General features: G+C 75.1%; 46 protein-coding genes. 18 read left to right on the forward strand and 28 right to left on the reverse strand.

Going from position 1 to position 57,671, the window contains the following annotated elements:
- The first annotated feature begins 345 nt into the window (after positions 1-345).
- A complete protein-coding gene (locus tag ACF1BN_RS27065) occupies positions 346-1,125 on the forward strand; it encodes a VOC family protein (RefSeq protein ID WP_392334310.1) in 780 nt (259 codons plus the stop codon).
- Between the two features lie 53 nt (positions 1,126-1,178).
- Here the strand turns inward: ACF1BN_RS27065 and ACF1BN_RS27070 are convergent, their stop codons facing one another.
- The 10 genes from ACF1BN_RS27070 to ACF1BN_RS27115 form a co-directional block, all read right to left on the reverse strand.
- A complete protein-coding gene (locus ACF1BN_RS27070) occupies positions 1,179-1,940 on the reverse strand; it encodes a PIG-L deacetylase family protein (protein ID WP_392334197.1) in 762 nt (253 codons plus the stop codon).
- A complete protein-coding gene (locus ACF1BN_RS27075) occupies positions 1,937-2,869 on the reverse strand; it encodes an SIS domain-containing protein (protein ID WP_392334198.1) in 933 nt (310 codons plus the stop codon). Before ACF1BN_RS27075 ends, ACF1BN_RS27070 begins: the two co-directional genes overlap by 4 nt.
- Before the next feature lie 272 nt (positions 2,870-3,141).
- Positions 3,142-4,449: an alpha/beta fold hydrolase gene (locus ACF1BN_RS27080; protein ID WP_392334311.1), complete on the reverse strand. Its 1,308-nt coding sequence runs from the start codon at positions 4,447-4,449 to the stop codon at positions 3,142-3,144.
- Positions 4,450-4,711: 262 nt separating this feature from the next.
- Entirely contained in the window at positions 4,712-5,119 is a 408-nt protein-coding gene (locus ACF1BN_RS27085) for a VOC family protein (RefSeq protein WP_392334199.1), read from the reverse strand.
- Between the two features lie 73 nt (positions 5,120-5,192).
- Complete coding sequence (gene nadE / locus ACF1BN_RS27090; RefSeq protein WP_392334200.1) at positions 5,193-6,023, reverse strand: ammonia-dependent NAD(+) synthetase; 831 nt, start codon at positions 6,021-6,023, stop codon at positions 5,193-5,195.
- Positions 6,024-6,223: 200 nt separating this feature from the next.
- Positions 6,224-8,296, reverse strand: coding sequence for an ATP-binding protein (locus ACF1BN_RS27095; protein WP_392334201.1), 2,073 nt, complete (start codon positions 8,294-8,296; stop codon positions 6,224-6,226).
- 45 nt (positions 8,297-8,341) lie between these two features.
- Complete coding sequence (locus tag ACF1BN_RS27100) at positions 8,342-9,181, reverse strand: ABC transporter permease subunit (RefSeq protein WP_392334312.1); 840 nt, start codon at positions 9,179-9,181, stop codon at positions 8,342-8,344.
- A gap of 134 nt (positions 9,182-9,315) precedes the next feature.
- Positions 9,316-9,981 (reverse strand): amino acid ABC transporter permease, encoded by a 666-nt coding sequence (locus tag ACF1BN_RS27105; RefSeq protein ID WP_392334202.1) that lies wholly within the window; start codon positions 9,979-9,981, stop codon positions 9,316-9,318.
- A gap of 10 nt (positions 9,982-9,991) precedes the next feature.
- On the reverse strand, positions 9,992-10,834 hold the full coding sequence (locus tag ACF1BN_RS27110) for a glutamate ABC transporter substrate-binding protein (protein ID WP_392334203.1): 843 nt from the start codon (positions 10,832-10,834) through the stop codon (positions 9,992-9,994).
- 19 nt (positions 10,835-10,853) lie between these two features.
- Positions 10,854-11,651: an amino acid ABC transporter ATP-binding protein gene (locus ACF1BN_RS27115; protein ID WP_392334204.1), complete on the reverse strand. Its 798-nt coding sequence runs from the start codon at positions 11,649-11,651 to the stop codon at positions 10,854-10,856.
- Positions 11,652-11,902: 251 nt separating this feature from the next.
- On the opposite strand from ACF1BN_RS27115, the gene ACF1BN_RS27120 reads away from it, so the two are divergent.
- The 3 genes from ACF1BN_RS27120 (at position 11,903) to ACF1BN_RS27130 (ending at position 14,406) form a co-directional block, all read left to right on the forward strand.
- On the forward strand, positions 11,903-12,361 hold the full coding sequence (locus ACF1BN_RS27120) for a cyclic nucleotide-binding domain-containing protein (protein WP_392334205.1): 459 nt from the start codon (positions 11,903-11,905) through the stop codon (positions 12,359-12,361).
- A 126-nt stretch (positions 12,362-12,487) separates the two neighbouring features.
- Positions 12,488-12,955: a DUF6114 domain-containing protein gene (locus tag ACF1BN_RS27125; protein WP_392334206.1), complete on the forward strand. Its 468-nt coding sequence runs from the start codon at positions 12,488-12,490 to the stop codon at positions 12,953-12,955.
- An 86-nt stretch (positions 12,956-13,041) separates the two neighbouring features.
- A complete protein-coding gene (locus ACF1BN_RS27130) occupies positions 13,042-14,406 on the forward strand; it encodes a carboxyl transferase domain-containing protein (protein WP_392334207.1) in 1,365 nt (454 codons plus the stop codon).
- A 53-nt stretch (positions 14,407-14,459) separates the two neighbouring features.
- Here ACF1BN_RS27130 and ACF1BN_RS27135 read toward each other — a convergent pair whose 3' ends face one another.
- The 9 genes from ACF1BN_RS27135 to ACF1BN_RS27175 all read right to left on the reverse strand — a co-directional run bounded on the left by ACF1BN_RS27135 (position 14,460) and on the right by ACF1BN_RS27175 (position 21,629).
- Positions 14,460-14,783: a plasmid stabilization protein gene (locus ACF1BN_RS27135; protein WP_392334208.1), complete on the reverse strand. Its 324-nt coding sequence runs from the start codon at positions 14,781-14,783 to the stop codon at positions 14,460-14,462.
- 21 nt (positions 14,784-14,804) lie between these two features.
- Positions 14,805-15,248, reverse strand: a complete 444-nt coding sequence (locus ACF1BN_RS27140) for a DUF3040 domain-containing protein (RefSeq protein ID WP_392334209.1) — start codon at positions 15,246-15,248, stop codon at positions 14,805-14,807.
- A 56-nt stretch (positions 15,249-15,304) separates the two neighbouring features.
- The gene (locus ACF1BN_RS27145) at positions 15,305-15,808 is read right to left on the reverse strand and encodes an ATP-binding protein (protein WP_392334210.1); all 504 of its coding nucleotides are present in this window, start codon (positions 15,806-15,808) and stop codon (positions 15,305-15,307) included.
- Positions 15,805-16,227, reverse strand: coding sequence for an STAS domain-containing protein (locus ACF1BN_RS27150; protein WP_392334211.1), 423 nt, complete (start codon positions 16,225-16,227; stop codon positions 15,805-15,807). Before ACF1BN_RS27150 ends, ACF1BN_RS27145 begins: the two co-directional genes overlap by 4 nt.
- 77 nt (positions 16,228-16,304) lie before the next feature.
- On the reverse strand, positions 16,305-17,471 hold the full coding sequence (locus ACF1BN_RS27155) for an oxygenase MpaB family protein (RefSeq protein ID WP_392334212.1): 1,167 nt from the start codon (positions 17,469-17,471) through the stop codon (positions 16,305-16,307).
- Between the two features lie 20 nt (positions 17,472-17,491).
- Positions 17,492-18,547, reverse strand: a complete 1,056-nt coding sequence (locus ACF1BN_RS27160; protein WP_392334213.1) for a polyprenyl synthetase family protein — start codon at positions 18,545-18,547, stop codon at positions 17,492-17,494.
- Positions 18,540-18,842, reverse strand: coding sequence for a polyprenyl synthetase (locus ACF1BN_RS27165; RefSeq protein WP_392334214.1), 303 nt, complete (start codon positions 18,840-18,842; stop codon positions 18,540-18,542). The genes ACF1BN_RS27160 and ACF1BN_RS27165 overlap by 8 nt, the downstream gene beginning before the upstream one ends.
- Before the next feature lie 210 nt (positions 18,843-19,052).
- Positions 19,053-20,705 carry a glycosyl hydrolase family 8 gene (locus ACF1BN_RS27170; protein WP_392334215.1) on the reverse strand — a complete coding sequence of 551 codons (1,653 nt, stop codon included), beginning with the start codon at positions 20,703-20,705 and terminating at the stop codon, positions 19,053-19,055.
- A 147-nt stretch (positions 20,706-20,852) separates the two neighbouring features.
- Positions 20,853-21,629 (reverse strand): alpha/beta fold hydrolase, encoded by a 777-nt coding sequence (locus ACF1BN_RS27175; RefSeq protein ID WP_392334216.1) that lies wholly within the window; start codon positions 21,627-21,629, stop codon positions 20,853-20,855.
- Positions 21,630-21,925: 296 nt separating this feature from the next.
- On the opposite strand from ACF1BN_RS27175, the gene ACF1BN_RS27180 reads away from it, so the two are divergent.
- Entirely contained in the window at positions 21,926-22,561 is a 636-nt protein-coding gene (locus ACF1BN_RS27180) for a LysE family translocator (protein ID WP_392334217.1), read from the forward strand.
- Positions 22,562-22,585: 24 nt separating this feature from the next.
- On the opposite strand, the gene ACF1BN_RS27185 is transcribed toward ACF1BN_RS27180, so the two are convergent.
- Both ACF1BN_RS27185 and ACF1BN_RS27190 read right to left on the reverse strand, forming a co-directional pair.
- Positions 22,586-22,972: a VOC family protein gene (locus tag ACF1BN_RS27185; RefSeq protein ID WP_392334218.1), complete on the reverse strand. Its 387-nt coding sequence runs from the start codon at positions 22,970-22,972 to the stop codon at positions 22,586-22,588.
- Positions 22,969-23,262, reverse strand: coding sequence for an ArsR/SmtB family transcription factor (locus ACF1BN_RS27190; protein ID WP_392334219.1), 294 nt, complete (start codon positions 23,260-23,262; stop codon positions 22,969-22,971). Before ACF1BN_RS27190 ends, ACF1BN_RS27185 begins: the two co-directional genes overlap by 4 nt.
- 147 nt (positions 23,263-23,409) lie before the next feature.
- Between ACF1BN_RS27190 and ACF1BN_RS27195 the strand changes: the two genes are divergently transcribed.
- Positions 23,410-25,800 (forward strand): ATP-binding cassette domain-containing protein, encoded by a 2,391-nt coding sequence (locus ACF1BN_RS27195; protein ID WP_392334220.1) that lies wholly within the window; start codon positions 23,410-23,412, stop codon positions 25,798-25,800.
- Here ACF1BN_RS27195 and ACF1BN_RS27200 read toward each other — a convergent pair whose 3' ends face one another.
- The 3 genes from ACF1BN_RS27200 to ACF1BN_RS27210 are packed head-to-tail and all read right to left on the reverse strand — an operon-like array spanning position 25,801 to position 27,599.
- A complete protein-coding gene (locus ACF1BN_RS27200) occupies positions 25,801-26,472 on the reverse strand; it encodes a 4'-phosphopantetheinyl transferase family protein (protein ID WP_392334221.1) in 672 nt (223 codons plus the stop codon).
- Positions 26,469-26,699, reverse strand: coding sequence for an acyl carrier protein (locus ACF1BN_RS27205; protein WP_392334222.1), 231 nt, complete (start codon positions 26,697-26,699; stop codon positions 26,469-26,471). Before ACF1BN_RS27205 ends, ACF1BN_RS27200 begins: the two co-directional genes overlap by 4 nt.
- A gap of 30 nt (positions 26,700-26,729) precedes the next feature.
- Positions 26,730-27,599 carry a hypothetical protein gene (locus ACF1BN_RS27210; protein WP_392334223.1) on the reverse strand — a complete coding sequence of 290 codons (870 nt, stop codon included), beginning with the start codon at positions 27,597-27,599 and terminating at the stop codon, positions 26,730-26,732.
- Positions 27,600-28,032: 433 nt separating this feature from the next.
- Between ACF1BN_RS27210 and ACF1BN_RS27215 the strand changes: the two genes are divergently transcribed.
- Genes ACF1BN_RS27215 through ACF1BN_RS27230 form a run of 4 tightly spaced genes read left to right on the forward strand, consistent with a single transcriptional unit; the run spans position 28,033 to position 33,633 of the window.
- Positions 28,033-29,145 (forward strand): phytanoyl-CoA dioxygenase family protein, encoded by a 1,113-nt coding sequence (locus ACF1BN_RS27215; protein ID WP_392334224.1) that lies wholly within the window; start codon positions 28,033-28,035, stop codon positions 29,143-29,145.
- Complete coding sequence (locus ACF1BN_RS27220) at positions 29,127-30,482, forward strand: DUF6271 family protein (RefSeq protein WP_392334225.1); 1,356 nt, start codon at positions 29,127-29,129, stop codon at positions 30,480-30,482. The genes ACF1BN_RS27215 and ACF1BN_RS27220 overlap by 19 nt, the downstream gene beginning before the upstream one ends.
- A complete protein-coding gene (locus ACF1BN_RS27225) occupies positions 30,479-32,332 on the forward strand; it encodes a condensation domain-containing protein (RefSeq protein ID WP_392334226.1) in 1,854 nt (617 codons plus the stop codon). The genes ACF1BN_RS27220 and ACF1BN_RS27225 overlap by 4 nt, the downstream gene beginning before the upstream one ends.
- The gene (locus tag ACF1BN_RS27230) at positions 32,329-33,633 is read left to right on the forward strand and encodes an MFS transporter (RefSeq protein WP_392334227.1); all 1,305 of its coding nucleotides are present in this window, start codon (positions 32,329-32,331) and stop codon (positions 33,631-33,633) included. The genes ACF1BN_RS27225 and ACF1BN_RS27230 overlap by 4 nt, the downstream gene beginning before the upstream one ends.
- A 42-nt stretch (positions 33,634-33,675) precedes the next feature.
- Here ACF1BN_RS27230 and recQ read toward each other — a convergent pair whose 3' ends face one another.
- Positions 33,676-35,823 (reverse strand): DNA helicase RecQ, encoded by a 2,148-nt coding sequence (recQ, locus tag ACF1BN_RS27235; RefSeq protein WP_392334313.1) that lies wholly within the window; start codon positions 35,821-35,823, stop codon positions 33,676-33,678.
- A 218-nt stretch (positions 35,824-36,041) separates the two neighbouring features.
- On the opposite strand from recQ, the gene ACF1BN_RS27240 reads away from it, so the two are divergent.
- Positions 36,042-36,299 carry a LapA family protein gene (locus ACF1BN_RS27240; protein ID WP_392334228.1) on the forward strand — a complete coding sequence of 86 codons (258 nt, stop codon included), beginning with the start codon at positions 36,042-36,044 and terminating at the stop codon, positions 36,297-36,299.
- A gap of 143 nt (positions 36,300-36,442) precedes the next feature.
- Here ACF1BN_RS27240 and ACF1BN_RS27245 read toward each other — a convergent pair whose 3' ends face one another.
- The 3 genes from ACF1BN_RS27245 to ACF1BN_RS27255 all read right to left on the reverse strand — a co-directional run bounded on the left by ACF1BN_RS27245 (position 36,443) and on the right by ACF1BN_RS27255 (position 38,754).
- The gene (locus ACF1BN_RS27245; RefSeq protein WP_392334229.1) at positions 36,443-36,787 is read right to left on the reverse strand and encodes a helix-turn-helix transcriptional regulator; all 345 of its coding nucleotides are present in this window, start codon (positions 36,785-36,787) and stop codon (positions 36,443-36,445) included.
- Positions 36,788-36,939: 152 nt separating this feature from the next.
- Positions 36,940-37,371, reverse strand: coding sequence for a hydrolase (locus ACF1BN_RS27250; RefSeq protein ID WP_392334230.1), 432 nt, complete (start codon positions 37,369-37,371; stop codon positions 36,940-36,942).
- Between the two features lie 138 nt (positions 37,372-37,509).
- On the reverse strand, positions 37,510-38,754 hold the full coding sequence (locus tag ACF1BN_RS27255) for an MFS transporter (RefSeq protein ID WP_392334231.1): 1,245 nt from the start codon (positions 38,752-38,754) through the stop codon (positions 37,510-37,512).
- Positions 38,755-38,972: 218 nt separating this feature from the next.
- Here ACF1BN_RS27255 and ACF1BN_RS27260 point away from each other — a divergent pair, with 218 nt between their 5' ends.
- The 7 genes from ACF1BN_RS27260 (at position 38,973) to ACF1BN_RS27290 (ending at position 57,660) form a co-directional block, all read left to right on the forward strand.
- A complete protein-coding gene (locus ACF1BN_RS27260) occupies positions 38,973-42,353 on the forward strand; it encodes a BTAD domain-containing putative transcriptional regulator (RefSeq protein ID WP_392334232.1) in 3,381 nt (1,126 codons plus the stop codon).
- A 243-nt stretch (positions 42,354-42,596) separates the two neighbouring features.
- Entirely contained in the window at positions 42,597-44,501 is a 1,905-nt protein-coding gene (locus tag ACF1BN_RS27265; RefSeq protein ID WP_392334314.1) for an FHA domain-containing protein, read from the forward strand.
- A 150-nt stretch (positions 44,502-44,651) separates the two neighbouring features.
- Entirely contained in the window at positions 44,652-45,509 is an 858-nt protein-coding gene (locus ACF1BN_RS27270; RefSeq protein ID WP_392334233.1) for a DUF4132 domain-containing protein, read from the forward strand.
- Positions 45,506-50,419 (forward strand): DNA-binding protein, encoded by a 4,914-nt coding sequence (locus tag ACF1BN_RS27275; RefSeq protein WP_392334234.1) that lies wholly within the window; start codon positions 45,506-45,508, stop codon positions 50,417-50,419. The genes ACF1BN_RS27270 and ACF1BN_RS27275 overlap by 4 nt, the downstream gene beginning before the upstream one ends.
- 220 nt (positions 50,420-50,639) lie before the next feature.
- Positions 50,640-51,794 (forward strand): AAA family ATPase, encoded by a 1,155-nt coding sequence (locus ACF1BN_RS27280; RefSeq protein ID WP_392334235.1) that lies wholly within the window; start codon positions 50,640-50,642, stop codon positions 51,792-51,794.
- Positions 51,791-55,708 (forward strand): DUF5682 family protein, encoded by a 3,918-nt coding sequence (locus tag ACF1BN_RS27285; RefSeq protein WP_392334236.1) that lies wholly within the window; start codon positions 51,791-51,793, stop codon positions 55,706-55,708. The genes ACF1BN_RS27280 and ACF1BN_RS27285 overlap by 4 nt, the downstream gene beginning before the upstream one ends.
- A complete protein-coding gene (locus tag ACF1BN_RS27290; RefSeq protein WP_392334237.1) occupies positions 55,705-57,660 on the forward strand; it encodes a hypothetical protein in 1,956 nt (651 codons plus the stop codon). Before ACF1BN_RS27285 ends, ACF1BN_RS27290 begins: the two co-directional genes overlap by 4 nt.
- Positions 57,661-57,671 lie beyond the last annotated feature (11 nt).

Here is a 57,671-nt window from a genome sequence, read left to right on the forward strand (position 1 = left end):
GCGGGGGGGGGCGGTTAGGGGGCGTGGTTGCGGGGGGGGGCGGTTAGGGGGCGTGGTTGCGGGGGGGGGCGGTTAGGGGGCGTGGTTGCGGGGGGGGGCGGTTAGGGGGCGTGGTTGCGGGGGGCAGCCTGCGGCCTCGGCGGCGGGGCGGTGGGCCGGTCGCTGTTCGGGGGTCGTACGCGGGGAGGTGTTCCGGGGCGGTACGCGGGGAGGTGCCCGGGGGCGTGCGCCGGTCGGATGAACCGGCGCGGCTGCGGTCGCGTCGCCCGGACGGAGGCCCGAGGATCGGCCATGGTGTCCGGGATCCGGCTCGGACGCAGGACGACGGAAGGACGGCACCGCCCCATGCTCGGCACCCGGTACACCCACGGCTCCCCCTGCTGGCTCGACCTCGGCAGCCCCGACACCGTCGCGGCGGCGGCGTTCTACTCCGGCGTGTTCGGCTGGGAGTTCCGGTCGGCGGGTCCGGAAGCCGGGGGGTACGGCTTCTTCCAGCAGGACGGGGCGACGGTCGCCGCGCTCGGCCCGCTCACCGAGGAGGGCGCGCGGAGCGCCTGGACGGTGTACTTCCGGACGACGGACGCGGACACGTCCCAGATGGTGACGGCCGCCGAGGGCGGTCGGGTCCGGGTCCGCGCCATGGACGTGATGGACGCGGGACGGACCGCCGCGCTCACCGACCCGGGCGGCGCCGAGTTCGCCGTGTGGCAGGCGGGGTCGGTGAAGGGGCTGGACCGGACCTCCTCGCGCAACGCCCTCGTCTGGGTCGAACTCCACACGCCCGATCCGGAGGCCGCGCTGGCGTTCTACCGCTCGCTCTTCGAATGGCGCTGGGCGGAGATGGACGCCCCCGGCATGACGTACCGGGTGATCTCCACCGCCGAGGGCGACCAGGACACCGCCTCGTTCGGCGGGACGGCGGCGCTCCAGGACTCCGGCGAGCGGTCCCGCTGGATCCCCTATCTGGAGGTCGAGGACGCCGACGCGACGGCGGCCGCGGTGACCGCCTCGGGCGGCACGGTCCTGCTCCCGCCCTCGGACATCCCGGACGTCGGCCGCCTCGCCTGGTTCGCCGACCCCTTCGGCGCCGAGTTCTCGGTCCTCAAGCCGGCGCCGATGGGCTGACGACCCCGAACCCGAACCCGAAGCCGGGGCAGACGGGAGTCCGACGACAAGCCCTAGCGGGGGAACAGTTCGAACGTCACCGCGGGGCGCCCGCCGAAGCGGTCGGCCGAGGCGGAGGTGGTCTCGGTGACGAACTCGCGGACGTACTCCTCCGGCTTCTGGTCCGTCAGGGCCTCGATGTACGCGCGGTGGCAGAGCAGCGACTCGATCGCCCGCTCCAGGCCGGGGCCGGCGTCGACGGCGTGGGTGGGGGTGCTGGAGACGGCGACGGCGACCCAGCGGACGCCGTCCCAGGGGGCGAGGCCCTGGTCGCCGAGTTCGGGGAAGATCCAGCGGTTGCCCGCGTCCGAGGCCGCGTCGAGGGTGGCGCGCCCGACCGCGAGGTGGTCGGGGGAGTTCCGGGGCGCCCCCGGGCCGTCGCCCCAGCCCTCGTGGTGGTTGAGGGTCACGACGAGTTCGGGGCGGTGGCGGCGGATCGCCGCCGCGATGTCGCGGCGCAGGGCGGTGCCGTACTCGATGACGCCGTCGCGGTGGTCGAGGAACTCGACGGTGTCCACGCCGACGACGGCGGCGCTCGCCCGCTGCTCGGCCTCGCGGAGCGGGGCGCAGACGTCGGGGGCGATCGTGTCGATCCCCGCCTCTCCCCGGGTGACCAGCAGGTACACGACCTCCTTCCCGGCGTCGGTCCAGCTCGCGACGGCGGCCGCGCAGCCGTATTCCAGGTCGTCGGGGTGGGCGACGACGGCGAGGGCGCGCTGCCAGTCGCCGGGCAGTTCGGGCAGCTGGGGCAGGCCGGTGGCTTCGGTGTCGGTCATGCCCGCAGGATACGGGCGGCCTCGGCCGCGGTCGGGCGGAAGGCTCCGCCGAGGATGACGGAGCGTGACTTGTGGCGTGGGCGGTCGGGGTTGAGTCCGCGCCGCGTGGCGAGGGCGACGGCGAGACGCTGGGCACGGACCAGGGCGGCGACGGGGTCGACCGCGTCGGCGGTGAACAGGGCGCCGGTGGACTCGACTTCCTCGCGGAGACCGGCCGGGACGGGGCCGACGCACCAGACGAGGCTGTGCCGGTCGCTGATGCTGATGGGGCCGTGCCGGTACTCCATCGCCGGGTACGACTCCGTCCAGACGCGCGCCACTTCGCGGAGCTTGAGGGCCGCCTCGTCGGCGAGTCCGACCGTCCAGCCGGTGCCGAGGAAGGTGAACTGGCCGCGCCGCTCCCAGGCGGTGGGGAGGGGTTCGTAGAGGGCGAGTTCGGCGTCGGTGACGGAGGCTGCGAGATCCACCCCGAGTCCGGCGCGCAGGAGTTGGAGGGTGGTGGTGGCGAACCGGGTCTGGACGACGGAGCGTTCGTCGGCGAAGGAGAGGTCGACGGTCCGGTCGGCGAGCCGGGCCGCGGGGCTGTCGGGGACGCCGGTGAGGACGACGGTGGGGATCCGGCCCGCCGCGCCCGCGAGGAGGTCGACGACCTCGGTGGTCGTACCGGAGCGGGTGAGGGCCACGAGGCGGTCGTAGCCGCGGCCGAGCGGCGTCCGTTCGGAGGCGGGGAAGGCGTCGGTCTCGCCCGCCCCCAGGTCCTCCCGCAGGGCCGCGTAGGCACGGGCGATCAGGTACGAGGTGCCGCAGCCGACGACGGCGACCCGCTCACCGGGCCGGGGCAGCCGATCGGCGAGCGAGCCGGCGAGGGCGGCGGCGCGGCGCCAGCTGTCGGGCTGACCGGCGATCTCGGCGGTGACGTGTGCGCTCATGGCCCGAGTTGTAGCGGGCCGGGTGGGGGTGGGCCATGGGCGTTCGGGGTCCGGCGCTTGGACTTTCGCGCGGGGACCGGGTACCGGACTCGCGTACGGGACTCACGTGACTCACGTAGGGGACTCATGTGTGGGACTCGCGTACGGGACTCGCGTGCGGCGGGGAGCGGAGAGCCTCGGCGCGCGCCGGACCCCCGTCGGTGTACCGGGCCCCGGCCGGCTGCCGACGGACCCCGTCCGGGCCGGGTCCCGTCGGCGTACCGGAGGCGCTGTCAGAGCTCGTCGCGGGAGAGGGCGAGCAGCCGGTCGAGGACGCGCGGGCCGCCGGCCCGTACCCCGTCGTGCTCGAACTCGTCGGTGACCCAGGTCCGCGCGCCGCGGATCGCGGCGGCCGTCGCCAGGGAGTGCGCGGTGTCGACGTACATGTCGTCGTGGTACACGGCGGCGGCCACGGGCACCCGGTTCGCGGCGAGGACCTCGGGGTCGTACAGCGGGGTCCAGTCGTCCCGCCGGGCGAGGAGTTCGGCGGTCTCGCGCAGCGGGCGGAGGGCGGGGTCGGTGGTGAAGTGCCAGGGGTGGACGGTCTCGCCGGTGAGCAGGACGGGCCGGCCTGCGGCGAGCGCCCCGGCGGCGTCGAACTCGGGGAAGTCGGCGCGGACCCGTTCGGCGGCCCAGGCGGTGGGGCCCCGTCCCTGGGCGTAGATCGCCTCGTGGAGGACGGCGTAGAGGGGGTGTCCGGCGTACGAGAGGTGGGTCTGGACCTGCTCCAGGAAGGTGTCGGCGAGGGCCGGACCGTCGGGGGTCGGCACGAAGGCGCCCTCCAGGAGGTGGTGGAGCTGGTGGGTGCCGTCGCCGGAGCCGAGGAGGATGCCGAGGGACTGGAAGGCCTCGACGGTGAGGAGTCCGCCGCCGGGGAGGACGACCTCGTGCTCCAGGAGGTGGGCGGCGATCGCGCGGACGCGTTCGGCGTCGCGCGGGTAGCGGGCGAAGTGGGCCTCGTTCTTGCGCCGGACGCGCGGATAGGCGGCGGCGTACACCTCGTCGGCGGTGGCGTCGAGGGACGGCAGGCCGCCGGTGATGAGGACCCGCTCCAGGCCCTCGGGGGCGGTGGACAGGTAGTGGACGGCGCAGAAGCCGCCGAAGCTCTGGCCCAGGACCGTCCAGGGGGCGCCGCCGGTGAGCCGGCGGCGGATCAGCTCACAGTCCGTGACGATGGAGTCGGCGCGAAAGTGCGTCAGGTGATCGGCCTGCGCGGCGGCGTCGCCGCGCAGCGGAAGGGTCTGGCGGTTGGCGGGGGTGGAGCGGCCGGTGCCGCGCTGGTCGAGCAGGAGCACCCGGAATTCGCGCAGCGCGCGGTCGAGCCAGGCCTGCCGGCCGATGAAGCGGCGGGCGCCGAAACCGGGGCCGCCCTCCAGGTAGACCAGCCAGGGGCGCCGCTCGCGCTCGGCGTCGCTCAGGTCACTGGCGACGATCTCGCGTCCGAAGACCTCGATCTGCTCGCCGCCGGGGCGGGCGTGGTCGAGGGGGACGGGGAAGTGGTGTTCGGTGACGACGACGCCGGGCTGGCGGTAGGTGGTCAACGTGGTCAACGGTGCTCCTGCTGCTGGTCCTGCTCCGCGCTCCCCCGCCCGCACAGTGGATCACAGTCCGCCGCCGGGCGCCGCACCGGCCCGCCCTGGAGGGCGGTGCGCCGGGGGGGCGAGCGGGCCGGGGGCAGGCGGGCCTGGGGGCGGCGGGTCCGGGGGCAGCGGGTCTGGGGGTCAGGCGGTCCGGGGGGTCAGTCGGCCCGGGGGGGCAGACGGCCCGGGGGGCAGACGGCCCGGGGGTCAGTCGGCCCGGGGGTCAGTCGGTCTCCATCACCGCGATGACGTTGCCCGCTGGGTCGGTGAACCAGGCGATGCCGGCCGGGCCGCCCTCCTCGTGCTCGCCCTCGCCGGGCCGGACGACGCCCTTGTCGTCGGCCTCGAACTCGGGGTAGCGCTCGAAGGTCACGCCCCGGGCGAGCAGGTCGTCGACGACCCGGCCGACGTCGTCGACCTCGAAGTTGAGGATCGTGTGGGAGGCGGGGGTGTGGTTCTCCTTGGGGTACACGAAGACCCGGGCCCCGCCCGGCAGGGTCAGGAACATCATCCGCATGTCCCCGGTCCCGGTCACCTCCACGGAAAGGCCGAGCCGGTCGCCGTAGAAGTCCCGGGCGGCGTCGAGGTCGTCCACCGAGAAGCTGCTGTACGCCGTCGTCTCGCCGAACATGGCGTGCTCCCTTCCGGGGCCCCGGAGGCGGGGCGCCCACCCTTCCAGGATCCGCCCGATCGGCGCGGGGCGCTCAGGGCGCGATCGGCAGCTGCCGCTTGTGCTCGGTGAGGTCGTAGCGGCGGACGATCGAGGCGTGGGCGGCCTCGCCGACGGGCTTGCCCTCCAGGAAGTCGTCGATGTCGTCGTACGTGACGCCGAGCGCGTCCTCGTCGGGCTTGCCCGGGTCGAGGGTCTCCAGGTCGGCGGTGGGCACCTTCCGGACCAGGCCTTCGGGGGCGCCCAGCTCGGCGGCGACGGCGCGGACCCGCCGCTTGGTGAGGCCGGTGAGCGGGACGAGGTCGGCGGCGCCGTCGCCGAACTTGGTGAAGAAGCCGGAGACGGCCTCGGCGGCGTGGTCGGTGCCGACGACGAGGCCGTCCTGGGCGCCGGCGACCGCGTACTGGGCGATCATGCGCTGGCGGGCCTTGATGTTGCCGTGCACGAAGTCCTGGTGGTGGGCGTCGCGGAAGACGACCCCGGCGGCCAGGGTCGCGTCGAGGGCGGCGTCGCTCGCCGCCTTGATGTCGACGGTGAGGACCTGGTCGGCGCGGATGAAGCCGAGGGCGGTCTGCGCGTCCCGCTCGTCGGCCTGTACGCCGTACGGCAGGCGCATGGCGTAGAAGGTCGCCTCGTGGCCGGCGGCGCGGGCGCGCTCGACGGCGAGCTGGCAGAGCCGTCCCGCGGTGGTGGAGTCGACACCGCCGCTGATGCCGAGGACGAGCGAGCGCAGGCCGGTGCCGGTCAGGCGCTCGGCGAGGAAGGCCACCCTGCGCTCGATCTCGGCGGCCGGGTCGAAGCTCTCGGAGACCTGGAGCTCCCGGGCGATCTGGTGCTGGCGGGCGGTGGGCGCCGGGTCGGACACGGGAAGCTCCTCGTCGGGACGGGTACGGGCGACGGATCCGACTCTACGGCGTCGCCGGGGGCACGGGTCTCCCCGGCTCCGGGGAGCGGCGGCTCAGGGGAGCGCCTGCCGTCGGACCCGGGCCGGAGGTCGGCCGTTGTCGAGGGCCAGGGGTCAGCCGGCGGACCCGGGCCGGAGCTCGGCCGTTGTCGAGCCAGGGGTCAGCCGGAGTCGAGGGCGCGGTTCAGGCCGGTCGCGGGGTGGTCGGTGAGGGCGCGGAGGAAGATCTCCTCGTAGGCGGGGTCGCCGAGGGAGGCCCGGACGTCGGCGGTGTAGTGGGCGTGGAGGGCACGCAGGCCGGGGAGGCCGCGGCGGGGCTGGCCCGTGGCGCGCCAGTACGCCTCGCCGGTGCCGGACGCGTCGGCGGCTCGGGCGCCGTCGCCCGCGGCGGCGTAGGCGGTGGCGAGGACGTCGAGGCCCAGGGCGGTGCCGAGTCCGGCGCCGAGGGCGCGGGTGCCGGCGAGCATGGCCCGGGCGTGGTCGCCCGCGACGGCCGGGTCGCCTTCCAGAAGGGCGGTGAGGGCGAGCTGGTACTCCAGGGCGGTGCGTATCCAGTGCTCGTCGAGGGTGTCGCAGAGGGCGCGCAGGGCGAGGGCGTCGGGGCGGGCCTCGGCGAGCCGGCCGAGGCCGGTGAGGGCGAAGACGCGGACGAGGTGGCAGCGGAGCATGGCCGCGGAGTCCGCGGGGCCGCCGCGGGCCGCGGCGAGGACGTGGTCGACGACGAGGAGGGCGGCCCGGGCGCGGCCGGTGGTGAGGGCGAGGAGGCCGGCCAGGGCGGCGGCGTCGAGGGTGAGCTCGCCGGGGCGGTACGGCTCCGAGGGCGTGCCCGGCCGGTCCGGCGGGTGTTCGGTGTGGCGGGCCTCGCGGGCGCAGCGTTCGCTGATGTCCTGGGCGGGGCCGAGGTCGCCCTGGAGGACGAGGGTGACGCCGAGGGCCCACAGGGCGCGGGTGCGGGGGCGGCCGCGGGTGTCGCTGAGGAGGAGGGCCTGTTCGAGGCCGTCGCGGGCCTCGCGGAGCCGGCCGCGGCAGGACCAGGCGAAGGCGACGGAGCCGACGAGGTCGAGGGCGGCGTCGGGGTCGGTGCGCAGGAGGCGGTCGAGGGCGGTGCGCAGGTCGGTGTGGTGGGTGTCGACGGCGCGGTGCCAGTCGAGCTGGGGGCTGCCGTGCCAGGCGTCGGGTCCCTGTCCCGCGAGGGCGCGGAAGTGGGCGGCGTGGCGGTCGGCGACGGTGCCGGTCTCGCCGAGCCGGTCCAGCCAGCCGGCTCCGTACTCGCGGATGGTGTCGAGGAGGCGGTGGCGGCCGGCGCTGTCGGCGGGGCGGACGACGGAGGCGCGGACGAGGCCGTCGAGGGCGGCGGGGAGGGTGTCGGGGGTGAGGGGGCCGCCGGCGCAGACGGCGGCGGCGGTGGGGAGGTCGAAGGGGCCTCGGAAGACGGAGAGGCGGGCCCACAGGAGGCGTTCGAGGGGGTCGGCGAGCTCGTGGCTCCAGCCGATGGCGGCGCGCAGCGTCTGGTGGCGGGCGGGCCAGACGCGTTCGGGGTGGGCGAGGAGGTCGAAGCGGGCTTCGGGGGATGCGGTGAGGCGGCTGCCGAGCTGGTCGCGGACGGCTTCGGCGCCCTGGAGCCGGATCTGGGCGGCGGCGAGCTCCAGGGCGAGGGGTATGCCTTCGAGGCGGACGCAGATCTCGCCGGCGGGTCCGGCGGCGGGCAGGTCCTCGCCGGCGGCGGTGCGGAGGAGGGCGAGGGCGTCGTCGCCCGCGGGCGGGAGCGGGTCGAGGAGGACGGTGTGCTCGCCGGGGACGCCGAGGGGGCGGCGGGAGGTGGCGAGGACGGTGAGGCCGGGAGCGGCGGCGAGGAGTTCGGTGACGAGGCGGCCGCAGGCGTCGGCGAGGTGGTCGCAGCAGTCGAGGACGAGGAGGAGGCGGGTCTCGGCGAGGCGGCGGCGCAGGGCGCCGGAGTCGGTGCCGGGGGTGTGGTCGGCGAGGTCGACGGAGTCGGCGACGAGGGCGACGAGGAGGCGTTCGCCGTCGAGCTGTCCGAGGTCGGCCCACCAGGCGCCGTCGGGGTGACGGCGGCGGACGCGGTGGGCGGCGCGCAGCGCGAGCCGGGTCTTGCCGACGCCGCCGACGCCGGTCACGGTGACGAGGCGGTGCTCCGCCAGCGCGGCGGTGATGCGCTTCAGTTCCGTGCGGCGGCCTGCGAAACCCGGGTTCTCGTCCGGTAGATGTCCACGCACGGGAGCAGTGTCCCTCATGTCCGGCCCGAAATCTCCTGTCGGAAGCTACGGCTTGGGGGGCTCCCCCGGCGTGGCGAGGTCGTCGACGGCCTCGGCGGTGACGACGGCCCCGGTGGAGCGCCTGCCGCGGCGCAGCCGGCGTTCGAGCCGGTTGGCGAGGGTGGTGAGGGCGAGGTTGAGGAGGACGAAGAGGACGGCGACGACGGTGAAGCAGGCGATGGTGTTGGCGCCGTAGTTGGCGCTCATGGGGCGGACGGAGGCGAGGAGTTCGGAGAAGCCGAGCATGGCGCCGCCGAGGGCGGTGTCCTTGACGATGACGACGAGCTGGCTGACGAGGGCGGGCAGCATGGCGGTGACGGACTGGGGCAGCAGGACGTACGCCATGGTCTGGCCCTTGCGCATGCCGATGGCCTTGGCGGCGTCGGTCTGGCCGGCGGGGAGGGCGAGGATGCCGGCGCGGACGATCTCGGCGAGGACGGAGGCGTTGTAGAGGACGAGGCCGGTGACGACGGCGTAGAGGGGGCGAGTCTCGGGGCTGATGTCGGTGAACTCGGCGTAGGCGGCGTTGGCGAAGAGCATGAGGATGAGGACGGGGATGGCGCGGAAGAACTCGACGACGGTGCCGGCGCCGGCGCGGACGGCGCGGTGGTCGGAGAGGCGGGCGATGCCGAGCAGGGCGCCGAGCGGCAGGGCGAGGGCCATGGCGAGGGCGGCGGCGACGACGGTGTTCTTCAGGGCGGGCAGGAGGTAGGTCTCCCAGACGCGTCCGTCGGTGAGGAAGGGCTCCCATTTGGCCGCCTCCAGCTGGTTCTTGGCGGCGAGTCCGTCGATCACCCACCAGACGACGGCGCCGAGGGCGGCGAGGAAGAGCACCGTCCACAGCAGGTTGCGGCGGCGGGCGCGGGGGCCGGGGACGTCGTAGAGGACGGTGGCGGGTTCGCTCCCGCCGGCGCGCTTCGCCGCCCGTCCGGTGGTGGCGCGCTTCGCCGTGTCGCCCTCGCGGGTCGGCCGTGTCGGCTTCACCGTTTGACCGCCACCTTGCGGGCGAGCCGGCCGAGGAGGAGTCCGGTGGGGAGGGTGAGGCAGATGAAGCCGAAGGCGAAGAGGGCGGAGATGAGGATGAGCTGGGCCTCGTTCTCGATCATCTCCCGCATGAGCAGGGCCGCTTCGGCGACGCCGATGGCGGCGGCGACGGTGGTGTTCTTGGTGAGGGCGATGAGGACGTTGGTGAGGGGGCCGACGACGGAGCGGAAGGCCTGCGGGAGCACGATGATCCGCAGGATCTGGGGGAAGCTGAGGCCGATCGCGCGGGCGGCCTCGACCTGCCCGAGGGGGACGGTGTTGATGCCGGAGCGCAGTGCCTCGCAGACGAAGGCGCTGGTGTAGGCGGTGAGGCCGAGGACGGCGAGCCGGAAGTTGATGGTGGTGAAGCGGTCGGCGCCGAGGTCGACGCCGAGGGTCTGGAAGAGGCCGAGCGAGGTGAAGACGATGATGACGGTGAGGGGGATGTTGCGGACGATCGTGACGTAGGCGGTGCCGAAGCCCCGCATGAGGGGGACGGGCCCGACGCGCATGGCGGCCAGGAGCGTCCCCCACACCAGTGAGCCGAGGGCGGACCAGAAGGTGAGCTGGACGGTCACCCAGAAGGCGCCCAGGAGGTCGTAGCCCTCCAGGAAGTCGAACACGGCGGCCGGCTCACTCGACGATCACGCCGATCTTGGGGGCGGGTTCGTTCTGGTAGTTCGCGGGGCCGAAGTTCTTCTCGACGGCCGCGTCCCAGGCGCCGTCCGCGACCATCTTCTCCAGGGCGGTGTTGATCTTCGCCTTGAGGTCGCTGCCCTTCTGGACGCCGATGCCGTAGTTCTCGTTGCTCAGCTCGAAGCCGCCGAGCTTGAACTTGCCCTTGAACTCCTCCTGGGCCGCGTATCCGGCGAGGATGGAGTCGTCGGTGGTGAGGGCGTCGATGACGCCGTTCTCCAGGCCGGTCAGGCACTCGGAGTAGCCGCCGTACTCCTGGAGCTGGGCGTCGGGGGCGATCTCGTCCTTGACGTTCTGCGCGGAGGTGGAGCCGGTGACGGAGCAGAGCCGCTTGTCGTTCAGGTCGGACGGCTGCTTGATGGAGTCGTCGTCGGCGCGGATCAGGACGTCCTGGTGGGCGAGGAGGTAGGGGCCGGCGAAGTCGACCTTCTCGGCCCGCTCGTCGTTGATCGAGTACGAGGCGGCGATGAAGTCGACGTCGCCGCGCTGGAGCATGGTCTCCCGGTCCGCGCTCTTGGCCTCCTTCCACACGATCTGGTCGGGGTCGTGACCCAGTTCCCTGGCGATGTACGTGGCCACGTCGACGTCGAAGCCGGTGTAGGTGCCGTCCGGGGTCTTGAGGCCGATGCCGGGCTGGTCGTACTTGATGCCGATGGTGATCTCCTCGCCGTCGTCGTGGTCGGCGGGGACCGCGCCCTGGGCGAGCGAGGCGGTGCCGAGGGCGAGGACGACGGCCGTCGCGGAGGCGACGAGGGTCCTGGTGGTCCTGAGCGGGTTCATGGTCATCACCCCGGGGGGATCAGTGGTGGAGGATCTTGGAGAGGAAGTCGCGGGCGCGGGCGCTGCGCGGGTTGCCGAAGAACTCCTCGGGGGTGGCCTCCTCGACGATCCCGCCGTCGGACATGAAGACGACCTGGTGGGCGGCGGAGCGGGCGAAGCCCATCTCGTGGGTGACGACGGCCATGGTCATGCCGTCCTGGGCGAGCCGGCGCATGACCTCCAGGACCTCGTTGATCATCTCGGGGTCGAGGGCGGAGGTCGGTTCGTCGAAGAGCATCACCTTCGGGTCCATGGCGAGGGCGCGGGCGATGGCGACCCGCTGCTGCTGACCGCCGGAGAGCTGCGCCGGGTACTTGTCGGCCTGTTCGGCGACGCCGACCCGGTCGAGGAGGGCGCGGGCGCGTTCCTCGGCGCTCCTGCGGTCCTTCTTGCGGACCTTGATCTGTCCCAGGGTGACGTTGTCGAGGACGGTCTTGTGGGCGAAGAGGTTGAAGGACTGGAAGACCATGCCGACGTCGGCGCGGAGCCGGGCGAGCTCCCGGCCCTCGGCGGGCAGGGGCTTGCCGTCGATGCGGATCTCGCCGCTGTCGATGGTCTCCAGGCGGTTGATCGCCCGGCAGAGGGTGGACTTCCCCGAACCGGACGGGCCGATCACGACGACGACCTCGCCGCGTCGGATGGTGAGGTCGATGGACCGGAGGACGTGGAGCGTGCCGAAGTGCTTGTCGACCCCGCGCAGCACGACGAGCGCGTCGCCGTCCGGGCCGGAGAGGTCCCGGACGGGTACCTCCGGGTCGGGCACTTCCGGGACGGGCATGTCACCCTCCTGGCTCACGCCCCCCTCTGCCGTTTCCTCCTCGGTCTCATGCTCCGCCCTGCACCGCGGGGACGCACCCCGGGGGCCTATCGGGGCGGCCCGCGGCGGGGTCCGGTGGGGGCGCGCGTCACCTGCGGTCCGGCCCGGGTGGGCGGGGGCGGCGGGGCCCGCGGAGCGTGCGCCGCCTGCGGTGCGGCCCGGGTGGGCGGAGACTGGGAGCGGAGCCGTACGCGCGAGGAGGAGGGCCCGTCATGAGGAGTGCCGCACCCAAGGTCAGCACGCTGCCGGCGGAGCACCGCGAGCGGCTGATGGCCTTCGCCGAGGATGTGTACTTCGAGTCGGGCGACCGGCTCTTCGAGGAGCAGCAGCACGCGGAGCGGTTCTGGATCGTGAAGACCGGCGCGGTCGGTCTGGACGCCAAGGTGCCGGGGCGGGGCGCGCCGGTGATCGAGACGCTGCGCCACGGGGAGCTGGTGGGTCTGTCCTGGCTGTTCCCGCCGTATCTGTGCCAGTCGGGGGCGGAGGCGATGACGCCCGTGCGGGCCTACCAGTTCGACGCGACGGCGGTGCGGTCGATGTGCCACTCGGATCTGGAGTTCGGGTCGGCGGTGTACTACTGGGTGGGGTCGATCCTGGCGCACCGGCTCCAGGTGACCCGGGTACGGCTCCTCGACCTGTACGCGCCGCACGGGAGCGGGATCATGGCCTGAGCGCGATGTGAGGCGTCGAGGGTTCTCCCGCACGGGAGTTGACCTCTCGGGGGCGCGGTCGTACGGTCCGCCCGTACCGCGCTCCGCCTCTGTCCGCTCCTCCGCCGCAGCCGTCGGGAGCAGCCCATGGACGTGCCCGGCCCTGTGTCCGGCTCCGTGTCCGGTTCCGTGTCCGGCTCCGCGTCCGGTTCCGAGCCCGTCCTTGTGTCCGGCCGCCGGCGTGCCCGGTGGGAGCGGCGTGCCCGGTGGGAGCGGCGGGAGTGGCGGCGAGGGCGGCCGTTCGGTGCGGGGCTGCTGCTCGTGCTGGGCGGGGCCGAGATCCTGCTGGTGCAGCGGGCGGGGCCTGCCGCGCTGCTGTCCGCGGGTGCCGACGTGCGGTACGCGCTGCCGCTGCTGATGTGCGCCTGCGGGCTGTCGGTGGTGCTCCTGCCGCGCGGGCGGCGGGCGTGCGCGGTGGCCGGGGTCCTGGCCTCGCTCGGCTCCTGGGTGGCGTGCGACCTGGGCGGTTTCCTGCTCGGCATGGCGCTCGGGCTCACGGGCGGTCTGCTCGCGCTCGGCCGGCCGCGCGGAGGGGCGGGACCAGGGCCGGAGTGATCTCCGCCGCACCCGGGCCGGGGGCCGGTCCGGGGAGGCTACCCGGCGGTACGGTGACGGGACCGGGCGACGGGCGGGAGGCCCCGATGACAGCACCTGCGGACGCGCGCGAGGCTCTGGCCCTCGTCACCGACGACTTCACCGAACTCCCCTGCGCCGGGGGTCCGTCGGCGGACGGGGCCGCGGGTGACGGGCCGATCGGCTGGCCCGGGTACGGGCGGGCCAGGGCCGCGGCGGCCGCCCGCTCCGGCGCCTCCGAGTCGGTGGTCTGTGGTACCGGCACGGTCGGCGGGACGCGGACGGTGCTCGTCTCCTTCGAGTTCGCCTTCCTCGGCGGCTCCATCGGCGAGGGCACCGGCGCCCGGGTCGCGGCGGCGCACGCGTACGCCCGGGAGCACCGGCTGCCCGTGACCGTCCTGCTGGCGACGGGCGGCAGCCGGATGCACGAGGGGATGCGGGCCCTGGTCCAGCTCCAGCGGCTCGCGGGCGAGTCGGCGCTCACCCGGGCCGCCGGCCTGCCCCAGCTCGCGGTCCTGCGCGACCCGACGACCGGGGGCGGCTGGGCCACCCTCGGGGCCGGCTCCGACGTGGTCCTGGCGCTGCCGGGCGCGCAGGTCGGCTTCGCGGGGTCGCGGGTGCGGCCGGCGGACGCCGATCCGGCCGCGTACACCGCGGAGTCCCAGCTCGCCCACGGACACGTCGACGCCGTCGTCCCGGCGGAGGAGCTGCGGGCGGTGCTGGGCGGCTGGCTGTCGCTGCTGACCCGTCCCGCCGCGGGGCCGGTGCCGCCGCCGTACGCGCTCGGCGGCACCGAGCCGTCCGCGAGCGGGCGGGAGGCGGTGGCGCGGGCCCGCCGGGCGGAGCGGCCGCGCGCCGACCGGTATCTGGCCGAGGTGTTCACCGCGCGGGCGGAGCTCTCAGGCGACCGCGCGGGCGGCACCGACCCGGGGATGCGCTGCGGCTTCGGCCGCCTTCCGGACGGGCGTACGGCGGCGTACGCGGCGCAGTGCGGGACGGCGACCCGGCCGGCCGGTTTCCGTACCGCCGCCCGGCTCGTGCGGCTGGCCGGTCGGCTGGGGATCCCGGTGCTGACGCTGATCGACACCCCGGGCGCCGCCAATGACGCGGAGGCGGAGCGGGCGGGGGCGGGTCCGGCGATCGCGGACCTCTTCGGCGCCGTCGCGGAGGCGCGGGTGCCGGTCACCGCGCTGCTCGTCGGCGAGGGCGGCTCGGGGGGCGCGCTCGCCCTCGCCGCGCCGGGCAACACCTGGGCGACCCCGGACGCGTACTTCTCGGTGATCGCCCCCGAGCTCGCCACCGCCATCCTGAAGCGCCCCCCGGAGGAGTCGGACACGACGGCCGACCGGCTCCGGCTCCGGCCGGTGGATCTGGTGGAGCTGGGCGTCGTCCGGGGCGTGGTCGGGGCCCGGCCCGCGGATCCGGGGCACTGACGCGGGGGTGCGGGCGGGCCCCGGCGGGGGCCAGCGCCGGGGTGCCCGGTGGTTCAGTGGCCGAGCTTCTTCTTGAGCTCGGCCTTGTTCATCCGCGACCTGCCGTGCAGGTTGCGGCGCTGCGCCTCCGCGTAGAGCTGGTCGTAGGTCGGCCCCTGGGCGCCGCTGTGGGAGCGCAGGCCGCCACGGCGCGACGAGGACATGTCGTCGGTCGAGCTCTTGCTCGCGGTCTTCGACTCGCCCGCGCGGGCCCGTTCCTTGTTCACGGTCCGGGCGGCGATCTCCTCCGCGCGCCGCTCGCTCTCGCCGCGGTCCAGCGCGCTGTCCTTGATGTGTTCGTACTGCCTCTCGCGCTTGGCGTTCGATCCGCGGGGCATCGTGCACTCCTCTCGTTCGGTTCAGGCGTCGGGCCGTCCGCCGGCCTCCAGGCGCCGGGTCCAGCGGACCGCCAGGCGCAGCAGCAGGACCAGTGATGCCACCCACACGGCGGCGAAGGCCCAGATCAGGGCGGGGGCGGAGGTCGCCACCGCGAGGACGAGCAGGGTCACCGTCGTGGCGGCGAGCACCGCGGCGGCGAGGCGCCGGCGGCCGGTGGCATGCGGTCGGCGGAGGGAGGGCCGGTGTCCGGCCATGCGCCGGACAAGGCCGTGGTCGCCGCGCAGGTCCTCCTCGATCTCGGCCAGTACGCGCCGCTCGTACGCGGAGAGCCGGATCTCGTCCATCGCGGCCACCTCCTCCGGTGCGGATCCCCGCCGGCGGCGGGGTGTCCCCCTTCGGCTGCTACCCGCCTCCCGCCGCTTCAGACAGGCGTCGGCGGAGCGGTCGAGGCGGAGCTCGCGCACGGGACTTCCTCGCGTCGCAGCGCGTGGGTGGACGCTCGCCCGGATCCTCGGTGAGCTCAGGTCGGGTCTGCCGGCCGGCGGCGCCACGGCGGACGCGAGGGCTTGCTGATCTCCAGCCAGACCACCTTGCCCGGGGTCTCCGGGCCCCGGTCCGACGCACCCCAGTCGGTTGCCAGCCGGTCGAGGACCATGAGTCCGTGGCCTCCGGGCAGCGAGGGCGAGCGGGGTGCCATCCGGCGGGGGTGCTCGGGGCTGCGGTCGGCGACCTCGACGCGCAGCAGGCCGTCGGCGTGCCGGAGGACGAACTCCTCCGGTCCCCCGCCGTGCAGGCAGGCGTTGGTGACCACTTCGGAGACCAGGAGCAGGACGTCCTCGACGCGCTCGCGCGCGAGGGCGCTCTCGGCGGGGATCCAGCCCCAGTCGGCGAGCGCCCGCGCGGTGAAGTCGCGGCAGCGGGAGACGGCTCCCGCGCTGCTGTGCAGCAGGAGCCTCCGGGTCTGCGCGGGCGTCCCGTCTCCCGGGGCCGTCCCGTCCTCCCGCACGGCCGGAGGGCCCGTCACGCCGGATCCCCGGGAGGGTCTCCGCCCGTCCCGTCGGCGGCCAGGGCCTCGCCCACGTCGGCGTGGATCCGGAAGACGCGACGGGCCCCGGTGATCTCGAACATGCGCTCCACGGGAGGTCGCAGCCCGGCCAGCTCCAGCCGGGCCCCGGACTCGGCGGCCCGTGCTCGGGCCCTGAGCAGCAGGTTCAGGCCGGTGGAGTCGCAGAAGTCGAGGCCCGCGCAGTCGACGACGATCCGCCCCGCGTCCTCGTGCTTCTCCAGCGCGGTGCGCAGCGGTTCGACCGTGTCGTGGTCGAGCTCGCCGCTGGGGACGACCACGACGGTCTCCGTGCCCCAGGCCGGCCGGACGTCCACCGTGAACCGGGGCCGCCGTGCGGGCGGCGGTCCCCCGCCGCGCGCGCCCTGCTCGCTGTCCATGCGCACCTCGCCTTCACCGATGAGACCATTTTCGGCCAGTTCGGCGCGGTCTGCGAGGAGAGGCGGCCGGGTGGGCGTCAGACCGTGGCGGGAGGCGGGGCCCAGCGGCGGTGGCGGGCGACACCGGCGTCGACGCCGTACTCCTTCCTGAGGTGCTCCGGGATGGCGTAGTGCATCACACGGCCCCGGGTGAGCGTGGACAGCTCGAAGGCCGAGGTGAGGTGGCCGAGCCGGTCGAGCGCCCAGGCGGCGAACGGCGAGGCGTCCTCCACCGACTCCAGGACACCCAGCAGCGCGGGCAGCGCCTTGACCGCCGTGTCCCAGCGGCTGCGGGGCACGTCGAGCCAGTCGCCGCAGGTGTCGCCGACGAGGTGGCGGATCAGGGCGGAGACCACGGGGTCGAACAAGGTGCCGGGGACGACCTCCTCGTACAGGTCGATCAGCTGCCGGGTCAGCAGGACGCCCTCCTCGGAGGGGCCCATGTGGCGCAGCAGGTAGAGGTCGAGGTAGCGGCGGGCCTCGTCGAGGGTCTTGGGTACGGCGGTCTGGTCGACGCCGAGGATCGCGCCGACCACCCGCCAGGCGTAGTAGTACGCCTCGGCGCCCTCGGTGGACATGTGGACGCCGAGCCGGTGGAGGCTGTCGAGGACGAGCATCGAGAAGAACATCTGCCCGCCGATCATGTCCTCCTGGCAGATGGGCACGCCGTCGGCGGCGGTGTCCCAGCGGTCGGAGCGGATCAGGTGGTGGCGGATGGAGGCGTGCAGCAGGCGGACCTTCTGGGCGGCCGGGACGAACCGGCCGCCGGCCTCGAAGGCGTCGGGCCGCATGAGGTAGACGGTGAACTGGCCGGTCTCGGCCATCCGCTTGCTCGGGTAGTGCAGGCCGTGGGTGGCGGAGAGCAGGCGGGCCACGCGCGGGACGACGTAGCAGGCGGGCATGGCGGCGAAGGAGAGGGCGGTGTTGATGTGGACGTTGTTGTCGGTGAAGAAGAGCCGGGCCTTCTCCATCTCGTTCCAGTCCACCCAGGAGGGCGGGGCGGCGGTGGTCTCCAGGTACTCGCGGGCGACGTCGGGCAGCCCGGCGGGGAGCTCCTGCCCCGAGACGGAGACGTAGCGCATGAGGGAGTTGAAGAGGCCGACCTCGCCGCGCTCGAAGAGGGTGGCGACGACCGCGTCGGCGAGCTCGTCGCCGCTGTTCCGCAGGACGTCGAGGGACACCTCGGTGTACGGGGTGGTGGTCACGGGTGCGCTCCAGGGTCGGGTCAGTGGTGACGGACGGCGGCGCGGTGGGCCAGGTCCGTGAGGGCGCCGTGAGCGGCGGCGGGCAGGTCGAGCTCGTCGAGGGAGCGGACGGCCTCCTCGACGCGGCCCGCGATCATCCGCTCGACGCGGGCGGGCGCGCCGAGCTCGTCCATCAGGGCGCGCACCTCCCGCAACGCGTCCTCGCCGGCCGGTCCGTCCCCGGCGAGCGTCCGGCGCAGCAGCTCGCGCCGGGCGGGGTCGGCGGCGTGCCAGGTCTCGGCGAGGAGCACGGTGGGGCGGCCGGTGCGGAGGTCGTCGAGGGGCGCCTTTCCGGTGCGGGCCGGGTCGCCGAAGAGGCCGAGCAGGTCGTCGCGGAGCTGGAAGGCCTCGCCGAGCGGCAGTCCGTAGCGGGAGAGTCCCTCGCGGAGCGCGGTGGGGGCGCCGGCGAGGAGGGCGCCGAGGAGGAGGGGGTGTTCCACGGTGTACTTGGCCGTCTTGTAGCGGATCACCTTGAGCGAGGTCCCGGTGTCCGGGAGGCCGCCGGTGTGCAGGATCTCCAGGGCTTCCCCGGCGACGAGTTCGCGGGCGAGGGCGGCCCAGAGGGGCCGGCCACGGGAGAGGTACGCGGCGGGCAGCCCGGACTCGGTGTAGAGGCGGCCCGCGAGGGCCATCAGGTGGTCGCCGAGGAGCAGGGCGAGCCCGCGGGCCGCCGCGCGGGGCCGGTGGCGGGGGCCCGGCAGCGCCGCGAAGGCGCGGTGGGCGGTGGGGCGGCCGTGCCGGAGGGGGCTGTCGTCGATGAGGTCGTCGTGGACGACGGCGGCGGCGTGGACGAGTTCCATCGCGGCGGCGGCGCGCACCAGGGCGTCGCTGTCGGGCTGCCTTGCGGCGCGCCAGCCCCAGTAGCAGAAGGCGGCGCGGAGCCGCTTGCCGTGCCGGGCGGTGGTACGGAGGGCCTCGGCGAGCGGGGCGAGGGCGTCGTCGACGGCGAGGAGTTCGGCGGCCTCGGCGTCGAGGAAGCCGGCGAGGACGGTGTCGGTGCGGTCCTTGAACGCCTCCGGCGTCCGGTCGTCACTCATCGGGGGTCGCCGCGGCGGCCCTGCGGGCGACGGCCTCGCGTGCCAGGACCTCCATGTGGGCGAGGCCGCCGGCGCCGTCGGTGTCGGGGGCGAGGCGGTCGAGGGCGAGCCGGCCCCTGGCGCGGAGGTCCGCGGCGGCGTCCCGGGCGAGGTCACCGGAGTCGGAGCGGTTGAGGAGGGAGCGGAGGGACCCGGCGGCTCCGCCGATCGTCTCCACCACGAGGTCGGCGAGGCCGGCGGCGAGCAACAAGGCCTTCTCGTCGGGGCGTTCGTCCTGGTCGGTGCGGTGCGTCATGCGGTCCGGCTCCTGGAGGAAGGGGTGCGGCGGCGCCCGTGCCGGGCGCGTACCGGGCCAGGATGGACCATGGGCGGGCCGCTCCGGCGGCCCGCTCACCCGATCAGGTGATCATGACCGGAACTCCGGCGGACGGGCGTCGACGACCGACCCAAGGCTCTGCGAGGGGCTGGTGCCGCCCCGGAAGTGACCGGGGCGGCCCGGCGGGTACTACGGGACCCAGTGGTTGCCGGAGACCGTGATCATCACCTGGAGCTGGATGCTGGCGGAGAAGTAGCTGCCGGTGTCGATCGGGGTGGCGAGCATCTTGTTCCACAGGGCGTCGAGCCACGCCTGGCTGCCGGAGTCCGTCATGGCGGCCACGGCGAAGGGGGCGAAGAAGGCGGCCTCGCTGCCGGCGGAGATCTGGGTGCCGTTGAGCTTGTACCCCATGGCGATCTTGTTCGGGTCGCCGCCGGTCTTGCCCTTGATCCAGGTGTTCATCTTGCGGGCGGCGGCGAGGGACTTGGCGTCGCCGCTGGTCACGGCGTCATCGGCGATGCGCCACGGGGTGCGGCAGGCGTTCCACCAGTACTGGCCGTCGTTGGGGTCCTCCAGGACCTGGTTCGGGGCCGGCTTGGGGCTGGTGTTGGTGTCCACGACGAAGTCGGGGAGGAGACCGGTGCCCGGGGCGTAGCCGGACTGGAGGGCGGCGATCTGCGTCTGGTGGGCGGTGCGGACCGCGTCCCAGCTCGTGTCGCCCGTGGCGGCCCTGAAGGCGCGGAAGTGGTCGACCATCCAGTCCGAGGTCCGGGAGATGTAGTAGTACTGGTCGCCCGCGCTGCTCCAGTCACCGAGCTTGAGCAGCTTGGTGGTGGGGTTCAGCTCGTCCTTCTTGATGGCCGCGATGTGCTTGAGGGCGAGCGCCTTGTAGTCGTACGTGCCGCCGCTGCCCCACTGCTTGTCGGCGAGGAGCAGGCCGTAGGCGACGTCCATGTCGCCGTCGGTGGCGCCGTCCCCGCCGTTCACGCTGCGGCAGTTGACGTCCTGCTCGGCGGCGAGGAGGTCGGGGTTGATGGACGAGGGGTGGTCGAGCTTCCACTTGACCAGACCGTCGAAGATCTTCTTCGCGTCGGGGTCGGCGCCCGCCATGGTCGCGGTGACGACCATGCCGTAGCCCTGCGCCTCGGCGACGTACGGGTGGTCGGCGTCGGGCGAGATGACCTGGTACCAGCCGTTGCCGCAGTTCTGCCGGACGAAGGAGGACTTCCAGCGGTTGTAGTAGTCGACGACCTTCTGGTCGAGCGCGGCCTGGCCGCCGGAGGGCTTGAGCATGCCGGCGGCGTAGGGCTTGAGGTGACTGCCGAAGGGGACGGCCGGGCCGGTGCCGCCGCCTCCGCCGGTGGGCGAGCCGTAGACCTGGAACTCCCAGAGGGAGTAGCCGTACGGGGTGCCCCGCCCGGTGCCGTACATGCGGACGTACCGGCCGCTGCCGGAGACGGTGAGGTCGTCGACGGCGCCGTCACCGGCCGTCGTGGCGTACACGTCGGTCCAGTTCGAGCCGTCGGCCGAGGTCTGGATCCGGTACGTCTTCGCGTACGCGGCCTCCCAGTCGAGCTTCACCCGGGAGAGGGTGTGGTTCGCTCCGAGGTCGATCCTGATCCACTGGGGGTCGACGCCCTCCAGGCTGGCCCAGCGGGTGCCGGTGCTGCCGTCCACGGCGAGGGCGGGCGCGAAACCGGAGCCCTCCACGGAGGAGGAGGTGGCGGTCTTGCCGGCGGAGACGAGGCCGTCGGCGGCCTCGGCGCGGGTCTCGGGCACGAGCGTGAGGGGCAGGGCCAGCAGAGCGGCGAGTCCGAGCGGGATGACGCTTCGTCGGCGCATGGCAACTCCCTTTCTCTTCAGTTCTCTTCACGGCCATTGCTCGTTAGGAAACGTTCCTAACTATCGGCGCGCCGAGCGTAGAGAGCACCGGGGGCCCCGCGCAAGACCTGTGCGCGGAGCCCCGGGGGTCGAGCGGCCGGAAACGGTCTACCGCGAAGGCGCCGGGGGCGGCGTCAGGGCCTCGGCGAGAGCCGTGGCGAAGCCGTCCGGGTTGTCGAGCATCATGTTGTGGCCCGCGCCCGGGACCTCCAGGACCGGCACGCCCATGGCCGCGGCCCGCGCCGCGGCGGCGTCCGGCAGGCTCTTCTCCCCCACCAGGAACGCCCGGGGCATCGTGAGCCCGGCCAGGACGTCGCCGGGCTCGGGGTCGCCGCCCTCGACGAGCGCGACCGCGCTGCGGTGCACGGCCCTCGGGTCGGCGAGCCGCAGCCGCGCCGCGTAGTCGGCCCGGTCCGCGAGGGCGAGCATCCGCGCGAACCCGCTGCGGACGAACTCCTCCTCCGACTGTCGCGCCACCGGCCTGCTGAACGCGCCCCCGCCCGCGTACAGGTTGGGCTCGGCGACGACCAGCCGGGCGATCCGTCCGGGCCGCGCCGCGGCCAGGTGGAGGGCGACGGCGCCGCCCATGGAGTGGCCGACGAGCTGGACGCCGGTCAGGTCGAGGTGGTCGAGCAGCGCGGCCACGGCGGCGGCCTGCCCCTCGGGCCGGTAGTCGAAGTCGGCGGGCCGGTCGCTCAGTCCGTACCCGAGCAGGTCGACGAGGAGCGCGCGCCCGCCGCCCAGCGCCGGGTGCGCGGCGATGTGCGCGAAATCGGAGGCGGCGGTGCAGCCGAGCCCGTGGAGGAAGACGCGCACGGGCCCGTCACCCGGGAGGTCGATCCACCGCAGATACGCCTGGCGGTCCGTCAGGAACAGTTCTCTCATGCGGTCAGCCTACGAACGGGGCGCGGACGGCAGGCTGCGGACGGTGGACGGTGGACCGGGCGGTGGGCGGTGGGCGGTGGGCGGTGGGCGGTGGGCGGTGAACCGGGCGGCTGACGGTGAGCGGTGGACCGGGCGGTGGGCGGCGGACGGCAGGCGGCGGACGGCAGGCGGGAAGCGCGGAGAGGGCGGACGGCGCGGAGGTGGCGGGCGGCGCGGAGGTGGCGGGTGGCCGGCCGACGGGTGGGGAGGACGGAGCCCGGTCGGCGCCCGGGGCCGCTGGGGTACGGTGCTCTTCCATGGCATCGAGCACCGCACTGTGGTCCTTCGCTCTCGTCGTGGGACTCCTCACCCTCACTCCGGGCCTCGACACGGCCCTCGTCCTGCGCACGGCCGCGCTCGGCCGCCGCACCCGGGCCTGGGGCGTCGTCCTCGGCATCCAGACCGGCACCCTGATCTGGGGCGCGCTGACCTCGCTGGGCGTGACGGCGCTGCTGACCGCCTCGCACCTCGCGTACGAGATCCTCCGGTGGGCCGGCGCCGCCTACCTGCTGTGGATGGCGGGGCGCATGATCGCCGCGACCTTCCGGCGCGAGGGCACCGGAGCGGGCGCGGAGGTGGAGGTCGGCGGGGCGGACACGCTCTCCGGCGGCTGGCGGCAGGGCACGCTGACGAACCTCCTCAATCCCAAGGTCGGCGTCTTCTACGTCGCCGTCCTGCCGCAGTTCATCCCGGCCGAGGCCCCGCACTTCGCGATGGGCCTCGCACTGACCTCCGTCCACGTGGTCCTCGGCATGGTCTGGTCGACGGTCCTCATCGCCTCCGCGACCGCGCTGGGCACGTGGCTGCGCGGCGCCCGGGCCCGGCGGGTCCTGGACCGGGTCACGGGCACGGTGATCGGCGCGTTCGCGGTACGCCTCGCGGTGAGCGACTGACGCTCCGCGCCCCCCGGGGCCGCGTCACGCGTACTGGGCGATCTGGATGAGGTTGCCGCAGGTGTCGTCGAGGACGGCGGTGGTGACGGGGCCCATCTCCACGGGGGGCTGGGTGAAGCGGACGCCGAGGGCGGTCAGGCGGGTGTGCTCGGCGTGGACGTCGTCGACGGCGAAGGAGGCGGCCGGGATGCCGTCGGCGACCAGGGCCTCCTTGTAGGGGCGGACGGCGGGGTGGCCGGAGGGCTCCAGGAGGAGTTCGGTGCCTTCGGGGGCCTCGGGGGAGACCACGGTGATCCAGCGGTCCTCGCCGAGCGGCACGTCGTGCTTGGGCACGAAGCCGAGGACGTCGGTGTAGAAGCGGAGCGCCGTCTCCTGGTCGTCGACGAAGACGCTGGTCAGGTTGATCCTCACGGGGTGTCCTCCGGGGGTGCGGGGGTGAGCCATCGCGTGACGATGTGCTCCAGGGGTCGGGGGTCGAGGTCGTGGAACTTGTAGCGGCCCTCACGACGGGCCGTGACCAGACGGGCCGCCTCCAGCACGGCGAGGTGCTGGCTGACCGCCTGGCGGGTGAGGGCGAGGCCGTGCCGGGTCGCGAGCCGGGCGCATATCTCGAAGAGCGACTGTCCGTTGCGTTCGGTCAGCTCGTCGAGGATCACCCGGCGCGTCGGGTCGGCCAGCGCCTTGAACAGATCCTCCTCCATGCCGCCACGATAGGCAAGCCGCCACTTGCCTATCAACTCGGGGGCGACTGTCGGTGGCGGCACCTAAGGTGGGTCGCATGCCCGGGTCGCGTGCGCGGGTGGCGTACCCGGGTCGCGTACCGGCCCGCCCTGACGAGGGAGAATCCTTTGAGCACGGCCAAGCGGAAGGGCGCCACGGCGTCTGCCGCGCACCTCGCCGACAGCCACGAACTGATCCGTGTGCTCGGCGCGCGTGAGAACAACCTCAAGGACGTCAGCGTCGAGATCCCCAAGCGGCGGCTGACCGTCTTCACCGGGGTGTCCGGCTCCGGCAAGAGCTCGCTGGTCTTCGACACGATCGCCGCCGAGTCGCAGCGGCTGATCAACGAGACGTACAGCGCCTTCGTCCAGGGCTTCATGCCGACGCTCGCCCGGCCGGACGTCGACGTGCTCGACGGGCTGACCACGGCGATCATCGTGGACCAGCAGCGGATGGGCGCCGACCCGCGCTCCACCGTCGGCACCGCCACCGACGCCAACGCGATGCTGCGCATCCTCTTCAGCCGGCTCGGCACCCCGCACATCGGCTCCTCGCGCGCCTTCTCCTTCAACGTGCCCTCGGTGAGCGGCGCCGGGGCCATCACCGTCGAGCGCGGCGGACGGACCGTGAAGGAGAAGGCGAGCTTCTCCATCACCGGCGGCATGTGTCCCACCTGCGAGGGCCGGGGCCGGGTCTCGGACATCGACCTGGCGCAGCTGTACGACGACACCAAGTCGCTCGACGAGGGCGCGCTGACCATCCCGGGCTACACGGCGGACAGCTGGTACGGCCGGATCTTCCGCCTCTCCGGCTTCCTCGACCCGGCCAAGCCGATCCGGAAGTACACCAAGAAGGAGCTGGAGGCCTTCCTCCACAAGCCCGCCACCCGGATCAAGGTCGAGGGCATCAACGTCACGTACGAGGGCCTGATCCCCAAGCTCAAGAAGTCCTTCCTGGCCAAGGACGTCGAGTCCCTCCAGCCGCACATCCGGGCCTTCGTGGAGCGGGCCACCACCACCCAGGTCTGCCCGGAGTGCGACGGCACCCGGCTGAACGAGGGGGCCCGCTCCTCGAAGATCAAGGGCGTGAGCATCGCCGACGCCTGCGCGATGCAGATCAGCGACCTGGCCGCGTGGGTCGGGGAGCTGACGGACCCGTCGGTGGCGCCGCTGCTCGAATCGCTGCGCCAGACCCTGGACTCCTTCGTGGAGATCGGCCTCGGCTATCTGGCCCTGGACCGTCCGGCGGGCACCCTGTCGGGCGGCGAGGCGCAGCGGGTCAAGATGATCCGGCACCTCGGCTCGTCGCTCACCGACGTCACGTACGTCTTCGACGAGCCGACGGCCGGCCTGCACCCGCACGACATCCAGCGGATGAACGAACTCCTGCTGCGGCTGCGGGACAAGGGCAACACCGTCCTCGTCGTGGAGCACAAGCCGGAGACGATCGCGATCGCGGACCACGTGGTGGACCTCGGTCCCGGCGCCGGCAGCGGCGGCGGCACGGTCTGCTTCGAGGGCAGTCTGGAGGCGCTGCGGGGCAGCGGCACGGTCACCGGCCGGCACCTGGACGACCGGGCCTCGGTGAAGGACGGGGTGCGGACGGCCACCGGGGTCCTGCCGATCCGCGGCGCGACCGCCAACAACCTGCGGAAGGTGGACGTCGACCTGCCGCTCGGCGTCCTGGCGGTGGTCACCGGCGTGGCCGGATCCGGCAAGAGCTCCCTGGTGCACGGCTCGATCCCGGCCGACGCCGGGGTGGTCTCGGTCGACCAGAGCCCGATCCGCGGCTCGCGGCGCAGCAACCCGGCGACGTACACGGGTGTGCTCGACCCGATCCGGAAGGCCTTCGCCAAGGCCAACGGCGTCAAGCCGGCGCTGTTCAGCGCCAATTCGGAAGGCGCCTGCCCGAACTGCAACGGCGCCGGCGTCACGTACACCGATCTGGCGATGATGGCGGGCGTGGCCACCACCTGCGAGGAGTGCGAGGGACGGCGGTTCCAGGCCGCGGTCCTGGAGTACAAGCTCGGCGGGCGGGACATCAGCGAGGTGCTGGCGATGCCGGTGTCCGAGGCGGAGAAGTACTTCGGCGAGGGCGAGGCGCGGACGCCGGCGGCGCACCGGATCCTGGAACGGCTGGTGGACGTCGGCCTCGGCTACCTCACCCTGGGGCAGCCGCTCACCACCCTCTCCGGCGGCGAGCGGCAGCGGCTGAAGCTCGCCACCCACATGGGCGACAAGGGCGGGATCTACATCCTCGACGAGCCGACCACCGGCCTCCACCTCGCCGACGTGGAGCAGCTCCTCGGGCTGCTCGACCGGCTGGTGGACTCCGGGAAGTCGGTGATCGTGGTCGAGCACCACCAGGCGGTGATGGCGCACGCCGACTGGATCGTGGACCTCGGTCCCGGCGCCGGTCACGACGGCGGCCAGATCGTCTTCGAGGGGACCCCGGCCGACCTCGTCGCCGCCCGCTCGACCCTCACGGGAGAGCACCTGGCGCGGTACGTCGGCGCCTGATCAGCCCCGGCCGGACACCGGCCCTCCGAGCAGCGCCGACGGCGCGAGGAGGACCGGCGTCCCGGCCGGCGCGGTGGCGTCGCTGGGTGTCGCGGTCCACGCCAGCGCCGCGACGGCCGCCCGCCGGTGGTCCGTCCACTCCATGAGGTGGTGTACGGCCTCCGGCTCCGGTGGTCCCGCCTTGAAGCGAGCCTCCGTACGAACCCAGGCGCGCAGGAGCGCGGGGCCCGGGTCGGCGTGCGCCGCCGCCTCCCGCAGCTCAGCCTCGGGCAGCAGGCGGCGGAGGACGGGGAGGGGCCCGGGCCGGCGGCCGGCCGGTTCGACGTCGACGCCGATGCCGCCGGGGCCGGCCGCCGCGGTCACCAGGCCGTCCGCGTGGCTCAGGCTGACGCCGAGCCCCGGGTGTCCGGCCAGGTACGGGCGGCCGTGACCGGGCCGGCCGCACTCGGGGCAGCGCTGGGCGAGCCCGGTCGCGTCCGGGGGCAGCCCGGTGAGCCGGGCGGCGCAGAGCCGGAGCAGGAGGCGGGCCGCCAGGACGTCGTCGCGGCGGGCGGGGACGCGGATCGCGTCGAGGCGGCGCAGCTCCCAGGGGGCGAGCAGGTGCGGCCCGAGGCCGGGGAGGTCCAGGACCTCCCGGGTGGTGGCGAGGACCGCGAAGGGGGCGGGGGTCACCCGGTGGGGGTGAGGAAGCGCTCCCGGACGCGGGCGAGGGTGCGGAAGTCGTCGATGGTGACCTCCTGGAGGTCGATCGACGTGCCGGAGATGTCCTCCAGGAGGTCGATGAACTCCAGGAAGTCCATGGAGTCGATGAGCCGGGCCTCGATGAGGTCCTCGTCGACGTCGACGGGTCCGTCCAGGCCGGGGTTCTTCTCGTGGATCCAGGCGGCGACGCGTTCCATCGGGGTGGTTCTCCTGTCGGTGCGGTGCGGTCAGGCGGTGGAGGCGGCGAGGGCCTCGTGAAGGCGGTCGAGGGCCCGCTCGGGGCTGCCGTGGGCGAGGAGCAGGGCGTGGATCCAGCGCTCGACGCCGAAGGCGACGCAGGCGCTGTAGGCGGGGCCGTGGGTGCCGGCGCGGATGTCCAGGCGCTCGCCGAAGAAGTTGCGGTGGCGGTTGACCGAGGCGATGGCGGTGCCGTCGGGGGCGCTGTACTCGTGCTTGACGGGGTCGAGGGCCATCAGCCGGGCGCGGGAGCCGCCCTTGTCGTAGAAGGGGTCGTCGGCGGTGGCGCGCGTCAGGTCGAGGCCGAGGAGGGCGGCGGTCTCCTGGATGAACTCACCGCCGCGCTCCAGGTGTTCGACGGCGCCGTCCTTGGTGCCGAGGTAGACGACCTCGCGCATGTGGAAGCCCCAGAGGCGGCGCAGTCCGTCGTAGTGGGTCTCGTTGCGGAAGCAGCGGCCGGCGGCGGAGATCCGCAGGCCGTCGTCGCCGACGTCGGTGCCCTCCAGGGAGAGCAGCAGGCCGTAGCAGGTGGCGGAGGGCAGGAGGTAGCCGGTGGGTTCGAGGGGGCGGCCGCCGGGGGCCATGCCGGCGGCGAGGCCGTCGTAGGCGTCGGGGGTGAACCGGCCGGCGGAGACGCCGAGATGGGGGAAGTTGCGGAAGTAGTCGAGGCGGGCGAGGCCTTCGGCGGCGAGCAGCGGCGGGCCGGTCACCTCGGGGGCGGAGAGCCGGGCGGCGAGGCCGGTGAGGAGTCCGTCGAGGCCGCGCAGCAGGGCGGTGTGCACCGGGTCCAGCGTGATCAGGCCCGGGCCGGGGCTCCTCAGGCCGATGGCGGGCGGGGTCGTGGCGCTGGTTGTGCTCATGGAACCGTTCCCTCTCGGCGTGGGCGGTCGGTCGGCGGCGTTCTCGGTCGCGCGGGCCGTCCGTCGCCGTGCCGGCCGGGCGCGGGCGGTGGGCGCGGCCCTGCTCGCGGTCGCCGTCGACCGGGGCGCAGCGGTCGTGCCGGGGCCGAGGGGTCGGGTCGGCTCCGGCTCTGCGCACTCGGACAGTAGGCCAGCCGCGCGATGGTTGTCTAGACCAAAGATCCCGGACCAACTGGCCGCCCGAAGGCGTGATTTCGGGCCATTGGCCGACACGCGGGGCATACCGTCGGGTCACTTGACACCGGCGCTGGTCTACACCAATTCTTTCCCTCGTCCTCTGCGGTCCCTCCACCGTCGCCAGGTCCGCGCCCCGTCCCGCCGTGCCCCCGCTCCCCCGGGCCCGCACGCCGCCCGACCCCCGCTGGAGGGACCCTTGACCACGCCATCCGCCCCTGCCGCCCCGCGCCGCCCGCGCGCCCCCCACCTGCACCGGGCGGCGACCGAGCGGCCGTACTTCAGCGACGACGGCGAGTCCTACCTGGCCGCGACGACCCTGCGCGAGCTGCGGAAGACCCGGCCGCTGCGGGTGCTCTCCGAGGAGGACTTCGCGCACTGGCAGACGTACGGCTACGTCATCGTCCGCGAGGCGATCCCGGCGGCGTCCGCCCGTCGGCTCCTCGACTTCGCCTGGGACTTCCAGGGCCTCGACCCCGACCGGCCGGACAGCTGGTACGAGGACCGGCCCTTCCGCTCGGAGCTGGACCAGCAGCTGCACATCTACGGCTTCGTCGAGGCCTACCACCACCAGCTGCTCTGGGACAGCCGCCAGGCCCAGCGGGTCTACGACGCCTTCGTCGACGTCTGGGACTGCGAGGAGCTGTGGGTCACCCTCGACCGGCTCAACCTCAACCCGCCCAACGTCCGCAACCGCGACCGCGCCCTCATCGAACCCACCGACCGGGGCTTCGACATCGAGCTGCACTGGGACATCGACACCACCCTCGGCGTGCCGCCGCAGCGCGTGCAGGGCATCATCGCGCTCAACGACACCACCCCCGAGACCGGCGGCTTCCAGTGCGACCCGGAGCTCTTCCGCCGCTTCGAGGAGTGGAAGCTCGCACAGCCCGAGGGCCGCGACCCGATCCGCCCCGACCTGGACCGCGCCGAGTTCCCGGTCGTCCGCCCCGACCTGCACCCCGGCGACCTGCTGATCTGGAACGGCCTCCTCGCCCACGGAGTGGCCCGCAACGCCTCCGCGGACGGCGTCCGCGCGGTGCAGTACCTGTCGATGATGCCGGCCCTGGAGGAGCACGCGAAGCTGCGCCGCTCCCGCGTCGAGTCCTGGCGCCACCTGCGCACCCCGCGCTGGAACCGCACCCTCGTCGGCGACCCCGTGCTGCACGAGTCCAAGCGCTACCCGACCGCCGAACTGAGCGAGCTGGGAGCCAGGCTGCTGGGGCTCACCTCCTGGCACGAGCCCGCCGACGGGGCGGCGGAACCGGCCGCCGCGCCGACCGGGGAGACCGCGTGCGCCGCGTCTGCCTGACCCTGCCCACCCACCGCGCCTGCACGGGGACGATCGCCGCCGTCGCCGAGGAAGCCGCCTACGGCGCGCGGGAGTTCGGCGTCGAGGTGCACCTGCTGATCCTGGACTCCTCGGCACCGGCCGACCTCGCCGCCCACCGGGCCGCGGTGGCCGCCCTGCCGCCGGCACCCGGTGTCGTCGTCCACCACCTCGACGAGGACCGGCAGCGCGCCTTCCTGGAGGAGGTCCTGGCGGCGGCCGGGCCCGCCGGCGCGGACCGGCTGCTCGACCTGATGCTCCCGGACGCGGTGTCGTACGGCGCCTGCACCAACCGCGCCTTCCTCATCGCCGAGGCACTGGGCTGCGCGTCGGTGCACCGGCGCGACTCCGACAGCCGCTACCAGCTCAGCGACGGGGCACCGGTCTTCCCGATCCACCACGAGCTCACCGCGCTCGGACGGCGGGCGGCGGACGTGGCCGGCGAGGTCACCCGCAGCCGCCTCGACCCCGGCTGCGCGGACCGGACCGTCGTCCTCGCCGGCGCGTCCTTCATCGGCGAGCTGTCCGTGGACGTCGCCGAGCTCCGCGCCCTCGACCCGGAGGCGTACCACGAGGTCGTCGGCCTGTCGGTGCCCGCCGGATACCCGGAGATCTGGCGCCGGAACCTGATCGACGAGGCGTTCCGGGGCGCCGGCGACACCCCCTTCGCCACCGACCTCACCACCCTCACCCTGGTCGCTCCGACCCGCGTCGACATGTGCAACGTCGCCCTCGGCAGCGAGGTGTACGGCCGGGTCCCGCTGCCGCCCGCCACCGACACCATCGGCACCGACTACTTCCTGCTCCACCTCGTGCAGAAGGCCAGGCTGCCCGGGGTCCTGCACAACCGACATATCGTCAACTACCACACCGAGGAACGCCGTTCGGACGCCGGATTCCTCGCCTACCAGCTCCGCTTCGCCAAGTACCTGCTCGCCGTCGCCCACCTCGACGCGGTGTACGCGGGCCTCGCCTCGGCCGGCGACGCCCTCCTCGACCCCGCCGGGCGGCCGCGGCCCGCCGCAGTCGCCGCCCTGGCCCGCGAGAGCACCCGGATCGACCCGGCCGGCAACGCCGCCCGGCTCGACGTCCTGGACCGCCGATACCGCTCCCTCGGTGGCCGGTACGCCGCCGCCGCCGAGCTCTTCGCCGAGCGGCGCGGCCGGCTCCTCGCCGAGGCCCGCGACGACATGGCGGACTTCGCCCTGCTCGTCGACGCCTGGGGCTCCCTGACCGCGCACGCGAAAGGCACCGCCGTGAACCACCCGCCTCGCCCCCCGAGGAACCGCACCGCGCCCGCACCGGCCGTGGCTCCGTGACGACCGCGCACGCCCCGGAAGGCGTCACCGGCTCCCGCACCCTCACCGTCCGCTACGCGGGCGGCGGCTCCCGGCGGGGCCCCGTCACCATGGGCCAGGCCAACATGATCCGCTGCATCCTGCGGGACGAGCCCGACACCATCAACATCCACGACGTGTGGCCGGTCCCCGACGGCACCGGCATGGACCGGGCGCTCGACGCCCTCGCGGCGCTCGCGGTGCGCCACGAGGCCCTGCGCACCACCTTCCCGTACGAGGCCGGCAGCGGCGCCGTCCCCACCGAGCAGGTCGTCGCCGCCGCGGGCTCGTTCACCGTCACCGTCCTCGACCACGACGTACTCCCCGAGGACCCCGACGCGTACGCGGAGGCGGTGGCCCGCGCGGCCCGGGACACCCGCTTCCGCCTCGACCTCGACTTCCCGCTGCGGCTGCGGATCCTCGCCCGCGCGGGCCGGCCCGTCCGGGTGGCCCTCGCCGCCAGCCACGCCGTCACCGACGGCAGCGCCCTCGGGGTCCTGCGCGACGAATGGCTCGCGCTGCTGACCGGCGAGGAACTGCCGCCGGTCACCTCGCTCACCCCGCTGGACCTCGCCGCCGAGGAACTGAGCCCGGCGGGACGGCGCAAGTCGGCCGCCTCCCTGGCCCACTGGGAGCGCATCCTGCGCACCGGTCCGCAGGCGATGTTCGCCGAGGATCACGCCGGCGGCACCGAGACCGAGACCCCGGGCCTCACCCTCCGCTCGGCGCGCGGCGCCCGCGCCCTGGCCGCCGCCGCCCGGCGCACCGGCGCGCTCCCCGGCACGGTGCTGCTCACCGCCTGGTGCGTGCTCGCCGCCCACCGGGCCGGCCAGTCCGTCTGCGTCGCCGCCGTACCCACCTCGAACCGCTTCCTGCCGAAGCTCGCCCGCTCGGTCAGCACCCTCTCCCAGGACGCCCTGCTCGACCTCGACGTCCGCGCGCCGTCCTTCGACGCCCTGCTCACGAAGGCGTGGGGCGCGGCGATGAACGCGTACCGGCTCAGCCGCTTCGACGCGCTCGACCTGTGGGAGCTGATCGGCCGGGTCACGACCGAACGCGGCAGCCAGTTCGCGCGCGACGCGGTCTTCAACGACATCAGCGCCCTGCCCAGCACCCTCGCCGCCGCGGCGGCCCCCGAGGGAGCCGCGCCGGAGCTCGAACTCGTCTGGGGCGAGGGGCAGTCGCTGCCGACCAGGCTGCTGACCTTCGTGTACGAGACGGAGCCGGAGCTCCGCCTCGCCACCTGGGCCGATCCCGCGCTCTTCCCCAGGGCGGCGGCCGAGGAGCTGGTCACCGGCCTGGTGCTGCTCCTGGAGGCCGTCGCCGAGGGCGACCTGCCGCTCGACACGCCCGGTCCGCTGACCGGGGTGACGGGGGTGCGGCCGGTGGCGCGCGGGCCCGAGTGGGTGCGGGTGGACGGCTGCTGGGTCTCCCCCGCCGCCGTCGCCGACGCCGTGTCCGACGCGCTGTCCGCCCTGCTGTCCGAGGCCCTGGACGGATCGCTCTCCGGTGCCCCGTCCGGCTCGCCGCCCGGCTCGTTCGGCGGGGCTCCCTCGGGAGGGTGGGACGTCGAGGTCGTGGTGGAGGCGGACGCCGGGGGCGACCCGGACGGGGCGCGGCTGGCCGCCTGCATCGGGACCGGCGGACGGAGCGGGACGGACCTCGACCTGACACCGGATCAGGTGCACGCGGCGGTGATGGCGGTGCTCCCGGGGCGACCGGGGGTGCTGGCTCCGCACCGGTACGTGTTCGTCGAGGGCCCGCCGCGGCAGCCCGCCGCGGCGCAGCGGATTCTCAGGGAAGGAACCGGCCGGGGCCGGGATGCCACATGACCACCGAAGACACCGCCGCGGCGGACCCGTCCCCGCTGCCCAGCCCGTGGCGGTCCCGGCTCTTCCGGCTCTTCTTCACCGCACGCAGCGCCTCGCTGCTCGCCGACGGCATGCTGATGGTCTCCGTCACCACGTCGGTCCTCGGCGCCGGGTTCGGGGCCACCGGTGTGGGCTACGCGCTCGCCGCCTGGATGGCGCCGATCGTGCTGCTCATCCTCTTCGGCGGAGTGCTCGCCGACCGGTTCAGCCCGCAGGTCATGATGGTGGGCGCGGACGCGGTCCGGGTGGTGGCGATGCTCGTCATGGCCGGCCTGTTCGCCGGGGGCGGGGTACGGCTCTGGCAGATCATGGCCCTGATGGCGGTGAGCGGCGCGGCGACCGCCATGTTCCAGCCGGGCCTGGCGAGCATCGTGCCGCGCGTCGCGGACGACATCCAGCGGGCCAACGCGCTGCTGCGGATCTCCGAGTCGATGAGCACCCTCATCGGCCCCGGTCTCGCCGGGTTCCTGGTCGCGTACTGGGACCGGGCCGGTTCCTTCGTGGTGATCGCGGTGGCGTACGCGGTCAGCGCGGGCGGTCTGCTGCCGCTGCGGAAGCTCGCCTCCGCCCGGGACGAGAGCGACGAGGGCGACGCGCCGATGTGGCGGCGGCTCGCCACCGGCTGGCACGAGTTCCGCTCGCGGTCCTGGTTGTGGGGCGTGATCTCGCTGTGGGCGGTGTACGGCCTCTTCGTCTTCGGCCCGTCGCTCCCGCTGGGCGCGGCGCTCCTTACCGAGCAGCACGGTGCCACCGGTTACGGCTGGATCGCCTCGGCCGACGGCCTCGGCACGATCATCGGCGGTCTGCTGGGGATGCGGGTCCGGCCGCGGCGGCCGCTGGTCGCGGGGGTGTGCGCGATGTTCTTCTTCGCCCTCAACCCGCTGGCGCCGGCCCTCGGCTGGAACTTCTGGCTCACGGCGATCACGGGCATGGTGGCCGGCTGCGGCTTCGCCTTCTGGGGCGTGATGTGGGCGACGAGCGTGCAGTCCCACATCCCGCTGGCCGTGCTGAGCCGGGTCTCCGCGTACGACATCGCCGGCTCGATCATGGTGATCCCGCTGGGCCGGGCCCTCGCCGGGCCCGTGGCGGAGTCCTTCGGCGCGGACCGGGTGCTGCTGTTCTCCTCCGCGATGTCCTTCCTGCTGCTGGGCGCGATGCTCTGCGTCCCGGCCATCCGCGGCCTCGGCCGGCGAGACCGGCCGGCCACGACCGGGGAGAAGGCGACCGCCGCCCGGGAACCCGTCGAACCCGCGGCGCCGTGAGGGTCGGGCCCGGCCGGAGGACTCCGGCCGGGCCCGGGCGTGTCACTCCCAGTCGTCCCAGGACGGCTCGGCCTCGTCCTCCCCGAAGAAGAGCGGCTCGTCCTCGGGTGCCGCCGCCGGGGCGGCGGGGGCAGCCTTCCGCGCGGCCGGGGCGGGTGCGCCGCCGGCCGGGCGGGCCGCCCGCCGCTCGGGCGCCCGCGTCACCGGACGGGCCGGGGCCTGGGCGGGGGCGGCGGCCGGCGCTTCGGCCGGGGCCGCGTCGCCCGCCGGGGCGGCGCCCTCCGCCGGGGCCGTGGCGCTCGCGCCGTCCTCGGACGCGAACCCGGCGAGGGCTTCCAGGAGGCCCTCCCCGTACTTGGCGAGCTTGGCCTCGCCGACGCCGCCGACCGTACCGAGCTCGGCGACGCTCGTGGGGAGCGTCGTCGCGATCTCGCGGAGCGTCGCGTCGTGGAAGACGACGTACGCGGGCACGCCCTGCTCACGCGCGGTCGCCGCGCGCCAGGTGCGCAGCGCCTCGAAGACGGGCAGGGCGGCGGCGGGCAGGTCGACCGGGACGCGGGACTTCCCGGACCGGCCGCCGCTCTCCTTGCGCGGCGCCGTGGCCTTCGCCGCCTCCTTGCGCATCGGGACCTGGCGCCGGCCGCCGAGGACCTCGCCGCTGGCCTCGGTGAGGACGAGGGTGCCGTAGTCGCCCTCCACGGCGAGCAGCCCGAGAGCGAGGAGCTGGCGGACGACTCCCCGCCACTCGGCCGTTCCCAGGTCGGCGCCGATGCCGAAGACGGAGAGGCCGTCGTGGTCGAACTGGATGACCTTGGCGGTCTTCTTGCCCTGGAGGATGTCGATGATCTGGCCGGCGCCGAACTTCTGGCGCCGCTCGCGGGCCAGTCGCCACACGGTGGAGAGCAACTTCTGCGCGGCGACGGTGCCGTCCCAGGACTCGGCGGGGGTCAGGCAGGCGTCGCAGTTCCCGCACGGCCCGGACTCCTGGCCGAAGTAGGCGAGCAGGCGGACGCGCCGGCACTCGACGGTCTCGCACAGGGCGAGCATGGCGTCGAGGTGGGCGGCGAGGCCGCGCCGGTGGTTCTCGTCGCCCTCGGAGCCGTCGATCATCTTGCGCTGCTGGACGACGTCCTGGAGACCGTAGGCGAGCCAGGCGGTGGCGGGCTCGCCGTCGCGTCCGGCGCGGCCGGTCTCCTGGTAGTAGCCCTCGACGGACTTCGGCAGGTCGAGGTGGGCGACGAAGCGGACGTCGGGCTTGTCGATGCCCATGCCGAAGGCGATCGTCGCGACGACCACGACGCCGTCCTCGCGCAGGAACCGTGCCTGGTTCGCGGCGCGGGAGGCGGCGTCCATGCCCGCGTGGTACGGGATCGCGTCGACGCCGTGCTCGGCGAGGAAGGCGGCGGTCTTCTCCACGGACGACCGCGACAGGCAGTAGACGACTCCGGCGTCGCCCGCGTGCTCGGCGCGGATGAGGTCGAGGAGCTGCCGGGTCGGGTTGTTCTTGGAGACGATCCGGTACTGGATGTTGGGCCGGTCGAAGCTCGCGACGAAGTGGCGGGCCTCCTCCAGGCCGAGCCTGGTGGCGATCTCCCCGTGCGTGGCCTCGGTGGCGGTGGCGGTCAGCGCGATCCGCGGCACCTTGGGCCAGCGCTCGTGGAGGAGGGAGAGGCCCAGGTAGTCGGGCCGGAAGTCGTGGCCCCACTGGGAGACACAGTGCGCCTCGTCGATCGCGAAGACGGAGACCGTGCCCCGGTCGAGCAGCCGCTGGGCGGCCTCCGTGCGCAGCCGCTCGGGGGCCAGGTACAGGAGGTCGAGCTCCCCGGCGAGGAAGGCCTGCTCGACGGTCTGCCGCTCGTACGGGTCCTGGGTCGAGTTCAGGAAGCCCGCCCGGACGCCCAGGGCGTTGAGCGCGTCCACCTGGTCCTGCATGAGCGCGATCAGGGGGGAGATCACGACGCCCGTACCGGACCGCACCAGCGCGGGGATCTGGTAGCAGAGCGACTTGCCGCCGCCGGTCGGCATGAGCACGAGGGCGTCGCCGCCGGCCACGACGTGGTCGATGATCTCCTGCTGCTCGCCCCGGAAGGAGCTGTAGCCGAAGACGCGGTGGAGCACCTCCAGGGCGTCGGAGGATCCGTCGGGGGATCCGTCGGGGCTCGGGGCGGAGGAGTCGGAAGAAGCGTCGATGAGGGCCACCCGAAAAGCCTATCCGCCCGGGCACCGCGACCGGGCCGACCGCCCGAGGCTGTGGAGAACTCTTCCCTCCGGGGATCTTCGGGCGCGTTCTCCACAGGTCACGGGTCCACCCCGGGCTCCCGGGCGGCGGGGCGCCCGGCGGGACAGCCGTCCGGGGCACCTCGATACTGGGGAGGGAACCCTCCTCCCCGAGAGAGGAACCGGCTCTCATGTCTCAGCGCACCGAGAAGCAGCCTCATGGACCGGCGACCGTGACGGTCAAAGGACGGGACATGCGGCTGCGGACCCTCGCATTCGTTCTGGTCGCCGCGCTCGCCATCTGGTTCATCGCCGCCAACACCGGCTCCGTCACCATCCGGCTCTGGATCCCGACGGTGACGCTCCCGCTCTGGATCGTCCTGACCGTCACGCTCCTCGTCGGCTTCGTCCTCGGCTTCTTCGTCGCCCGCCGCCGCAGTCGGCGCTGACGGCTGCCGGGGCTGAAACGGCTGCCGGGGGTGCCGAGCCTGGAAGCGGCTTGCCCGGGGCTGCCCCGGGGTGTCGAGCCTGAAGCGGCTGCCAGGGCTGCCGGGGGTCCGTCGGCGGACGCCGCCAGGAGTCGGCGTCGCTGCTAGGACTCGACTCCGGTGGACGAGTGGCCGGACTCGCGGTCGGACTCGCGGGCCAGCAGGCTCAGCAGGCCCGCGATCTCGTGCCCGGCCTCGGCGGGGTGCCGGAAGGAGGCGTCCGGGTTGACGCTGTAGTGGTTGCGGCGGCCGTCCCTGGCCCGGCCCCGGGCCAGGTAACCGCCCTCTTCGAGGTCGGCGACGATCGCCTGGACGGTCCGCTCCGTCACTCCGCACCGCGAGGCCACGTCACGGAGGCGGGCCTCGGGGTCGCGGGCCACGGCGAGCAGGACGCGCGCGTGGTTGGTGAGGAAGGTCCAACCTGCCTGACCGCTCGCATTCGCTCCCATGAAAATCCCCTCCCCCGGATCGCCCTCGATCATGCGGAACGCGCCTCTCGCCGACCCGGCCGCCTCCCGTCACGCGACGACCACCGAGGGTTCCGCGGCCCGGCCGCGGTACACCCCGGTGCCGCCCTGCCGGCGCCCTGATGGCGCCCCGGTCACCCGGCCGCAAGGACCCGCTTCGCGCCGAGCAGGACGCCGTACCGCTCCCGCGACGCGAAGTCCTCCGGCCGCCACACGGCCGGCCGCCCGATCTCCGCGCACAGGTGGAGGACCGTGCCGTCCCCCGCCCAGACGCCGACGTGGGCGCCGTAGGCCCGCTCGGTGGCGTTGTACAGCAGCAGGTCGAGGGGGCGCAGGTCGGCGACCGCTACGCGGGCGGTGGACTCCGTGTCGTCCCACAGCTCCGAGGAACGCAGCTCCGGCGGGCGCAGGCCGAAATGGCGCAGCACCTCGTAGGCGTACACCTGGCAGTTGGCGCCCGGCCCGAGTCCCGGCCGGGCGGCCACGGAGGCGGCGCCCGGGAAACGCGAGCCGTCGTGGCGGACGGTCAGGAACTCCGCCGGCAGGCGGGAGATGATCGACTCCATCCCGCCATCATCCCGGGCGGCGGGCGGCGGACGGTCGGAGGCGAGCGGCGAGCACCGGGCAGTGAGCGCCGGGCAGTGGGCGGCGGGCGGCGGGCGGCGGGCGATGGATGGCGAGCGGTGGGCGGTGGGCGCACCGTCTCAGCGCCCGGCCCGGCGGGCCGGAAAGCCGTGCGTACGGGCCCGCAGCACGACCGCCAGGACGGGGACGAGCAGCACCAGCAGCGTCCAGGGGAAGGCACCGCTGCCGACGGTGTCCAGCAGGAGCCCTCCGACCACGCCACCCGCTGCCATGGCCACGTTCCACAGCGTCACCAGCATGGCCTGCGCCCCGTCCGCCCGGTCGCCGCCCGCCTCGCCCCCGGCCGTCTGGAGGAGCGTGGGCACCCCGCCCCAGCCCAGCCCCCACACCACGGCGGCCAGGTGGACGAAGGGCGGGTGGTCGGCGAGGACGCCGAGGAGTGCCGCCGCCAGCGCCACCAGCAGCGTGGCCGCCACGGTCAGCCCGCGCAGCCGCCGGTGGATGCGGGCGCCCACGACCCAGATGCCCACCAGCGAGGCCGCGCCGAACTCCAGCAGCACCAGGTCGGTGCTGCCGCCCATGCCGAGGTCGTCGAGGAAGGCGGCCACGTACGCGTACAGGAGGGTGTGGGCGAGGACGAAGACCAGCGTCACGAAGAGGACGGCCGGCACGCCCGGCATCCTCAGCGCCCTCAGCATGCCGGGGCGTTGGCCGGAGCGCGTCCCCGGCCGGTCGGGGACCGCGGCCGCGATCCACGCCAGGAGCACCAGGGTCAGCCCGGTCATCGCCAGGAAGGCGGTCCGCCAGTCGGTGACCTCGCCCAGGTACGTCCCCGCCGGTACGCCCAGCGAGAGCGCGACCGGGATGCCGGCCATGGCGACGGCGAGGGCACGGCCCTCCAGGCGCGCCGGGGCCAGGCGGCGCGCGTAGCCGGCGAGCAGGGCCCAGGCGAGTCCCGCCGCCATGCCCGCCACGAACCGGGCGGCCATCGTCAGGCCGTACACCGAGGAGACGGCCGTCACGGTGTTGGCCAGCGCGAAGCCGGACATCGAGGCCAGCAGCAGCCGCTTGCGCCGCCATCCGGCCGTCGCCGCCGTCAGCGGGATCGCGGTCAGCGCGGTGCCGAGGGCGTACACGGTGACGGTCTGCCCGGTCGCCGAGGCACTGACTCCGAGGTCGGCGCTCATCGCCGGCAGCAGCCCCGCGGGCAGGGTCTCGGTGAGGCTGGTGACGAAGACGGCGGTGGCCAGCGCCAGCAGTGCGAGGAGGGGGAGTTTCCGGGCTTCCTCGGCCGGGCCGCTGTCCGCCGCTCGTACGGGGGCCGCCGGCGTGAGATCGGATGCGGCGTCCGGTGGGGTGCTCATGGGGTGCTCCAGTCGGCCTGGGTCGGGGACGGTTCCTGTCGGCGCGGAGTCCGGCGGCATCCGCCGCCGCGCCGTGCCGAGCACGCAGCGCGTGCCGGTGCCCCGACTGTGGAGAAGCGCGCTGCGGAAACCCTTCGGGAAAACTTCGGGTCGGCTCGTGCGGGCACCGCCCGCCGACCGCCACGGGCGCCCCGATCCGGGCGGATAGGGTGATCGGCATGCGCTTCGGGGTGCTCGGTCCGGTCGTGGTCGCGGACGACGACGGCGGGGAGATCGCGGTCCCCGAGGCCAAGGTCCGCGCCCTGCTCGCCGTGCTGCTCGCCCACGACGGCGAGACGGTCCCCGCCGACCGCCTCATCGAAGCCCTGTGGCCCACCCGGCCGCCGGGCAACCCGGCCGGTGCCCTCCAGGCGCGGGTCTCGCAGCTGCGCCGGGTCCTGGGGCGGGACCGCGTGGTGCGCCGCCCTCCGGGCTACCGGCTGGAACTGGGACCGGACGAGGTCGACGCCTCGCGCTTCCGGGCGCTGGTGGCACGGGCCGCCGCCGCGCCCGGTCCGGCCGACCGGACCGGCCTGCTCACCGAGGCGCTGGGACTGTGGCGCGGGTCCGCGTACGCCGACTTCGCGGACGCCGGTCCCGTCCGTCCGGCCGCCGCCCGGCTGGACGAGGAGCGGCTGGCCGCGCTGGAGGAGCGTGCCGGCGCCCGTCTCGCCGCCGGCGGCGACGCCGCCCTCGTCGCGGAACTGGGCGAGCTCGTCGCCGCGCACCCGCTCCGCGAACGCCTCCACGCCCTCCGCCTGCGCGCCCTGTACGCCGCCGGACGGCAGGGCGAGGCACTCGCCGCGTACGAGGCCCTGCGCGGCCGTCTCGCCGAGGAACTGGGCGTAGACCCCGGCCCCGAACTGACCGCCCTGCACGGCGCGTTGCTCCGGCACGCCCCCGAACTGACCTCCCATCACACCGCATGGCTCCGCCACACACCCGAAGTACCGTTCCAGCAGACCGCGTTGCTCCACCACACACCCGGCCCAGGATCGCCCGCGCGCCGCCCCTCCCCCGCCGGCTCCCCGCCACCGCGTCCCTCCGCCCTCCCCACCCCGACCGGGAGCCGCCGCGCGTCCACCGGAGGTCTCCCGGTCCCCCCGGGAGACCTCCCCGCGCCCCCGGCGGGGCTCCCCGGACCCGCCACCGGCCTGCCCGCGCCCCTCACCGCCCTCATCGGCCGTGACACGCTCCTCGCGCGCGTGCGGCAGTGCCTCGGTACCGCGCGGCAGGTGACGCTCACCGGACCCGGCGGGGTGGGGAAGACGCGGGTCGCCGTCGCGGCGGCGCGGGCCTCGGCTCCGGGCGCGTGGCTGGTCGAGTTCGCCGGCGTACGGACCGGCTCCGCCGACGACCTGGCCCAGATCGTCGCGACCGCGCTCGGCCTGAGGGACGACGCCCGTACCGCGGGGCCGGACGGCGCCGTGCTCTCCCCGGTCGGCCACCTGGCCGCCGCGCTGCGCGACCGGTGCGGGCTGCTGGTGCTGGACAACTGCGAGCACGTCGTGGACGCCGCCGCCGCACTCGCCGCGCGGCTGCTCGCCGCCGCCCCCGGCCTGCGGGTGCTGGCCACCAGTCAGGAGCCGCTGGGCCTGAACGGCGAGACGGTCGTCCTCGTCGAACCGCTCGCCGAGGCGGACGCGGTCCGGCTCTTCGCCGAGCGGGCCGCCGCCTCCGCCCCCGGCTTCCCCGCCGATCCGGCCGCGCTCGCCCCGGACGACCGCGTTCGCGTCGAGGAGGTCTGCCGGCGGCTCGACGGCATCCCGCTCGCCCTGGAGCTGGCCGCCACCCGCGTCCGCGCCCTGGGGGTAAGGGAGTTGGCCGCCCGGCTCCACGACCGCTTCCGGCTCCTGACCGGCGGGCGGCGCGACGCCCCGGCCCGCCAGCGGACCCTGCGCGCGGTGATCGACTGGAGCTGGGAACTGCTCACCCCGCCGGAGCGGCTGGTGCTGAGCCGCCTCGCCGTGTTCGGTGACGGCTGCGACCTGGCGGCGGTCTCCGTCGTCACCGCCGGTGACGGAGTGGCCGAGGCGGACGTGTGGGACGTGGTCACCCGGCTCGTGGACCGCTCCCTGGTGACGGTGACGACCACCGCCTCGGGGCCTCGTTACGGCCTGCTGGAGTCCGTCGCCGCCTACGCCCTGGAACGGCTCGCCGAGGACGGCGCCCCCGACGCCGTACGCGCCCGCCACCTGGCCCACTACCTGGGACTGGCCGAACGCGCCGAGCCGGCCCTGCGCGGCCCGGACCAGCGCGGCACCCTCGACCGCCTCGACACCGAGGCCGGCAACCTGCGCACCGCCCTCGACACGGCCCTGCGGCAGCCCTCCGGCGGCGCGGACGCCGCTCGTCTGGCCGGCGCGCTGGCCTGGTGGTGGCTGCTGCGCGGGCGCCTCACCGAAGCCCGGCGCACCCTGCGCGCGGTCCTCGACGCCCACCCCACCCCGACGGCCGAAGTGCTGCACCGCGCCTTCGCCCTCCTGACCGAGGGCAGGGGCGCCGGCCGGTCCGCCGCCCCGGACGACGCCCTCGCCCTCGTCCTCGGCCGGACCGCCTCCGCCGACCGGCTCCGCGCCCCGTGGCTGTGCGCGTACGGCCTGTTCGGCGCGGGCGCGACGGAGGAGGCCGAGGAGGTCAACTCCCTTGTCCTGGAGGGGTTCGAGGCCTGCGGTGACTCCTGGGGCACGGCCGCCGCCCTGAGCCTGCGCGCGCGGCTCGCCCTGGACCGGGGCGACCTCGCCGGTGTGGCGCGCGACGGCGTGCGGAGCGCCCGGCTCTTCCGTGAACTCGGCGACCTTTGGGGCGAGTTGCAGACCGTTCCCCCGCTTGCCACACTCGCCGAGGTCAGGGGGGAGTACGCGGAGGCCGATCGCCGGCAGCGCGAGGGTCTGCGCATCGCCCGCGAACTCGGCCTGACCGCCGAGGTGTCCGCCCGGCTCTCCGGTCTCGGCCGGCTCGCGCTGCTCGACCGCGACTGGGACCGGGCCGACGCCCTGCACGGGCGGGCGCTCGCGATCGCCGCCGAGCAGGGGTACGCGTACGCCGAGATCCACGCCCGGATGGGGCTCGCGCTCGGCGCGCGCAGGTCCGGCGACCTCACCGCCGCGGAGGACCGGCTGGCGGGACTCCGGGACCGGTTCGCGCAGGCTTCCTCGCCCGCGGGCGAGCATCTGCGCCATGCCGAACTCGGCTTCCTGGCCGAGCTCCGGGGCCGGCCGGACGAGGCGGCCCGGCACCATCTGCGCGCGCTGGCACTGGCCCGTACCCTCGCCGAACCGCGCGCGCTGGCCCTCTGTCTGGAGGGGCTGGCCGGCGCCCTCGCCCCCGGCTCCCCCACGGCCGCTGCCGCCCTCCTCGGCGCCGCCGACGCCGAACGCCGGGGTGTCGGAGCGCCGTTGCCCGTCGCCGAGCGCGGCGACGTCGACCGGATCACCGGCACCCTGCGGGCGGCCCTCGGAGCGGCGGGGTTCACCGACGCGTTCGCCCGCGGGGCACGCGAGGGCGGCGAGACCACCCTCGCCCGCTTCCGCGTCCGGCTCGCATCCCTCGTCGAATAGCGCCCCTTCCGTCACACCGTTCACAGGTGTCGCGGAGGCTTCCGACGGAACCCTTCCGTGACATTTTCACAGCGGCGTCACCCTCTGATGCCCAGTGGGTTCGCACTCCTTCTCAGCGGCCTCGGGCCGCCCCTAAGATTGCGCTGCGTGCCGGTCGACCCGCGGCCTGCGGCAAGGAACCACCATCCGTTCACCGGCTTCGCAATTCGTCATCGGATCCGTGACCAATGGAATTGGGTGACCATGCCTCCTCGGCTCGTCGGCCATCAAGGCTCTCTGACCGGACAGCAGTTCCCGATCGGCACCTCACCGCTGACCCTGGGTCGCAAGGGCGACAACAGCATCGTGCTCACCGGTGAGAACGTCTCGCGCTTCCACGCGGAAGTGCGTCGCGAGAACCACGGATTCGTCCTGTACGACAGCGGCAGCAGCAACGGGACACTCGTCAACGGGACCCGGGTGACCTCGCACGAGCTGCGGCCCGGGGACCTCATCGCGATCGGCACCGAGACGTTCCGCTTCGAGGCGGCCGACCCCATGGAGACCATCCTCGACCTCTCCGTGCTGCGTCCGCTCGGCGTGTCCTCGCAGGCGGACCTGGCGGCCGGACCGGTGCTGGACGTCACGGTGTCGGGCGGCGGCCCCGTCGGCCTGGGCTTCGCCCTGCTCCTCGAACACCTCATGGGGCACCGCGTCACCATCACCGTGTACGACGGCCGCTGGACCCAGGACGGGACGCGGGTCGTATGGAAGGGCGAGGACCAGGGAAACGTCCGCCGGCAGCAGGTCGTCACGGTGCAGAGCCGCCAGTACTTGAACCTCCCCGAGGAGGTCCAGGAACGCCTTTTCCGCGACAGTGCCGCCTTCACCGAGATGTGGCCGGTCGGTCCCGACTCGATCCTCGGCCGCAGCCCGAGAAACCTCCGGATCGCCTATATCGAGGACACGCTCCTCGCCCTCGCCAACGAGAAACCGGACCGTATCCGTCTGGTCCCCACGGCTTTCGACCCGGTCGAGCACCAGAATTCCGAGGCGAAGAACCATGTCCTCGCGATTTGCGAGGGCGGACGCTCACGAACCCGGGAACATTTCGCGGACAGGTTCGGGAACGCCGACAAGTCCATCTATTCGCTGCACGGCCGGCACGTGCAGGACGTCGTCCTGGGACTGCGCGTCAAGTCGGCCCTGAGCGACCCCATGACGGTGCTGCTGACCGTCGCACAGAACCGCTTCCTCCTCAACGCCCTGCGCGGCGAGGGCTTCCTGAACATGCGGCTCACCGATGACGAGGCCGCGGAGGTCGTCGGCATCGATCCGGTCCGGCACGTGTTCGAGGACTGCATCGCCTCCCGTCCGTGCGTCATGGGACGCGACGACCACGGCGACTTCCAGTGCTCGACGCACAGCACCCTCTTCCTGCCCGCGATGGTCAGGGGATCGGCCCTGTGGAAGCGGGTGCGGGAGGGTCTCGCGCTGTTCGGCGTCGCGGAGGACGACCTGAGCGCCGTCACCGCCTTCCGGCTCGACATGGTGCAGCGCCCGAGGTTCACCACCCGCCTCCGCTCGGCCACGCCGACCTCTCCGGGGACGTACGGCTTCCTGCTCGGGGACGCCGCCAACGCCATCCACTTCTGGCCGGGCCGGGGGCTCAACAGCGGTCTGGGCTCGGCGATCTCACTGGCGCGGTCCCTCAACGGGGCCTGGACGGGCCGCCCGTTCCGCGACGCGGACTTCGCGCGGCACGAGGCGGCGATGTCCATGCTCCAGTACCGCCACAAGAGCCGCGCCTGGAACACCATGATCACCACCGACGAGCACGGCGTCAGCCGCCCGATCAAGGAGAAGATCGCCCAGAGCATCGAGGAGCACGAGGGGAAGGACCTCGACAGGGACGCCGACATCGACGCCCTGATGGAACGGCTCCGGTCGATCCGCGGCCGGCTGGCATCCCGCCTGCCCGGCATGCCCGACGACCCGACGCTCCGACGCCATCTGGAGTCCTTGGGCGCCTCGACCCTGCGCACACTGTGGGAGAGCGGCGCCTGGGACACCCTCCTCGTCGGCGGCGAAGAGGTCGACATCGACATCTTCTACCGGCAGGACGCTCCGTCCACGACCGCTCCGGCCAAGGCCCCCGCCGCGCCGTAGGGCGGACGCCGTGCCCGCCGTCCCTCCCCACCCCCCGTCCGCGTTGTCAGTGGGAGCGCTTAGCGTCTTCCCCATACCGCAGTTCGGGGGCGTACGGCCCCCTGTTTCGAGCTGCGTGGACACATCGGTTCAGGTGGAGGGGCGCGGCTCATGGTGTGGCTGGATGCGGGTGAGGGGTACGAGGTCACCCTCGACGACGGCGGGCGGGTGGTCGCCCGCCGTGCCGGGGGGCGGGTGCTGAAGACGGTGCCGAAGGCCCTGCGGGACGACCCCGGGGTGGACCGGCTGAAGCAGCTGTCCGAGTGGCTGGACCGGCACGCGGACGCGTGCGTGGCGCAGGTGGACGCCTGGATGGTGTCCTCGCTCCCGGTGCCCGCGACGCTGATCGCGAAGGTCTGGCCGGACGAGGCGTGGCGGGGCGCGCTGCGCGACATGGCCGTGGTCGGGGAGGACCCGGACGAGGTCGGCTTCCTGCGGGACGTCTCCGAGGACGGCGGTCTGAAGGTCGTCGACCTGGACGGCGAGACGGTGCGGATGACGCCGCGCACGGTGACCCTGCCGCATCCGGTGCTCCTGCCCGACCTGGAGGACGTCCGGGAGTTCGCGGCCGAACTGGGCATCACCCAGCGCGTGGAGCAGATCCACCGGGCCACCTGGACGCGCCCGGAGAGCCTCGCGGCGAACGCCACCGAGGTGCGGGACTACGCGGGCGGCAAGTTCACCTCCCGGTTCGGGCTCGCGGCACGGGCGACCGGGCTCGGCTACCGGGTCTCCGGCGGGTACGCCACGTGCAAGGTCCGCGACGGGGGCCGGAGCACCGAGGCGTCGGTGTGGATCGGCGAGCCCTACTGGGACGGGGAGTCGGAGACCGGCGGGCTGAGCTGGCACGACGAGGACGGCCGCGCGATGCGGCTCGACGGGGTCGGGCCGGTGGCCTGGTCCGAGGGGATGCGCATGGCCGCGGCGCTCTACGCCGGCCGCACGATCGAAGAGGGTGGGAACGCGTGACCGGCACGACCGCGACGAACGACGTCGAGCTGCTGAACGCCGGAGCGGTGCTCCCGGCGGACACCGTGGGGGCGGGACCCTCCGCCGTGGAGCTGACCGCCCGGACCTACCGGCACCCCGTGTTCGGGGAGGACCGGGTCGTGGTGCGGCTGGCTGCCGCCGAACTCGGCGCCGCCGAGGACCTGGCCGCCGGCTTCCTCGGACTCGAGGCCGCCGCCGAACCGGCCGTGGTCGGCCTCGGCCGGCGCCAGGAGCTCGGCTTCCCCGAGTGGGTGCTGGTGCACCACCCGGAGGACGGACACCACGCGCTCGCCGTCGTGCCCGAGCTGGACCGGCTCGCGCGGCAGGCGAAGAGCAAGCCGAAGGCGGCGCTCGACGCCTGCCTCGAACTCGCCGGCCGGCTCGCCTCCTCCGTGCCGCACTTCCTGCCCGTCTTCTTCGAGCAGGCCGCCCGGGTCTTCCTGGCGGTGGAGAACACCACGTACGCCGGGCAGCTGTTCGGCCGTGCCCGCACCAGCGAGGCGCAGCACGGGCTGCCCGTGGACGAGGACCGGCTGGACGCCGTCTTCCTGGAGTTCGCGCTCGCCGGCGCGCTGCCCGTGAAGGTGCTGTCCGGGTACGGCAAGGAGCTGTCCGCGCGGCTGGAGCCCCAGGAGGCGTACGAGCGGTTCCGCCGGCTGTGCGTGCGCCGCACGGCGGGCGGTCTCGCGCCGTCCGCGCAGGCCGCGACCGAGCTGCGGCGGCTCGCCCGGGCCGCCGGGCTGCCCGCCGGGGAGGCCGAGCAGGACCACCTCGCGGAACTGCTGCCGCTGCCGGCCACGCTGCGGGCTGCGACGGGCTGGTGGAAGGCGCAGCGCGCTCCGCTCGTGGCCCTGGCGCGGCGGGTGCCCGAGGCGCGCGGCACGCTGCTCACGCTCGCCCCCGCTTCGGACGACGGCGCCCTGAGCGAACTGTGGCTGGACATCCTGACGGAGTCCGGGGCCGACGCGGGACTGGTCGACGCGGTGCTGCCCGCCGAGGAGCAGTGCGCCGACGGCGCGGCCGGCTGGCTGGAGCGGTTCCACGCCGCCCGGCACAGCGGCTGGGGCCGGCGGCCCACGCCGACGCCGCTGCTCGACCTGGTCGAGCGGGCGGCGGGTCGGATCCGCGCCGATCTCGCGGCCCGGCCCGAGGGCCGCCGCGAACTGCGGATCGGCCTGGAGGACACCAACCTCCTCGACCTGCTGCTCGCCCTCGGCGTCCCGGTCTCCGCCCCCGAGCAGGACGAGCGGCGCCACGGCGTCGCCCTGGACCTGATGGACTGGCACCAGTCGGAGCGGCCCCGGGACCTGGCGGCGCTCGCCGCCGATCCCCGCTTCCACCGCCCGTTCGACCGGGGGGCGAACGCCTTCAACGGCGGCGGTCACAGCGAGGACGTCCTGCGCCGGCTGGCCGCGTCCGAGGGCGGCCGGGTGCTGCTCGCCCGCTGGACCCGGGAGGTGGCCCGCTCGTCCGTCGCGGCCGGACTGCCCGGTCTGCCGGACGCCCTCTCCACTCTGGCCTGGCTGCCGTCCGAGGCGCTGGCCCTCGCCCCCGAAGAGGTGGCCGCGGCGGCGGGCGCCGACCTCGGCGAGACACTGGCGCGCACGCTCCGCGGCGGCCTGTGGGAGGAGTTCCACTGGCCGGAGTGGGAGCGGGCGGTGGCGGAGCTGGCTCCGGCCTCCTCCGACCCGTCCGATCTGACCGTCGTCGAGGCATGGCCGCACCTGATCGTGGCGAACGCCTCCCAGGCCCGGGTGATCGGCGCCGACGCCACCCTCCTCGTCCACGACCTGCGTATCCCGACGCCGTCCGCGTCCTCGGTCCGCAGCCGCGGCTTCCACTACGTGGACGGCGCGCTCCTCGTGTTCTGGACCGAGTACGGCGGCCCCGCCCGCGGGTACTGGCACACGGCGCCCGACCGGCTGTTCACGCTGGACGAGAACGTCAACATGTGGTCGCTGCGCTCCGGGCGGGCCAGCCTGGAGCTGCCGGGCGGCGGGCGCACCACCGGCCGCGGCGTGCTGCACGCCGGGGACACCCGGCTCCCGTCGGAGGTACCCGTCATCTCGGACGGCACGTCGTACTGGGCGTACGAGAACGGCACGGCGCAGGGCGAGAGCGGCTGGGTGGAGTACGACCCCGTGGAGGGCACCTACGGGCGCCGCTCGCAGCCCGGCTTCCTCGCCGACGCGCTGCGGGCGCACGCCCCGGGCGCCCGGCTGGGCGACTTCTCCTCCTGGCTGCGGCCCGCTCCGACGGTCGAGGACTCCGCCGTGGGCGCGCCCGTCGACGGCCTCCTCGGCTGGCGTGTGGTGCGGCTGCCGGAGAACGGCTGGCACGCGGGTGACCTCGCGGGCCGCGAGGTCGTGCTGCCGGAGGGGTCCGACATGCCGCTCGCGGCGCTCTCCTTCCCCGGCGACGCCCGCCCGCGCGCGCTGACCCGCGAGTGGCGGACGCTGTCGCTGGCCGACCCGGACGGCGTCGTCACGGCCACGTGCGACAGCGGCCGGGGCGAGCTGTTCCGGACCGCGACGTCGCTCCTCCCGCCGCTGGAGTTCCTGTACGCGCTCCGCACCCGCGACCCGCGGGGTTCGGCCGTGCTGCGCGCCGCCGACGCCGAGACCGCCCGCGCGCTCCTGAAGGGCGCGGTCGCCGCGGAGCGCGCGGAGGACGTCGCGCTTCTCGTCGGCACCGTGCTGCCCGGACTCTCGCCCGAGCTCGCCGCCGGGGTGACGAAGGTGCTGCGCTTCGCGGTGCGGCAGCAGAAGGCCCTGGACGCGGTCGCCGCCCGGCTCGACCCGGCGGACGAGCCGGTCGCGTCGCGGGTCGAGGGCCCGGCCGACCGGGTCCTCTCCCGGGCGCTCAACGGCGTGGTGGGGTCCGGCTACTCCCGGTGGGGCGCCGACTCGGACGTGACCCACCACTACCTGGAGCAGCTGGCCGCCGTCCGCGCGGCCACGGACGCGCCGGCCGTCCCCGGCCGCCTCCACTTCGACGTGCCGACGCTGCCGTGGTCCGGGCTGCCCTTCACCCCGCTCCTCGACACACCGGCCGTGCTCGCCTACCGGGCGGTCGCGCCCGGCGCCGAGCCGGCGCGCCGCGACGCGCTCCTCGGCGTCCTCGGCAGGGCCGACGCCCTCGGTCTGCTGTCGGCGGCAGGGTCCGCCGACCGTTGGCGCCGGGTCCTGCTTCATCTGACCGACCAGCACCTGACGGCCCCCGACGGCCAGGACCGGAACGTGTCGCACCGCAGCGTGGTCCCGCTCGGCGGCGGCGCGGTCCTCGGCTTCACCGAGCTCAGCGACAGCGTGCCCGGCGGGCGGGACTTCGGTGCCCTGCTGTACGACCCGACCGGTCGGTTCGAGGTGCCCGGCCCGTACACCGTGCGCGGCAGCGCGCCCGTCGGCGACCCCGAGCGGGCAGCGGGCTGGGCGACCGCGTTCCTCCGGGAGGCCGAGGCCCGGGGCGGCGCCGCGCCGTTCCTGCCCGCCGCCGCCGAGGAGTTCGGCCGGCTCACGGGCGCCTCCCGGGCGCTCGCCGGGCTCGTCCTGGTCGGCATGCCGGAGATCGACAGCCACGAGAACAACTTCCTGCCGCTGGAGCTGCGCAAGACCCTCGGGGTGAAGGTCGTCGAGGCCGCCCACGCCCGGGACGAACTGCGGGCCCTCCCGGTCGAGGTGCGGCAGGCGGTCGTGGCGGCGCTGCTGCCGCGGGACCCGGCGCGCCTGTGGACCGACGGCCCGGACGTGGCGGCGGCGGCCGAGGTGTGGAACGCGCGGGTGGGCCGCCGGGCCCAGGTGCCGGACTGGCTGACGGCCGAGGCGGCCCGTGCCGTACGGGGCGGCTGGCCGGCTCCCCGGGCGCTCGCCGGGCTGCTCGACCCCGCGAACTCGCCCGAGCTGGGCGTGGACGTGGCCTGGCACATCAGCAACGACAAGCCCGCGCCCGTCGCTCCGGTCGAGGCGCCGTTCACCGGAGCCGTACTGACGGGCGCCCTCGGGCTGATGGGGTGGCTGGCGCACCGGCTCCCGGCGGGCGATCCGCTGCGGGCGGCGCTGCCGGGCGCGCTCACGGCGGTGCGGCAGCGGCTCGCCTCGCCGGACCTGCTCGTCGCCGTCGGGCACTACACGAGCCTGGCCGAGTTCCGGAAGGTGGCGGGCGCGCCGACGGAGACCGCGCCGGACCACGAGCGGTACGGGGCGGTGCTCATGGCCACCTACGACGGACAGCCGCTGCCCGCGCTGCGGACGGCGCTGCTCGACTCGACCGGCTCCGACCCGTACCTGCCGGCGCTGCGCGGGGAGGACCAGCGGCCGACGTCGGTCGAGGCGGCGCTGCGGCGCTGCCACGACCCGGCGTTCGCACGGCTGCTGGCCGATCCGGGCGCGCCGGCGGCGGGCGGGACGGCGGACGACGGCACGTGGTGGCCGCAGGATCCCTCGCGGTCGGTGCCCGGGCTCGTCGCGGAGGCCGCGGCGGCGCACGGCCTCGGGGCCGACGCGGCGACGCTGTACCTGATGCTGCTCGCGCTGCCCGACCCGACGGACCGGAACACGGCACGGTGGACGGGGTGGAAGCCGGCCCGTCTGAAGGCGGCGCGGGCCGAACTCGCCGCCACCGATCTGGTGGTCTCCGCCGTCCGGGCCCGTGCAGGACGCTCGCTGTTCCTGCCGGGGCCCTGGACGGACCAGTCCGCGCCCGTGCTGCCGGTCGAGCACTGGAAGGCGGCCCTGTACGGCCTCCCGGCGGGCGGCCGTCCCGTCCTGGGCGTGCTGGTCCCGGCCGAACCCGTCGCCGAGCTGTACGCCCGCGCGTGGCAGCGCGTCGTCGACGGCGACCTGCCGCGCTTCGAGGAGCTGAAGGTGAAGCGCACCCGCCGCCGGCGCTGACCGCCGCAGCGCACGCGGCCCGCGGATCCGCTCCCACCCGGTGGGGGGCGGATCCGCGGGCCCGGCGCCGGAGCCCGCACCGTCGCGGGGAGCCCCACCGGCTCCCGGCGGCACCCCGCGGGGCCCGTCCCCGCCCCCGTACCCGATCATCATGGCGATCACGGGCACGCCCGTGGCCGTCCCGCCGACCCGACGCAGGACCGTCCCGAAGGAACCGCGCATGACCGTCACCGAACACTCCGTCCCCGCCCGGCAGGTCCGGCCCGCCGAGGAGCGGCACGCGGCCGAACTCGCCTTCCTCGCCGCCCAGGACCCGGGTCCGCGCCCGCCCGGCTGGCTGCTCACGCCGCGGGCCGTCGTCACGTTCGTGTGCGGCAGCGGAGGCGTCGAGCTGGCGCTGCCCGAGAAGCGCGACGGCCTGCCGGCGAAGCTGGCGATCGGCCCGAAGTTCGTCGGCGAGCGGGCACTGGTGGAGCGGTGCGTCGTCACGCTCGCCGGTGAGCGGGGCCTGCTCCTGACCGGCGAGCCCGGCACCGCCAAGTCGATGCTGTCCGAACTCCTCGCCGCCGCCGTGTGCGGGACGAGCGCCCTCACGGTCCAGGGCACCGCCGGCACGACCGAGGACGCCTTCCGCTACGGCTGGAACTACGCGCTGCTCCTCGCCCAGGGCCCCACCCCGCAGGCGCTGGTCGACTCCCCCGTCCTGTCCGCCATGCGCACGGGCCGGGTGGTGCGCGTCGAGGAGATCACCCGCTGCCTGCCCGAGGTGCAGGACGCCCTGGTGTCGCTGCTGTCCGACCGGCGCGTCACCGTCCCCGAACTGACCGCCACCGAGGACGCCGTGGTGAGCGCCGCCCCCGGCTTCACGGTCATCGCGACGGCCAACCTCCGGGACCGCGGCGTCTCCGAGATGTCGGCCGCCCTCAAGCGGCGCTTCAACTTCGAGACCGTGGACCCGATCGCCGACGCCGACGCAGAGGCGCTGCTGATCCGGCGTCAGGCCGTCGCCGCGGTGCGGCGGGCCGGGGCGGAGTTCGGTGTCGACGACGCCGTCCTGGACGCCCTCGTCACCGTCTTCCGCGATCTGCGCTCGGGCCGGTCCACCGAGGGCTGGGACGTGGAGCGGCCCGGCACGGTCATGTCCACGGCCGAGGCGGTGCAGGTGGCGGCGTCACTGGGCCTCTCCGCGGCGTACCTGCCCGGCGGCGACGTCCTCGACCTGCTCCCCGGGCACCTCCTGGGCGTCGTCCGCAAGGACGACCCGGCCGACCACGCCCGGCTGCTCGGCTACTGGGACGGGCCGGTCCGCCGCCGGGCGGAGACCGGCTCGGCCATGTGGCGCCGTCTCTGGGACCTGCGCGGGAGCCTGCGTTGACGATCCCCGACCCCCGGGCGGCCGTCGACGCGCTGGCCGCGTCGCGCACGCCCTACCTGCTGGGGGTGCGCCACCACAGCCCGGCCCTGGCCGCCGTGGTGCCCGCACTCCTGGACGCGGCGGACGCCGAGGTGGTCTGCGTCGAGCTCCCCGCCGACTTCCAGCCGTGGCTGGAGCACCTCGCCGACCCCGAGACCGTCGCGCCGGTCGCGCTGGCCGGGGCGGGCGAGGGCGGACGGCTGTCGTTCTACCCGTTCGCGGACTTCTCCCCGGAACTCGCGGCGGTGCGGTGGGCCCGCGCCAGGGGCGCGGAGGTCCTCTGCTGCGATCTGCCGCTCGGCGACCGGGGCTGGAACGCGGAGCCGGTCGCGCCCGGGACACCCGGGATACCTGAGGCACCCGTGGTACCAGTGGTACCCGGGACACCCGGGACACCCGGGACACCCGGGACGCCCGGGACGCCCGAGGCCTCCGGGGCACCCGGGGCTGTCGGGGTGCCCGGGGCTGCCGGGGTGCCCGGGACTACCCGGGCACCCGAGTCGTCCGAGGTTTCTGGGGCGCCCGAGGCGTCCAGGCCGGCGGTGGCGACCGCCCCCGGGCGGCGTCTCTTCGCCGACGCCCTGACCGCCGCCGGCACCGGTCGGGACGGTGACGACCTGTGGGACCGCGCCGTCGAGGTGCTGGCCCCCGGATGCGCGCCCGAGGCGGTGCGGCGGGCCGCGCTCGGCGTGGGCTGGGCGCTGCGCGCCGACGCCGCCGTGCCCGCCACCGACCTGGCGCGCGAGGCCCGGATGCGCGCGGTCATCACGCGGGCCGCGGCGGGCGGTCGCCGGGTGGCGGCCGTGATCGGCTCCTTCCACGCGCCCGCGCTCGCCGGGGAGGCCGCGGCAGGCCTGGACTCCGACGGCACGGAACCGGGCGGTACGACCTCCGACGGCACGGCATCCGGTGGTACGGACCCCGGCGGTACGGCCTCCGGCGGTACGGATTCCCGCCGCGCGGACCGCGCCCGCGCGGAAGGGCAGGCCGGCGGCGCGACGCTCGGGACCGCCGTCACCTCCTTCGTCCCGTACTCCTTCGACCTGCTCGACTCCCGCTCCGGCTATCCGGCCGGCATCCGCGATCCGCGCTGGCAGCAGGCCGTGTTCGAGGCGGGCGGCGCGCCGGAGCGGCTGCGGGATGCGGCCGCCGCCGCGCTGACGGGGCTGTGCCGCGAGCTGCGCCGCGCGGGCCACACCGCGGGGACGGGCGAGGCGACCGAGGCGCTGCGGCTCGCCTGCGATCTGGCGGCCCTGCGCGGGCTCCCCGCGCCCGGCCGGAGCGAACTCCTCGAAGCCGTGACCACCGTGCTCGGCCAGGGCGAACCCCTCGGCCGGGGACGGGCGTTGGCACGCGCGCTGGAAGCCGTGTTCGTCGGCACCGTACGCGGCAGGCTCACCCCGCACGCGCCCCGGTCCGGCCTGGGCCCGTCCGTCGAGGACGAGCTGGGCAGGCTCCGGCTGCCGCGCCCCGACGACCCGGAGCCGCGCGAGGTCCGCCTCGATCCCCTGCGGTCGCCGCTGGACGGCCGCCGCGAAGTGCTGCTCCAGCGGCTGCTGGTGATCGGCTCGTCGTACGGGGAGCCGGTCGCCGTCGCGGCGACCGGGGACGGCACGGCGCTGGGCACCAAGTGGCGCCTCGCGTGGACGCCTTCGGTGCCCGCGCGGCTCGACCTCGCCGGGGTGCGCGGGGTGACCGCCGCGCAGGCGGCCGCGGGCACCCTGGGCGAGACCGCACGGCGCGAGGCCGCGGAGGGCGGCCCGACACCCCCGCAGGTCCTCGCCGGACTGACCGCCGCCGCCCGCTGCGACCTGCCCGAACTGGTCGGGGAGCGGCTGGCGGAGGCCGCGGCGGTCCTGCCAGGGACGGCGACCCTTCCCGAACTCCTCGACGCCCTCGACCTGCTGGAGGGGCTGCGGCGCGGCCACTACCCCGGCACGACGCCCGAGGCCCGGGAGGCGGCGGGCGCGCTCTCCGGCGAACTCCTCGACGCCGCCGTCCGCGCGCTGCCCGGCCTCGCCGGGAGCGACTCCCCCGCCGACGCGACCGCCCTCGTCGCGCTGGCCGACCGGGCCGCCGCCCGGCAGCTGGGCCTCCGGATGGACCGGGCCCTGGCCGATCTCGCCGCCGACGGCTCGCCCCTCGTCCAGGGCGCGGCCCTCGCGGTCCGCGTCCTGCTGGACCTCGATCCGGCCGCGGGGCTCGGCGAGCGGGCGGCGGGCTGGATCGACGCCGCCACCGGTCCCGGCACGCGGCGCGCGCTGGGGAAGCGGCTCGCCGGGCTCCTCACGGCCGCCGGCCCGCTGCTCCAGGTGTCCCCGGACGCCCTCGCGCCGCTCCTCGACCGGGTCGACACCCTGGCCGACCAGGAGTTCCTCGACCGCCTGCCGGCGCTGCGGGGCGGTTTCGACGCGCTGTCGCCCGCCGCGCGCGAGCGGCTGCTCGCCGCGGTGACCGAGCGGCTCGGCGACCGGCTCGACCTCGCGCTCGACGCCCCTCCCGAGCTGCTCGCCCTGTGGGCGGCGGCGGACGCTGCGGGCCTCGCGGCCCTGAAGACACTGGCCCCGCCCGGCCAGGAACCGTCGCGCGCGGCGGGGACCGGGGAGACCTCGACCGGCGCGGAGCCCGTACGAATCGATCCTTCCTCCGGGGCCGGGGACGAGGAGGGCGCGACCGGCGCGGAGCCCGTGCGGTCCGCTCCCCCGGCTGCCGGGACGGTGGCGGGGGCGCCGCTCGCCGCCGTGCCGGAACACGGTCTCCCGACGGCGGACCGGTGGCGGCTGCTGCTCGGTCGCCACAAGGACCGGCTGGGCGGCCGGGCCCGGCGTTACGCGCACGCGCTGGACGAGTTGTACGGGCACGGCCGGGGCGAGGGCTCCGACGCGCTCGACGGCGGGGCGTCCGGGGCGGGCGGCGGGCAGGAGGCGTCGTTCCCGACCGCCCGTGAGTGGGCGGACGAGCTGGAGGCGCTGTTCGGGACCGACGTCCGCGAGGAGGTGCTGGCGGACGCCGCCGACGCGGGCCGGTCCGACGTGCTGACCCAGCTGGACCCGGCCGCGGTCCGTCCGTCGGTCGAACTGCTCTCCTCGGTGCTGTCGCTGGCCGGCGGCATGCCCGAGTCCCAGGTGGCCCGCCTGCGTCCACTGGTGAAGCGGCTCGTGGACGAGCTGACGAAGGAGCTGGCCACCCGGGTGCGCCCGGCGCTCTCCGGGCTGTCCTCGCCCCGCCCCACCCGCCGCCCCGGCGGCCGGCTCGACCTCGCCCGCACCCTGCGCGCCAATCTGGCGCACACCCGGCGGCTGGACGACGGCCGGGTGGTCGTGGTGCCCGAGCGGCCGGTGTTCGGCACCCGCGCGGGCAAGGAGGCGGACTGGCGGCTGATCCTCGTGGTCGACGTGTCCGGCTCGATGGAGGCGTCCGTCGTCTGGTCGGCGCTGACGGCCGCGGTGCTGGGCGGCGTACCGACGCTGTCCACACACTTCCTGGCGTTCTCCACGCAGGTGGTCGATCTGACCGACCGGGTGGAGGACCCGCTGTCGCTGCTGCTGGAGGTACGGGTCGGCGGCGGCACCCACATCGCGGCGGGCCTCGCCCACGCCCGGACCCTCATCACGGTGCCCAGCCGCACCCTCGTCGTCGTGGTCAGCGACTTCGAGGAGGGCGCCCCGCTCTCCGGCCTCCTCGGGGAGGTCCGCGCGCTGGCGTCGTCCGGCGCGCACCTGCTGGGCTGCGCGGCGCTCGACGACGCGGGCGCGCCCCGCTACTCGGTGCCCGTGGCACGCCGGCTCGTCGCCGCCGGGATGCCGGTGGCCGCCCTCAGCCCGCTCGCCCTCGCCCGCTGGGTCGGCGACCGCCTCCGTGGAGAAGCCCGTTGAGCACCACAGCCCTGCCGCCCGTCGCCCCCGAGATCCTCGCCGAAGCCGTCGAGCAGCTGACCGCGCGGCTGCGCAAGAAGCTGGACGCCGCCGTCGCGGAGTGCGCGGGCCGCGCCGTACCGGGACCGGACGGGGCGGTCGAGGTCCGCTTCGGCGAGGACACCCTCGTCACCCTGCGGCCCGGCCCGTCGGGCGCGGTCAGCGACCCGGGCCAGGCGGTCTGCACCTGCCTCCTGGCCCCGCGCTGCCTGCACCGCGCGGCCGTCCTGGGCGCCGCACCCCTCGCGGACGCCGCGTCCGGCCCGGCCCCCGAGGCTGCCGAGGACGACGGGGCCGCCGGGGTCACCGGGGTCACCGGGGTCACCGGGGTCACCGGGGTCACCGGGGTCACCGGGGCCGCGTCCCCGGCCGCGGGCGGGGATTCCCCCGGCCCCGCGGAATCCGGCGCCGCGGAGTACGGCGCCTTGGAGTCCGGCGCCGTGGAGACCCGCCCCGCGGAAGCGGGGTCCGCCGGGGCCGTCCGGCAGCCGGAGGGCTCCGTTCCCGCCGGCGCGCCGGCACCGCTCACGCCCGCTCAGAGCGCCGCCGCGTCGGCGCTCTGGCACGCCGCCGCCGAAGCCCTCTCGGCGGGCGTCGCCGCGGGAGGGACTGTCGTCCAGGCGGAGTTGCTGCGGGCCGCGCACTCGGCGCGGCTCGCGGGACTGCCCCGCGCGGAGGCCGCCGCGCTCAGGGTCGTACGCGGGCTCAGGAGCGCGCGCGAGCAGGGGCGGGGCCAGCGGCTCTCGGACCTGACCGCGGCCTTCCGCGAACTGCTCGCGGGAGCCGCCGGTCCGGCCGTCACCGGGCCCGCCCGGCGCGCGTACGGGCAGGGGGGCAGCCTGCGGGTGTACGGGCTGTGCCGGGAGCCGGTGCTGTCGGCGACCGGGTACGGCGGGGTGACGACCCATCTCCTGACCCCCGAGGGCGTGTTCCACACGCTGTCCGACGTGCGGCCGGGCGGCCTCTCGCGGGCCAGGGGCGCGGGCACGGCGTCGGTCGCGCTCGGCGGCGCCGTCCTCGATCACGCCGGTCTCGCGCGCGGGGGCCTGCTGATCGCCGGCGCGACCGTGTCGTCCGACGGCCGGCTCGGCGCGGGCCGGAGCGTCCGGGCCACGCCGGTGCGGGGCGCGGCCTGGTCGGAGGAGCCCGTCGCGGCGCTCTTCGCCCGTCCGGTACGGGAGGCGGTGGCGTCCGCCCTCGACGCGGCGGAGCTGCCGGGCGAGGCGGGCCCCACGCTGTTGGGCTGCGACGTCGAGGTGCTGGGCACGGCCGAGGACCATCTCGTCGCCCGCGTCCTCGGTGGCGGTCCGGTGCTGCGGCTCCGGGTCGCGCACCCGCACCCGGAGCTCCCGCACACCGCCAACCTGCGGCGCGTCGGCGAGCACCCGGGCCTCGTGCTGCGCGTCCTGGGCCACCCCGACCCGGACCGCGCGGCGACCCTCCGTCCCCTGGCCGTGGGCCCGGTCCCGGACGCCCCGGACTCCCTGCGCCTGCCGGAGGAGTGGCGGGGGCACGCGGACCTGGGGTACGACCGCCTCCAGGGCGAGCACTTCCCCCGTACGGCCTCCGGCGTCCCGGCGCCCGCCCCGACGGTTCCGGACCCGTTGGCCGACGCCCCGCTCTGGCGGGTCCGCCGTCTCCTGGAGACAGGGGTGGCCGGAGGCCGCCGTGCCGTCGCCGAAGCCTCCCGCGGCACGGACCGCGCCTCCCTCACGGTCCCCCTCCGGCGGGCGGGCCTCCCGGGCGCCGCCGATCTGGTGGAGGCGCTGACGGGCGAGGCGGACCGCAGGCCGAGGGACTCCTTCGGCCGGCTCAAGGACCCGTCGCCCGACGCCTACGCCCGGGCCTGGCTGTCCTCGGCCCTCCACCTCCACGCCGCCGAGCGCTCCCTGGTCACGGCCTCCTGGTCCTGACCCCCGCACCG

Source organism: Streptomyces sp. NPDC014861 (assembly GCF_043081625.1).
In the GTDB taxonomy this organism is placed as follows: Bacteria; Actinomycetota; Actinomycetes; order Streptomycetales; family Streptomycetaceae; genus Streptomyces.

Bases quoted from the DNA above. Each gene is read 5' to 3' on its own strand.
- ACF1BN_RS27255 (WP_392334231.1), bottom strand. From the start codon at position 38,754: ATGAGCACCCCACCGGACGCCGCATCCGATCTCACGCCGGCGGCCCCC.
- ACF1BN_RS27280 (WP_392334235.1), top strand. From the start codon at position 50,640: ATGACCGTCACCGAACACTCCGTCCCCGCCCGGCAGGTCCGGCCCGCC.
- ACF1BN_RS27085 (WP_392334199.1), bottom strand. From the start codon at position 5,119: ATGTTCGGCGAGACGACGGCGTACAGCAGCTTCTCGGTGGACGACCTC.
- ACF1BN_RS27070 (WP_392334197.1), bottom strand. From the start codon at position 1,940: ATGACCGACACCGAAGCCACCGGCCTGCCCCAGCTGCCCGAACTGCCC.
- ACF1BN_RS27165 (WP_392334214.1), bottom strand. From the start codon at position 18,842: ATGACGCACCGCACCGACCAGGACGAACGCCCCGACGAGAAGGCCTTG.
- ACF1BN_RS27190 (WP_392334219.1), bottom strand. From the start codon at position 23,262: ATGGAGGAGGATCTGTTCAAGGCGCTGGCCGACCCGACGCGCCGGGTG.
- ACF1BN_RS27065 (WP_392334310.1), top strand. From the start codon at position 346: ATGCTCGGCACCCGGTACACCCACGGCTCCCCCTGCTGGCTCGACCTC.
- ACF1BN_RS27250 (WP_392334230.1), bottom strand. From the start codon at position 37,371: ATGGAGTCGATCATCTCCCGCCTGCCGGCGGAGTTCCTGACCGTCCGC.
- ACF1BN_RS27115 (WP_392334204.1), bottom strand. From the start codon at position 11,651: ATGCCCGTCCCGGAAGTGCCCGACCCGGAGGTACCCGTCCGGGACCTC.
- ACF1BN_RS27245 (WP_392334229.1), bottom strand. From the start codon at position 36,787: ATGGGAGCGAATGCGAGCGGTCAGGCAGGTTGGACCTTCCTCACCAAC.
- ACF1BN_RS27270 (WP_392334233.1), top strand. From the start codon at position 44,652: ATGGTGTGGCTGGATGCGGGTGAGGGGTACGAGGTCACCCTCGACGAC.
- ACF1BN_RS27120 (WP_392334205.1), top strand. From the start codon at position 11,903: ATGAGGAGTGCCGCACCCAAGGTCAGCACGCTGCCGGCGGAGCACCGC.
- ACF1BN_RS27110 (WP_392334203.1), bottom strand. From the start codon at position 10,834: ATGAACCCGCTCAGGACCACCAGGACCCTCGTCGCCTCCGCGACGGCC.
- ACF1BN_RS27240 (WP_392334228.1), top strand. From the start codon at position 36,042: ATGTCTCAGCGCACCGAGAAGCAGCCTCATGGACCGGCGACCGTGACG.
- ACF1BN_RS27180 (WP_392334217.1), top strand. From the start codon at position 21,926: ATGGCATCGAGCACCGCACTGTGGTCCTTCGCTCTCGTCGTGGGACTC.
- ACF1BN_RS27160 (WP_392334213.1), bottom strand. From the start codon at position 18,547: ATGAGTGACGACCGGACGCCGGAGGCGTTCAAGGACCGCACCGACACC.
- ACF1BN_RS27265 (WP_392334314.1), top strand. From the start codon at position 42,597: ATGCCTCCTCGGCTCGTCGGCCATCAAGGCTCTCTGACCGGACAGCAG.
- ACF1BN_RS27075 (WP_392334198.1), bottom strand. From the start codon at position 2,869: ATGAGCGCACACGTCACCGCCGAGATCGCCGGTCAGCCCGACAGCTGG.
- ACF1BN_RS27205 (WP_392334222.1), bottom strand. From the start codon at position 26,699: ATGGAACGCGTCGCCGCCTGGATCCACGAGAAGAACCCCGGCCTGGAC.
- ACF1BN_RS27260 (WP_392334232.1), top strand. From the start codon at position 38,973: ATGCGCTTCGGGGTGCTCGGTCCGGTCGTGGTCGCGGACGACGACGGC.
- ACF1BN_RS27135 (WP_392334208.1), bottom strand. From the start codon at position 14,783: ATGCCCCGCGGATCGAACGCCAAGCGCGAGAGGCAGTACGAACACATC.
- ACF1BN_RS27175 (WP_392334216.1), bottom strand. From the start codon at position 21,629: ATGAGAGAACTGTTCCTGACGGACCGCCAGGCGTATCTGCGGTGGATC.
- ACF1BN_RS27125 (WP_392334206.1), top strand. From the start codon at position 12,488: ATGGACGTGCCCGGCCCTGTGTCCGGCTCCGTGTCCGGTTCCGTGTCC.
- ACF1BN_RS27170 (WP_392334215.1), bottom strand. From the start codon at position 20,705: ATGCGCCGACGAAGCGTCATCCCGCTCGGACTCGCCGCTCTGCTGGCC.
- ACF1BN_RS27130 (WP_392334207.1), top strand. From the start codon at position 13,042: ATGACAGCACCTGCGGACGCGCGCGAGGCTCTGGCCCTCGTCACCGAC.
- ACF1BN_RS27150 (WP_392334211.1), bottom strand. From the start codon at position 16,227: ATGGACAGCGAGCAGGGCGCGCGCGGCGGGGGACCGCCGCCCGCACGG.
- ACF1BN_RS27230 (WP_392334227.1), top strand. From the start codon at position 32,329: ATGACCACCGAAGACACCGCCGCGGCGGACCCGTCCCCGCTGCCCAGC.
- ACF1BN_RS27210 (WP_392334223.1), bottom strand. From the start codon at position 27,599: ATGAGCACAACCAGCGCCACGACCCCGCCCGCCATCGGCCTGAGGAGC.